The sequence below is a fragment of the Variovorax sp. P1_G12 genome (genome assembly GCF_056405555.1).
Genome location: NZ_JBFUBW010000029.1, coordinates 1 through 55348, shown reverse-complemented (window position 1 = coordinate 55348; position 55348 = coordinate 1). Strand labels below are relative to the sequence as shown.

Here is a 55348-nt window from a genome sequence, read left to right as displayed (position 1 = left end):
CTTCAACCCGTTCCCGTGGAGGAATCGCGACACGCCAGCGCGCACCAAGATGCCGGCGCACGAACTGCGCGCGATCCTGAGGGCATGCGAGGCAGACATCACACAGATACGCGCTGCCCGCGCGGCGGCCCGCGCCCAGCGGCTCACCGACAGCGGCAAGACAGGCACTCTTGGCTGGCTGCTGCAACATGTCGATCGGCATTGCGGTGGCATCGTCCCCACGGCACGCGATCTGTCACGCGCAGGGCGGCACCCGGTCAACAGAACGTTGAGCCGGCTCGGCGGCTTGAAGCAGGTCGAGCGCTGTCTGTACCCGCGCGCCGAATCGCTGCTGCCGTACTACCTCGCCATCCTGATCCATGCGGCCGGCAACCCCGACCCCATCGCCGAACTCGAGCGAGACTGCCTGCAATCCTTGCCGCTGCTGGACGATCGTCAGGCGCTCGTGTGGTTCAAGGCTCGCGCCAACAGCATCCAGCGGCGCACGTTCAACAGCAATGATCATCTCGAACCGCCCGCGCTGGTGAAGGAGATCGTCGAGTGGAACGCACGGCTGCGACCGCTCGCGCCGGTCGCGCTGCGCGAACGGCTGTTCCTGTACAAGGGCATGCGCGCAGTGACGGCGTTGTCCAGCGGTGCCGTCAAGCACATGCTCAAGTCCTTCTGCGAGCGCCACGGCCTGCCGAGGTTCTCTCTCGTGTCGATCCGCCCCGGCGTCCTCGCGAGCTTCTATCGTGCCTCGGGCGACCTGCGCCGCGTCAGCGCCGTCGCCAACCACGCGCACCTGGCCACCACCGTGCGCTACGTCCAGACGCCTGAAGTCGACGCGCAACATCGCGCACGCATCGCTGCCTTGCAGAGCGCCTTCATCGGGCATATCGAGCAAGCTCGCTCGATCGGCACAGCCAAGCCTGCTGCCTCGAACGGCAGCGGCTCAATCGTTCCGCCCGGGGAGGTCGTGTCGATGTTCGGCTTCGGTTGCACGGACCCGTTTGCAGGTGCGGCCCCCGGCACACCTCGCGGTGAGTTGTGCACCCACTTCATGGGCTGCTTCACCTGCCCCAACGCCATCATCACGCCTGACCCTGCAACGGTGGCCCGGCTGCTGCAGGCACGCGATCACCTGCGCGAGGCCGCCAGGGCGCTGCACCCGGCTCGCTGGCAGTCGCTCTATGCCCCGCAGTTGCGCATCCTGGAGGAGGACATCCTTGCGCGCTTCGCCGCGGGCGAACTCGCTGCCGCTGCGCCCCTGGTGGCACAGTTGCCGCCGTTACCCGATCTGCGATGAGGTGCAGCGATGCGCGTTTCCCGATCCACCAGCCAAGTCCCCGAGGTGCGGGGTGCACGCGCGGCGCAGCCCGCACCCATCGATCACGCATGGTTCCTGCTCGACTCGACCTGGCGCGACACGGTCTGGGTTTTCAAGCCCACCAATACCCTCGAAGAAGCCAGCCCCGTGCGACTGCACTGGAACTTCACGCTCCCGAGCGGGAGGTGTTTCACCGACGACCGGTATGCGCCGCAGCTGGAGAGCAGCAGGCAGCTCATCGCGCTCATCCGCAGCCGCTCGCTGAGCACGGGCCTGGCGCAGCGCGCAAGCACAGTTGCCGGCTATTTCGTGTACCTGCGCGAGCTCCTGCGCTGGATGGATCAGACGGGCTTCGCGCGCTTTGCCGATCTCGACGCCACGGCGCTGCTGCAGTTCCAGCGTTCGCTCACAGAGCGTCCCGGCATCGGGCGCGCCGCGCTCGCCCCCGCAACGGTGCAGAAGTACCTCTACCTGTTCACCTACCTCCATCGGTTTCGCGACGAACTCGACGACGGGCTGCGCATCGATCCCTTCCCGGGGCGCAGCCACGGCGAGGTCGCCGGCGTGCGCGACGCCCAGATTCGGCGCTGGCCCTATACCCCGGATGGCGTCGCCGTTGCCCTGGTCCAGGGAGCCATCAATCTGCTGGTCGATGGCGCCCCTCACATCCTGCGGGCCAGGCAGGTCTACGCTGAAGCGATGGCCTCGGCCACCCGACGCGGCTACGGCGTCAACGCCCGCACCAATGCGGCGACACGGGCGTTGCAGCAGGCAGGCATCGAACTGCCCGGCACTGCGCAGCCGGTCCGTACGGTCGACGACCTCGCTCAACTGATCGACATGCTCTACGCCGCGTGCTTCGTGGTCATCTCCTACCTGGTGGGGCCCAGGGCAAGCGAGATCCTGCACCTGGATGCCGGCTGCGTGCAGCAGCGTGGCGACGGCACCACCGATGATGCGATCCTCGTGATCGTCGGCGCCATCTTCAAGCGTCAGGCCGAGTACAACGGCCGACCTCACGAGTGGGTGGCGCCCCCGCCCGCGGTCCACGCCATCTCGGTTCTCGAGGCGCTATCCGCCGGGCATCGCGCTCAGGCAGGGCGCGCCCAGTTGTGGCTGCGCCGCCGTCAGAGTTCTGGCGCAACCGAGTGGCAGAAGGTTTGCCCCGGTCCGCTGGTCGTTCCATCGGCCATGCGCATGCGCTTTCTGCTGCAGCGCTTCGCCGCATGGCTTGGTCTACCTCTGCATCAGGGCAAGCCCTGGCGGCTCACGACGCACCAGGGCCGCAAGACCTTCGCCCGCTTCGCGGCGCTGCGCGATGGCTCCGCCTTGTTCGCGCTGGCCGAGCATCTCGGTCACCGCGAACGCGCCATCACCGACCACGGCTACAGCGGCTCGGACTACCGTCTCAATCAGGAGATCGAGTCCGGGATCCTCGAACAGTCGGCCGCGGCCTGGGAACACATGCTCGCCGCACCCGGCCTGGGCGGACACGCCGGCGCCGAGATCGTGGCCAGGCGCCCGCGCTTCCGGGGCGCGCGGCTCAAGCAGGACATCAAGAGCTACGCGCGCTTGCTGGTGGATGCCGGGCTCGTGCTCGGCGTGTGCGACTGGGGATTCTGCGTCTACAGGGAAGAGCACAGCGCTTGTCTGGGCAACGCCATCGGCCCCAACCCGGCGCGGCGTGAGCCCTCGACCTGCTCGCGCTGCAGGAACTTCGCCGTGTCCACCCAGCATCGGCCCTATTGGGTCGAGCAGGTCCATCGGCACGAAGAGTTGCTCAACGAACCGGCGTTGCCGCTGCAGACGTTGCGCATCGTGCGCGAGCGTCTCGACGAGGCGCGCTCGCTGATCCGCGCGATCGATGAAGTGAGCAAGGAGGGCAAGCATGGCGAGCGCATCCACCGCTGACGCCACCGGCAGGCCGCCCGCGCAACGACTTCGCGATGCGCTGGCCCAACTGGCCGCGCTCAGCACGCCCGAAGCACCGACCGCCTCGGCGCTGTGTGAACTCGCTGGCGTTTCGCGCAATGCGCTATACCGCTACCACCCTGACATCCTGCACGCGTTGCACAAGCTGCAGCGGCAGCGCCACCGTGATCCGGGTCCGGCCAGTCGTGCCTTGCAGCAACTGCGCGATGAGAACGAAGACCTGCACCAGCACGTGGTCAAGCTCGCGGCTCTGGTCGACCACTATTTCGCGGCTTGGCAGGAGACCAGCTCACTGCTGCGGCGCCGGGAACGCGAACTCGCCGACCTGCGCCGAAACGCCAAGCCCAAGCTGGTTTCAATACTGAAATAGACGAATACGGGGTCACAGGCTCCCCGTGTTGACACCCTCAAAATCAACATAACGGGTGGTTGTGCGCCAGCACCACGGCGGCGGCGTGGTGGTGCAGCGCCCGCGTGACCACCTCGCGTGGATAGACGCTGGTTTGCGTCAGGGTGCCGCGAAACAGCTCCTCCATCGCGATCAGGCGGTGCTGGGCGTCGAGGAAGAGGGCGGCGAAGACCTCGTGTGGCCGGGCCGCCAGGTGGAGCTGCAGGTAGTGCCCCACCGCGCCGGGGGAATCGAAGACGGCGCCGGCCTTGAGCTGCTCCGCCAGGGCGCGGCGCGCCAGTTCGAGCACCGCCGCCAGTTCGGCGCGCTTGGCGCTGCCGCCCAGGCCCTTGATGGTCTTCAGGGCATCGAGGTCGGCCTCGAGCAGGCCGGCCAGCCCTCCGAAGCGGTCCAGCAGCTCCTGCGAGAGCTGCAGGACGTTCTTGCCGGGCATGCCGGTGCGCAGCAGCAAGGCCAGCAGTTCGGAGTCGGCCAGCGCAGCGGGGCCGAGCGCCATGAGCTTCTCGCGCGGCCGCGCGCCGGCCGGCAGGTCCTTGAAAGACATGGCGCACCAGGGGCTCTGCCCCCACTCCCTAAAATAAGGGCCCCAGTCTATCGGGCTCTCACCTTGTCATCGACCTCCACCGCCGCTGCCGTCGCTGCCGGCTCCTTTCTCACGCTGCACTACCGGCTGGCCGGCCCCGCGGGCGACATCATCAACACCTTCCAGGACAAGCCCGCCACCCTGTCGCTGGGCACCGGCGAGCTCTCGCCGGCGGTGGAACTGCGCCTGATCGGCCTGGAGGAGGGCGCGCACGCCACCTTCGAGCTGCCGTCGGGAGAAGCCTTCGGCGAACGCAACCCCGAGATGCAGCAATGGGTCGCGCGCAAGCTGCTGATCCAGATCGGCGACCCCGACGAACAGTACGCGGTCGGCGATGTCGTGCAGTTCCCCACGCCCGACGGCACCGGCAGCTACGCGGGCGCGGTCGTCGAGTCGAACGAGACCGCCGTGCGCTTCGACTTCAACCATCCGCTCGCAGGTCAGCCCGTGACCTTCGAGGTCAAGCTGATCGGCGTGCTGTGAGCGCGATCGAAGAGGTCATCCTGGCCGAGCCGCGCGGCTTCTGTGCCGGCGTCGACCGCGCGATCGAGATCGTCGAGCGCGCCATCGCCAAGTTCGGCGCGCCGATCTACGTGCGCCACGAGATCGTGCACAACACCTACGTGGTCAACGAGCTCAAGTCCAAGGGTGCGGTCTTCATCGAGGACCTCGCCGACGTGCCGCCGGGCGCCACGCTGGTGTTCAGCGCCCATGGCGTCAGCAAGGCCGTGCAGGCCGAGGCGCGGGAACGCGGCTTCGAGGTGTTCGACGCCACCTGCCCGCTGGTGACGAAGGTCCACGTCGAGGTGGCGAAGCTCGCCAAGGAAGGCTACGAGTTCATCATGATCGGCCACAAGGGGCATCCCGAGGTCGAAGGCACGATGGGGCAGTTGTCCAGCGGCATCCATCTCGTGGAAGACGTGGCGGACGTGGCGCAGGTCGCGCCGGCGCAGACCGAGAAGCTCGCGGTGGTCACGCAGACCACGCTCTCGGTGGACGATGCGGCCGAGATCTCGGCCGCGGTGCGCGCGCGCTTCCCGAGCGTGCGCGAGCCCAAGCAGCAGGACATCTGCTATGCGACGCAGAACCGGCAGGATGCCGTGAAGCTGCTGAGCCCACAGGTCGACCTGGTCATCGTGGTCGGCAGCCCGACCAGTTCCAACAGCAACCGGCTGCGCGAACTCGCGCAGCGTCTGGACACCGAAAGTTATATGGTCGATTCCGCCGCCGAGCTCCGGCCCGAATGGTTCGAGGGCAAGAGCCGCGTCGGCCTCACGGCGGGCGCGTCGGCGCCCGAAGTGCTGGTGCGCGAGGTGATCGACCGCATCAAGGCGCTGGGCGCGGTCTCGGTGCGCAAGATGGACGGCATCCAGGAGACGCTCAAGTTCCCGCTCCCCAAGGGACTGAAGCTCGACGACATCCCCGCACCGGGGCATATCTCGTGAGCGGCGCCGTTCAGCACGATTGGCGCGGGGACGTCGAGGCGGCCGCGCGCCGGATCCATCAACGCGCGCCGCATTTCCTGCGCGAAACGCCGCTGTGGAAGCTCTCGGGCCGGGCGCTGGGCGTGGAGACGCCGGGCGTCGAGGTCTGGCTCAAGCTCGAGCATCTGCAAGCCAGCGGCAGCTTCAAGGCGCGCGGCATGATGAACCGGCTGCTGGCCCACGAGATTCCGGCCAGCGGCGCGATCATCGCGTCCGGCGGCAACGCCGGCATCGCCACCGCGGCGGCCGCGCAGGCGCTGGGCGTGCCCTGCGAGGTCTTCCTGCCCAACATGTCGCCCGAGGCCAAGCGGGCCCGGCTGCGCGCGCTCGGCGCCAAGGTGGTGGTCGGCGGCGCGGCCTATTCCGACGCGCTGGCGGCCTGTCTCGAACGGCAGCGCGAAACCGGCGCCTTGCTGACGCATGCCTACGACCAGCCCGAAGTGGTGGCCGGCGCCGGCACGCTCGGGCGCGAGATCGAGCAGCAGGGCGGCCTGCCCGATGCGGTGCTCGTGAGCGTGGGCGGCGGCGGACTGATCGGCGGGCTCGCCGCCTGGTTCGAACGCCGCAGCCGGGTGGTGGCGCTCGAACCCGAGCGCGCGCCGACCCTGGCGCGCGCGCGAGAGGCCGGCGAGCCGGTGGATGTCGAGGTCGGCGGCGTCGCTGCCGATTCGCTCGGCGCGCGGCGCATCGGTGCGATCGCCTGGGACATCACGCAACGCCATGTGGGCGATGCGCTGCTGCTGTCGGACGAGGCGATACGCGCCGCCCAGCTCTGGCTGTGGAAGGAGCTGAAGCTGGCGGTCGAGCCGGCCGCGGCGTTGCCGCTGGCGGCCCTGCAGAGCGGCGCCTATGTGCCGCGCGAGGGCGAGAAGGTCTGCCTGATCATCTGCGGCGCCAACGTCGACCCCGCGACGCTAGCGTAGAGCTCGCCCCCAGGTTGGCTCACTTCGTGTAGCCGCCCACCCCCTGCCGGGGGCAACACCAGCGGCCCGGCGGAGCCGGTTCCGCGGTGCTTCACGAAGGGGCCAGGCTTCGCCGGCCGGTGTGTTCGTGCACCGTGATCGCACGCGACGCGGGGAACTCTCAGGCCTGGGTGGGCTGCTGCTCGCAGTTGACCATCCAGGGCACCCCGAACTTGTCTTCGAGCATGCCGAAGCCGGTCGACCAGAAGGTCGGCGCGTAAGGCATCGTGACCTTGCCGCCGGCGCCGAGCGCGTTGAAGAGCGTCTCGCCTTCCTTCACGTCCTTGGCCTGGACCGACAGCGAGAAGCCCTGGTAGCCCTTGAAGGGGTAGCCGGGCGGCGCATCGGAGGCCATCAGCTGGTGGCCGCGCGCCTCCAGCGTGGCGTGCATGATCTTGCCCTTGTGCTCGGCCGGCGTTTCGGCGCCCATCGGACTTTCGCCGAAGGTCATGCTGAAGAGGATCTTGCCGCCCAGGGCCTGGGCATAGAACGCGAGCGCCTCGGCCGCGTTGCCATTGAAGGTCAGATAGGCTTGCATCGCAACTCCTTGGTGGAATGGTGGGGGGTGAACGATCCTACGCCCACCCCAATGCCCCCACGCTCCTCACTTCGTGTGTCGCTGCCCCCCGAGGGGGCCGCAGGTCGGCTTGGGGCGGCCCGGCGCCCACCTAAAATCACGCGATGCTCGATATCACACTGTTACGCAAGGACCTGGCTTCGGTCGTTGCCCGCCTCGAAACCCGCAAGAAGGATCAGACCTTCCTCGACGTCGGAACGTTCAGCGCCCTCGAAGCCGAGCGCAAGACCCTGCAGACCCGCACCGAGGAACTGCAGGCCCGCCGCAACGTGCTCAACAAGCAGATCGGACCGCTGAAGGCCAAGGGCGAATCGGTCGAGGCGCTGATGGCCGAGGTCAATGCGCTGAAGGCCGAGCAGGAATCCTCGGCCGTCCGCCTGGAGGCGATCCAGCCCGAGCTGCAGGCCTTGCTGCTGGCCGTGCCGAATCTGCCGCACGCGAGCGTGCCGGTTGGCGACGACGAAGACGCCAACGTCGAAGTGCGGCGCTGGAGCCCGCAGGGCGGCGAGGGCGCCGCGGCGACCGCGCTCGGCTTCGCGCCCCGCGATCACGTAGACCTCGGTGCGCCGCTGGGCCTGGATTTCGAGATGGGCGCCAAGCTCGCGGGCTCGCGCTTCACCGTGATGAAGGGCCCGATCGCGCGGCTGCATCGCGCGCTCGCGCAGTTCATGCTCGACATCCAGACCGAGGACCACGGCTACACCGAGTGCTACGTGCCGTACGTCGTCAACGCCGATTCGATGCGCGGCACCGGCCAGCTGCCCAAGTTCGAGGGCGACCTGTTCGCCGCCAAGAAGGGCGGCCAGGACGGCGAGCCCGCGCCGGATCATGCGGCGCTCTACCTGATCCCGACCAGCGAAGTGCCGCTCACGAACTTCGTGCGCGACGAGGTCGTGGCCGAGGCACAGCTGCCGATCCGCCTGACCGCGCACACGCCGTGCTTCCGCTCGGAAGCCGGCAGCGCCGGGCGGGACACGCGCGGCATGATCCGGCAGCACCAGTTCGACAAGGTCGAGATGGTGCAGATCACGCACCCCGACAAGAGCTACGAGGCGCTGGAAGCCATGACCGGCCATGCCGAGGCCGTGCTGAAGGCGCTCGAGCTGCCGTACCGCGTGGTGCTGCTGTGCACCGGCGACATGGGTTTCGGCTCCACCAAGACCTACGACCTCGAAGTCTGGCTGCCGGCGCAGGACACCTACCGCGAGATCAGCTCGGTCTCCAACTGCGAGGCCTTCCAGGCCCGCCGTCTGCAGGCCCGCTTCAAGAACGCGCAGGGCAAGAACGAACTCGTCCACACGCTCAACGGATCCGGCCTGGCGGTCGGACGGGCACTGGTCGCGGTCCTCGAGAACCACCAGAACGAGGACGGCTCGATCGCGGTGCCGAAAGCGCTCCGGCGCTACCTGGGCGGCATCGAGGTGCTGCGGGCCTGAAAAAAGCGCGCGCGAGTTCTGCTATCATCAGCGGCTCGACAGACACCGGAGAGGTGGCAGAGTGGTCGAATGTACCTGACTCGAAATCAGGCGTACGTGCGAACGTACCGAGGGTTCGAATCCCTCCCTCTCCTCCAAGAAGTCAGCAACGACGGGCCCTCTGGGCCCGTTTTGCTTTTCTGCCTGCATCAGCTGCAGGCTCAGGCAGCGGCTCTCCTGCGTTTGCGTGTGGCAGCGGCCTTTCTTGCCGAGGCGGAGCGCTCAGCCGGGCTCCTCGCCGCGCTGGCCGCACCGCCCAGCCGCCCGCCCTTGCGCAACGGCGCATGATCCTCGGGGTGACCTCGGCCGGAGCCGCTCTTCTTGCCGCCGCCCGTCTCCTTGTTGACCGTCGCCCAGGCGCGGCGTTCAGCCTCGTCCCGGGGCGTGCCTCGACGCTCATAGCCCTCTTCGATGTGCTCCGCCTGGCGTTTTTGCTTGTCTGTGTAGGCTGATTTGTCGCCTCTTGGCATGGACCGCTCCTTTCCACACTGGGGTTGAAACGGCTCGGAGTTTGAGCGCCGCACCAGGGCTGCGCGTAGGAAGCCGCCGAATCACGGCGTGCGCGCTTTCTTGGCGGGCCCTAGGCTCGTTCGACCGCTGGGATCTCGGGCGCGCGATGCCCTCCGGCGGACAGATGCAGCGTTGTCTTACCCGACACGACCTGCTGAAGCCGCAGGCTGCGCTTTCACGAAAAAAGGAGAGACGCATGGCCGACGACCTGAGCAACCGTGGCCCACAAGACCGGGCCCGGACGTTCAGCAAGATTGGGGGGGCTGTCATGCCGATGGAACTGCTCCAGGCGCTCGCCGATGCGGAGTTGCCTCTTGACTTCACCAACCCGACGGTTCAGCTGGAACTTCGGGTTCTTCACGACGCCGGGCACATCATCTGCAGCTTTCCACCCGCCAGGCCGGGCGAACCTCAGCCCGCGCGCGTCGAGTTGGTCACGGCGCTGGGTCACAAGGCGCTGAGGCACTTCGGTCCGAACTCTGCATTCGGGCGGCTCGGCGCGCCGTGAAACAGCCCGCCGAAGCGGGCACAAGTCCCAGTCCGTCGAGAGGAAGCAAACGACTCGTCGGCCGTCGCCCGTGGGAGCTCCATGGGGGCGAAGGGCGAACGGCTCGGCCGGTTCGTCATACTTCGCAGCCTCAACCCAATTGGAGACCCCTATGTCAGGACACGGCTTTCACGTGCACGGCCCGCATGACCACGAACTCGAGCACGCCGCACAGGGGGGGCATCAGCCCACCTCCACCCACGACGGGGGCCGCATCAGCCTGACCAGTCAGATTGCGGTGTGCACCGCCGTCATCGCCACGGTCGGGGCGATCTTCGCGTACATGGGAGGACTCACCCAAGCCAACGCCGGTCTTTACAAGAACAACGCGGGCATCAAGAAGACCGAGGCCTCGAACCAGTGGAACTTCTTCCAGGCCAAGAGCACGAAGCAGTCCCTCGCCGAGTTCGCGCTGGACATGTCGTCGAGCGAGCGCAAGCCGGCCTGGCAGGCGAAGGTTGCCCGCTACGAAGCAGAAAAAGGAGAAATCCTGCTCGTCGCCCAAAAGCTCGAGAAGGAGGCCGTGGATTGGGACCTGAAGTCCGAAGCGCAGATGCACCAGCATCATCGCTGGGCCCAGGCCACCACCGCGCTTCAAGTGTCCATCGCGCTGGCCGCGATGGCCTTGCTGACGAGGAAGAAGTGGTTGGAGTGGGGCATGCTCGGCGTCGCAGGGGTGGGGGTGGTCGTGGGCGCACTGGCCGCGTTGCACATCTGAGCGCCGCCGCCTCAGCGCCGCCGGCCGCGCGTCGCCCCAGTCGACGACTGCGGCACCTGCTCGATCGGTAGCGCCACCTCCGACTTGACCTGCCGCAGCACGATGCTGGATCGCACGTGCGTCACGCCGGGCAGGCTGAACAGGGTCTCGTGCAGGAAGCGCTCGTAGTGCTTCATGTCCTGCACCAGCACCGTGAGGATGTAGTCCGCGGGGCCGGTCGCCGACACGCAACTGGTGATCTGCGGGCTGGCAGCGACCGCGTCCTCGAAGCGCTGCACCTGCGATTCGCTGTGCCGGTCGAGGTTGACTTCCGCCACCGCGGCGACATGCAGGCCCACCTTCTCGCGGTCGATCACCGCGGTGTAGCCGCGGATCACGCCGGCGGCCTCCATGTCCTTGATGCGTTTCCAGCACGGCGTGGGCGACAGCCCGACGGCCTCCGAGATCTGTTGCACGGTCTGGCGCGCATCGCGCTGCAGCTCGAAAAGAATCTTCAGGCTGTGGGCGTCAAGAAGAATGGGATCGACATTCATGGCGGATTTCGAGAATCACATTCTCAAATTAGGGTGTTTCGCTAGTGTATTGAAGAAGCCTTTCCTCGCCTCGCGATGGAACAATTTCGGCCATGCAAAGCACCCCCCGCGATCCGTCCGTCCTGCGTTCCGACTACCGCCTGGCCGACAGCCTGTGGGCGACATCGGGTGCCGTCTTCCTCACCGGCACGCAGGCGCTCGTGCGGGTGCTGCTGATGCAGCGCCAGCGCGATCTCGCCCGCGGCCTGGGCACCCAGGGCTTCGTCAGCGGCTATCGCGGCTCGCCGCTGGGCATGGTGGACCAGGCGATCTGGAAGGCCGGCAAGGGCTTCAAGGAGGCCGGCATCCGCTTCGTGCCGGCCATCAACGAGGAGCTCGCGGCCACCCAGGTGCTCGGCACGCAGCGCGTCGAGTCCGACCCCGAGCGCACGGTCGAGGGCGTGTTCGCGATGTGGTACGGCAAGGGGCCGGGCGTGGACCGCGCCGGCGATGCGCTCAAGCACGGCAATGCCTACGGCTCCTCGCCGCATGGCGGGGTGCTGGTGGTGGCGGGCGACGACCATGGCTGCGTCTCGTCGTCGATGCCGCACCAGAGCGACCATGCCTTCGTCGCCTGGAGCATGCCGGTCGTGCAGCCGGCCTGCGTCGCCGAGTACCTCGAGTTCGGCCTCTACGGCTACGAGCTGTCGCGCTACTCGGGCGCCTGGGTCGGCATGGCGGCGCTGTCGGAGGTGGTCGAGAGCGCCAGCACGGTCGACCTGGACCGGGTCGCCGCCCGCGTCGCCGGCTGGGCCGATGCCGACACCGTGCGCGCCGCGACCGGCCACCGCGCGCCTGTCGATGGTCTTCACTACCGCTGGCCCGACCTGCCGTCGCTGCGCATCGAGTCGCGGCTGGCCGACAAGCTGGAGGCGGTCGCCGCCTTCGCCCGCGTCAACAGCATCGATCGCCACGTGATCGAGAGCCCGCAGGCCAAGGTCGGCATCGTGACCTGCGGCAAGGCCCACTATGACCTGATGGAAGTGCTGCGCCGCCTCGAGGTGACGCCGGAGAGCCTGGCCCGCATCGGGCTGCGGCTCTACAAGGTGGGCCTGAGCTTTCCGATCGAGCAGACCCGCATCAAGGCCTTCGCGGAGGGCCTGGAAGAGATCCTGATCGTCGAGGAGAAGGGCGCGATCGTCGAGAGCCAGTTGCGCGACCTGTTCTACAACGCGCCACCCGGTGCCCGCCCGGCGCTGGTCGGCAAGCAGGATCGCGAGGGCCGGCCGCTGGTGTCGGCGCTCGGCGAGCTGCGGCCGTCACGGCTGATCGAGCTGGTGGCGCACTGGCTCGCGGTGCATTTCCCCGGCAACAGCGAGCTTGGCGACCACCTGCAGCACGTGCGCGACTTCACGCCGCCCGAGCTGCTGAGCAATGACGGCGACACGGTCAAGCGGCTGCCTTACTTCTGCGCCGGCTGCCCGCACAACACGAGCACCAAGGTGCCGGAGGGCTCGACCGCGCGCGCCGGCATCGGCTGCCACTTCATGGCCAACTGGATGGACCGCAGCACGGCCGGGCTGATCCAGATGGGCGGCGAGGGCGTCGACTGGATCTCGCACGCGATGTTCACGCGCACGCCGCACGTGTTCCAGAACCTCGGCGACGGCACCTACTACCACTCGGGTTATCTCGCGATCCGGCAGGCGGTGGCGGCCAACGCGACGCTGACCTACAAGATCTTGTTCAACGACGCGGTGGCGATGACCGGCGGCCAGCCGGTCGACGGCATCATCAGCGTCGATGCGATCGCGCGCCAGGTGGAGTCCGAAGGCGTGAAGCAGGTGGTGGTGGTCAGCGACGCGATCGAGAAGTACGACGCGATCAAGGGCAAGTTCCCGGCCGGCACCGAGTTTTACGACCGCAGCGAACTCGACGCGGTGCAGCGGCGACTGCGCGAAGTGCCCGGCGTCACGGTGCTGATCTACGAGCAGACCTGTGCCGCCGAGAAGCGCCGCCGCCGCAAGAAGGGCGAGCTGGCCGACCCGGCCAAGCGGCTGTTCATCAATGAGGCGGTGTGCGAGGGCTGCGGCGACTGCGGCGTGCAGAGCAACTGCGTCGCCGTACTGCCGCACGAGACCGAGTTCGGCCGCAAGCGCAAGATCGACCAGACCAGCTGCAACAAGGACTACTCCTGCGCCCAGGGCTTCTGCCCCAGCTTCGTCGGCGTGAGCGGCGGCGCGCTGCGCAAGAAGAGCGGCGCGCTGGCTGCGGGCCAGGATGCCTTCCTGCGCCACGTGGCCGCGCTGCCGAGGCCCGAACCGCACGGATGGACGGCGCCCTACGACCTGCTGGTCACGGGTGTCGGCGGCACCGGCGTGGTGACCGTGGGCGCGGTCATCGCGATGGCCGCGCACCTGGAGGGCAAGTCGGCGAGCGTGCTGGACTTCATGGGCTTTGCGCAGAAGGGCGGCGCGGTGCTGAGCTTCGTGCGCCTGGCCGACACGCCCGAGCGGCTGAACCAGGTGCGCATCGACACCCAGCAGGCCGATGCGATCCTGGCCTGCGACGTGGTGGTCGGTGCCTCGCCCGAGGCGCTGCAGACCGTGCGCCACGGCCGCACGCGCATCCTGGCGAACATGCACGAGATCCCGGTGGCCGAGTCGCTGCGCAACCCGGATGCGGACCTCAAGGTCGAGCTGCTGCTCGAGAAGATGCGCTTCGTGGCCGGCCGCGAACAGGTCCGGACCTTCGACGCCCAGACGCTGGCGGAGGAGTTCCTGGGCGACACGCTGGCATCGAACATCCTCGCGGCCGGCTATGCGTGGCAGTGCGGCCTGATTCCCCTGAGCCTGGAGGCCCTGACCCGCGCGATCGAACTCAACGGCGTCGCCGTGGCGGCCAACCAGTTGGCGTTCTCGCTCGGCCGCCTGGCGGCGGGCGATCCGCAGGCCATCGATGCCGTGCGCGGTGCGCCGGCCGCGCTGGCTGAGGACGAGTCGCTGGAGGCGCTGGTCGCCAGGGCTGTGCGGCATCTGGCCGGGTATCAGAACGCGGCCTGGGCCCGGCGCTTCGAGGCCCGGGTGGGGGCGGTGCGGCAACGCGAGTCTGCGCTGGCCGGTGGCGACCCTTCGCTGCCCGTCACGCGCAATGCGGCCCAGAGCCTGCTCAAGCTCATGAGCTACAAGGACGAGTACGAAGTGGCGCGCCTCTACAGCGACGGCGGCTTCCGCGCGAAGCTTGCCGAGCAGTTCGAAGGCGATCTCAAGCTCGAGTTCCACATGGCGCCGCCGTTCCTCGCGCGGCCGACGAACGGTCAGCCGCCGGTCAAGATCCGCCTCGGCGGCTGGATGCTGCCGGCGATGAAGTGGCTGGCGCGCGGCAAGGTGCTGCGCGGCACGGCCCTCGACCTTTTCGGCCACACCGCGGAGCGTCGGCTGGAGCGCGAGCTGATCGGGCGCTTCGATGCGCGGCTCGACGAATTGATGGCCGGGCTGTCGCCGTCCAACCAGCGGCTGGCGGCGCAGATTGCCGCCGTGCCGCTGGCGATCCGAGGCTACGGCCACGTGAAGCTCGCCAACCTCGCGCTGGCCCGCGGCCGCGAGGCCGAGTTGCTGCATCGCTTCGCGCCGGAGCGCTATCCGCGGCCGGCGGTCGAGGCGAAGGCGGGGCAGATCCGCGGCATCGCGGTGGTGGCGCACTAGGACTCGCTGCGGAGCGCGCCCCGCGGCATCGCCAGCACGATGCCCGCGGCCAGCAGGTTGGCGGCCACGCTCGCCAGGATCGGCACCGTGTAGCTGCCGCTGATGTCGAAGGCGAACCCGGCGGCGCTCGGCCCGATCAGCGTCCCGAAGGCCACGCTGGTATAGAGCACGCCGATGATGCCGCTGACATGCCGCCCGCCGAATCGGTCCATCACCACGGCCGGCAGCACCGCCACCCAGCCGCCGTAGAAGACGCCGTAGACGAAGGCGAAGGTCGCCAGCGGCCACCAGCCCGTCGCCATCGCCCAGATCGCGAGGGACAGCGCCATGCCGACGAACATGGCGACCAGGGCCCGGTCGCGGCCCATCCGGTCCATCAGCCCGCCCAGGAAGAAGCGGCCAGCCGTGCTGCCGATGCCGATGACGCCGAGCAGCAGCACCGCCGATGACGGCGCCACGCCCTGGTCCATCGCAGAGGGCACCAGGTGCACGAAAGGCACGAAGACACCCAGCGAGCAGAGCAGGCAGGCGCCATAGAGAACCGCGAACTGCCGCGATCCGAGCGCTTCGCGCACCGACATCCCTGCCGCGCGCTGCGCCGGATCGGCGGGGCCCGCGGGATCGCCGTCAGGGAACAGCCCGCGAGCATGCGGGTCGTTCTCGATCAGGAGCGCCATGCCCGCACCGACGACCATGGCCAGGACACCGAGGACGGCATAGCCGCCGCGCCAGCCAAGTTGTGCGATCAGCAGCGCGGCCAGCGCCGGCATGACGAGCGTGCCGACGCCGATGCCGCTGACGGCCAGCCCGGACGCCAGCCCGCGCCGCCGGGAGAACCAGCGCTGCACGGCCCCGACCGCGGGGACGTAGGCGCAGCCGACGCCCAGGCCCACCCCGAGCCCGTAGGCCAGGTAGACCTCGGTGAGGCTGCGCGCGAGGCTGGCCGCGACCAGGCCGGCGCCGGTCAGCAGCATCCCGGCGAGCGCCAGGCGCCGCGAGCCCCAGCGGTCGGCCAGCGGTCCGCTGACGCAGCCGAACGCGAAGTACAGGAAGCCGGCGAGCGAGAACACCACCGAGGTCGAGCCGCGCGAGGCCGCGAATTCCTGCTGCAGCGATGCTGCGAAGGCGCCGAAGGTGTAGGCGCTGCCGAAGCCGACGAAAGTCACGGCGAAGGCGCCCGCGACCACCCACCAGCCGTGGAACAGGCGTCGAGGGCGGCGCAGTACCGTGGCATCAGTCATCGCGCGTTTTCCTTTGCTTCGATTCGGATCAGAATTGCTAAGCTGGATGTTCACCAATCGGCATTGGAAAAGCAAACCATGAATTGATGCCGATTGAAGTTAGTAAAACTAAATGATCCTGAAGCATCTCCCGCCGCTGGGCGCACTTCGCGCCTTCGAGGCCTCGGCGCGCCACCTCTCGGTCAAGAAAGCGGCCGAGGAGTTGTGCGTGACGCCCGGCGCGGTCAGCCAGATGCTCAAGGCGCTCGAAGAGAAGCTGGGCATCGCGCTGTTCGAGCGCGTGAATCGCGGCATCGTGCTGACCGGCGCCGGGCGCGAGTACCTGCCGCCGATCCGCAATGCCTTGCGGCAGATCGCCGAGGCGTCCGGGCGCATCGCGGCAGCGGCCGAGTCGGGCCTGCTGACTGTCAGCGTCACGCCCTTCTTCGCCGCGGCCTGGCTGGTCCCGAGGCTGCAGGACTTCCAGGATGCCCATCCGGACATCGATCTGCAGGTGGTCGCCAGCACCGCGCTCGTGAACTGGTCGCGCGATGGCGTGGACGTCGCGATCCGTCACGGTCTCGGGCGCTACCCGGGTCTGCACAGCGACAAGCTGGTCGCCGTGGAGGTGGTGCCGGTGGCGGCGCCGGCGCTGGCCGCCCGGCTGGGGCGGCCAGCCTCCGCGGCGGCGCTGCTGCGCTGGCCGCAGGTGCACGAGGCCGAGCGCAGCGGCTGGCATCGGTGGTTCCAGGCGCAGGGCATCGACGAGATCGGCCCGGCCCGTGGCCCCGCCTACGACGACGCCGGTCTGCTGCTGAGGGCCGTGCTGGCGGGGCAGGGCGCGGGCCTGCTGCCGGCGGCGATGGTGGCGCCCGATCTCGCCGAAGGGCGCCTGCTGAGACTCGCGGACGACGCCCTGCTCGAAGACCTGGCGTACTACCTGCTCGTTCCCGAGGGAAGCCAGTTGCGGGCCAAGGTGGCCGCGTTCCGGGCGTGGATCCTGGGCGAGGCTGCGGTCGAAGCAGACGCCGGAACCCCGAAAGGCGTTGTGCGCACGCTACGAATCAGGGAATGATGGGACGGAAGTCGCGTCGGCGGCCAATTAAGATCAGGCGTTAGCGCCTGGCGCCCAGGGGCGCGTGGCACAGGGCGGCATCGGGTCGCAGAGTTTTTCAATTGCGGTGCGCAGTGCCGCAGGCAGGGGCCCCTCGCGAGGGGCCTTTTTTTGTGGCGTGGATGACAGGGGCGTGAAGGCCATGATGGGTAATTCGTCGTTCGCAGGGCTGGGCAACTCGTCCTTTGCAAGCCTCACACCGGCGCCTGCGTCTGCCGACGAGGCCGAGCCGTGGGTGCGCGGTGAGCTGATCCGCAGCCTGATGCGGGCCTCCCGCGGCTCCTACCTGCTGGCGGCGGCGCTGATGCCGGCCATGGTGGGCCTGAGCTGGGGCCACGTGCCGCCCTGGCAGCTGATGGCCTGGCTCGCGATCGGCATCGTCGCTACCGGTTGCCGGATCTGGGGCGAGCAGCTCTATGCCAGGGACTACGCCGACCGCGACTCGGCCGCGCAACAGTACTTCGTCGAGCGCTATCGCTATCTCTGGAGTGCCAGCGGCTTCGCCTGGGGCCTGTCGATCCTGATCTTCTTCGAGCGCACGCCGCTCGTGAACCAGTTCATGAGCTGGCTGATCGTCGCCGGCGTCGCGACCTTCCCGCTCAACGGCCTGGCCCTGCATCCGCCGCTGCTCAAGCGCTACGTCAACACGCTGTTCTTCACGATGCTGGCGGCGATCGCCTGGCGCATGATCGAACTCAAGTTCGAGCGGCCGCATTTCCACTACGGCTTCCTGCTGCTGCCGGGCCTGCACTGGTGGCTGCTGCTGCGGGCCGGCCGGCGCATCCACGAGACCGCGCGCAACAGCTTCGAGCTGCTGTTCCACAACCACATCCTGATCAATTCGCTGACCCAGCAGCGGCAGGCGGCGGTGTCGGCCGTGGCGATGAAGAACCGCTTCCTGGCCAGCGCGGCGCACGACATGCGCCAGCCCGTGCTGGCGCTCTCGCTCTATGCCGACTGGCTGCGCAACGAGCCCGAGCTGGTGGCCGAGATCGCGCCGAAGATCGTGCGGGCCACGCACGCGGTGAACGCGCTGTTCGATTCGCTGTTCGACCTCGCCCGCATCGATTCGGGACAGGTGCGGCTGCACATCGAACGGGTCGAAGTGGCGCAGCTGCTGCACGACCTCGAACTGCAGTACCGGCCGGTGGCCGAAGCCAAGGGGCTGGGCTTTCGCATGCACGTGACGCCCGGCACCGTCTTGACCGACCCGATCCGGGTGCGTCGCATGATCGGCAACCTGCTGGCCAACGCGATCAAGTACACGGCCGAGGGCGGCATCCTGCTGGCCTCGCGGCAGACCCGCGACGGCCTGCGGGTCGAGGTCTGGGACACGGGCATCGGCATCGCGCGCGAACACCTGCGCGACGTCTTCCTGGAGTTCTACAAGGTGGCCGACCATGCCGGCACCTCGGACGGCTTCGGCCTCGGCCTGGCGATCGTGGCGCGGCTGTCGCACGCGCTGGGGCATCCGGTCAGCGTGCGCTCGCGCCTGGGCCGTGGCAGCGTGTTCCGCGTCGCCTTGCACGACGCCGACGAAACGCAAGCCCAGACCCGCATCTCAGGCGCCGTAGGCTGAGCCCCGGCCGGCGCAGCCAGGCCCGTTGGTGAAACACCGAGGAACCGGCTTTGCCGGGCCTCTGGTGTTGCCCCCCGGAGAGGGGGTGGGCGCCCGGACACGAAGTGCCGGGCAACCTGGGGGTCAGCCCGACAACAATCCGTTGGTGCGCGCGTGGTGGAGGGCCTGCGTGCGGCTCTTCACACCCAGCCGCCGGAACAGCCGCCACAGGTGCACCTTCACCGTGTGCTCGCTGATGTCGAGCTCGGTCGCGATGTCGCGGTTGCTCATGCCCTGGTCGAGCATGGCGATCAGCTGGGTCTGGCGCTTCGACAGCTTGCTGTTGGCCGCGGCCACCGGCTCCTCGGCATCGGTGTCGGCCATCAGCAGGCCCCGCAGCGCGGCGGTCAGCTCGGCCGAGCTGGCCGATTTCTCGATGTAGGTGTCGGCGCCGGCCTCGATGCAGGCCTCTTCCATGTCGGCCGACGGCGAGGCCGAGTAGACCGCGATCGGCACGTCCGGATAGGCCAGCTTGACGGCCACGACGCCCGAGACGCCCGTGGTGTCCGGCAGCTTGAGGTCGAGGCAGAAAAGGCCCGGCGCCCCATGTTGCTTGACCGCTGCGGTCAGCTTGTCGAGCCGTTCGAGCTCGACGATGTTCTCGGCCGGTCGCAGGCGCCTCAGCACCATCACGATGGCGTCGCGCATCAGGGGGTGGTCGTCGATGACATAGATACTCATGATTTACTCGCTGTGTCCGCAGGTCGGGCGGCTGCCCTTCGCTGCGGGTGATTGACCCTTAGCCTTCGCTCGCCGCATCGGCTGCCGCAAGCGCCTCCAGTGCGGCAGAAGCCGCACGCATACCCTCGTCGTCCATCGGCTCGAGTTGCGCCGCGAGCAGCGCCAGGGCCGCCGCCCGCTGCTGGCGCAGCGTGCCGATGGCACGCCCGGCCTCCTGCGGCGAAGCGAACCCCCGGCTTTGTACCAGCTGCACCCCGTGGGAGTCGAGCAACTTGAAATAGAACTGCCCGTCGCGCTCGCGATATTGCTTGAAGCTCGGACCCGCGACCTTGGCCACCTTGGCCGCCTTGCGCGCCGCCGCCTTGTCCTGGCTGGCGAGGTTGCGCAGGCCGACCGCGTGCCGCAGATCGGCCACGAAGGGCCGCGACAGCGCGCGCGCCTTCTCGGCGCCGGCGCGCAGGATCGACTCGATCCGGGCCGGGTCGTTCAGGAGCGCGTCGTAGTGCTCCCGCATCGGCGCCACTTCGCGGTCGATGCGCTCGAACAGCAACTGCTTGGCGTCGCCCCAGCCGATGCCGTCGGCGAAGGCCTTGCGCAGGGTCTCGGTCTCCTGGTCGTCGGCGAAGGCCTGGTAGATCTGGAACAGCGCCGAACCCTCGGTGTCCTTGGGCTCGCCCGGGGCGCGCGAATCGGTCACGATGCCGTTGATCAGCTTCTGCAGCTGGGCGCGCGGCGTGAAGAGCGGGATCGTGTTGTCGTAGCTCTTGCTCATCTTGCGGCCGTCGAGGCCCGGCAGCGTCGCCACCGAGTCGTCGATCTCGGCCTCGGGCAGCGTGAAGTGCTCGCCGTAGAGATGGTTGAAGTGCTGCGCCATGTCGCGCGCCATCTCGATGTGCTGCACCTGGTCGCGGCCCACCGGCACCTTGTGGGCGTTGAACATCAGGATGTCGGCGCCCATCAGCACCGGGTACATGAAGAGGCCGGCGCTGACGTCGGCGTCCGGGTCCTCGCCCTTGGCCGCGTTCTTGTCGACCTGCGCCTTGTAGGCATGGGCGCGGTTGAGCAGGCCCTTGCCGGTGACGCAGGTCAGGAACCAGGTCAGCTCCGGGATCTCGGGGATGTCCGACTGGCGGTAGAACGTGACCCGCTCCGGGTCGAGGCCGCAGGCCAGCCAGGTGGCGGCGATCTCGAGCGTCGAGCGCTGGATGCGGGCCGGCTCGTCGACCTTGATCAGCGCGTGGTAGTCGGCCAGGAAATAGAAGCTCTGGACATCGTCGCGGCGGCTGAAGCGCACCGAATGCCGCACCGAGCCGACGTAGTTGCCGAGGTGCGGCGTGCCGCTGGTGGTGATGCCGGTGAGGAAGCGGGTGGGCGTGTCGGGAGGAATGGCCATGGGGAGTTCAGCGAATGAGGGCGGTGAGCGGGCTCAGCAGCAGGGAGATGGCCTGGTAGCCGAAGGCCATCAGCGGGCTCAGCCACCAGGTGCTGACGACGCCGGCGATGACCAGGCCCATCACGATGAAGAAGCCGTAGGGCTCGATGCGGGCCAGGAATTCCTGGGCCGCGCCGCGCGGCAGCAGGCCGGCCAGCACGCGGCCGCCATCGAGCGGGGGCAGCGGAAACAGGTTGAAGGCCCACATCACGAGGTTGACCAGCACGCCGCCCTGGGCCATCTTGATGAAAAAGGTTTCATTGATGCCGGCGGCGACCAGGCCGACCAGGAACAGCGCCCACAAGATGGCCTGGATGAAGTTCGAGACCGGGCCGGCCAGGGCGACCCAGATCATGTCGCGCTTGGGGTGGCGCAGGCGGCCGAAGTTGACCGGCACCGGCTTGGCATAGCCGAACAGGAAGGCCCCCGAGGTGGCGAAATACAGCAGCAGCGGCATCAGGATGGTGCCGATCGGGTCGATGTGCTTGATCGGGTTGAGCGTCACGCGGCCCATCACGTAGGCCGTGTTGTCGCCGAAGTACCGTGCCACGTAGCCATGCGCGGCTTCATGGATGGTGATCGCGAAGATCACCGGCAGGGCGTAGATCAGGACGGTTTGTATGAGATTTGAAATATCCACCGCCTGGATTGTCTCAGACCGCCCGGGGCCGGCTCAGAGACCCAGAACGGCCAGCGGGCCGCGCCCCTGCCGCACCAGCAGCGGCTCGCCGCCGGCACCCATCGGCGTCAGGTCGACCACGGTGGTCGGCTCCGAGGCGCAGGCGCCGGCGTCGATCACCGCGCCGATCTGCTTCTCGAAGCGCTCGCGGATCAAGGTGGCGTCGTTCAGCGCCTCGGTCTCGCCGGGCGGGATCAGCGTGGTGGCCAGCAGCGGCTCGCCGTGCAGCGTCAGCAGTTCCAGCAGCACCCGGTGATCGGGCACGCGCAGGCCGATGGTCTTGCGCTGCGGATGGCTGACCCGCCGCGGCACTTCCTTGGTGGCTTCGAGCAGGAAGGTGTAGGGGCCGGGCGTGGCCGCCTTCAGCAGCCGGTACTGCTTGTTGTCGACCCGCGCATAGTTCGAGAGCTCGCTCAAGTCGCGGCACAGCAGCGTCAGGTGGTGCTTGTCGTCGACCTGGCGGATCCGGCGCAGCTGGTCGACCGCGTCCTTGTCGTCGAGGTGGCAGGCCAGCGCGTAGCTGGAATCGGTCGGCACGGCGACGATCTCGCCGCGCGCGAGCAGCGCCACGGCCTGCTTCAGCAGGCGTTGCTGGGGGTTGTCGGGGTGGACTTCGAAGAACTGGGCCATGGGGTCGATTCTGCCCCGAGATGGCGGGTCAGTCCGCCGCCGGGCCGCCCCAAGGCGGACGCGGCCCCCTCGGGGGGCAGCGACCACACGAAGTGGGGAGCGTGGGGGTCATGATTCGGCGGGTTCGATAGGGACCCGGCGTTCGCGCACGGTCAGCCAGGCGCCGGCCGCGCCGCAGACCGCGATCAGCCCCATGCCGATCAGTGAAATCCGGTCCGGAACATGGGAGAACATGATCCAGCCGCCCAGCATCGCGAAGGCGATCTGCGCATAGAGGTAAGGCGTGAGCGTGGAGGCCGGCGCGCGCTGATAGGCCAGGATCAGGAAGAAATGGCCCACCGTGCCCATGAAGCCCATCAGGCACAGCAGTGCCCACCAGTGCCAGGAGGGCAGCGCCGTCCAGACGAAGGGCAGCGCGAAGGAGGCCAGCAGCGTGCCCACCCAGCCGGTGTAGAAGTGCATCGTGAGCGGGTCCTCGGTCCGCGCGAGCTTGCTGGTCAGCACCTGGAACCAGGCGTTGGTCAGCACCAGCCCGATCGGCAGGAACATGGCCCAGCTGAAGGCGTCACCGCCCGGGCGCAGGATCACCAGCGTGCCCGCGAAGCCGCCCGCCACCAGCGCCCAGCGCAGCGGCGACACATGCTCCTTGAGCGTGGTGGCCGCCAGCAGCGTGATCACCAGCGGCGCGATCAGCACGATCGAAGTGAACTCCGCCAGCGGCATGTAGCGCAGGCTGAAGAAGGCCAGCGTGCTGGAGACGAGCAGCAGGGCGCCGCGCAGCAGTTGGTAGCGCGGATGGCGGGTGCGCAGCAGCGCCGTGCCGTGCCGGGGCAGCAGCACCAGCGTGGTCGCCACCGCCTGGAAGGCATAGCGGACCCAGACGCCCATCAGGATCGGAACCGCCGCGGTCGACAGCTTGGTGGCGGTGTCCAGCGTGGCGAAGCAGGCCACCGCGAGCAGCACCAGCCCGATGCCGGCCAGGATGCGCTCCGACGCGAGGTCGCGGATACCGGTTCTCGCGGCTGCGTCGCTCGCCGTGCCCGTCACTGGATGCGGTGCTCGAGCAGTTCCCACACCGGCGTGAGCTTGCCGGGCAGCGGAGGCAGCTTGCCGAGGTCGCAGTGGCTTTCGTCGGGGCTGTGGAAATCGCTGCCGCGCGAGGCCGCGAAGTCGAATTCGAGCGCCTTGTCGGCGTACTCGACGTACTCGGCCGGCGTGTGGCTGCCGGTCACGACCTCGATCGCCTGGCCGCCGTGGGCCTTGAACTCGACGAAGAGCGCGTACTCCTCGTTGGCCGTGAACTTGTAGCGGCCGGGGTGGGCGATCACGGCCAGACCCTTGGCGGCGGTGATCCAGTGGACCGCGTCCTTCAGGCTGGCCCAGCGATGCGGCACGTAGCCGGGCTTGCCTTCGGTCAGGAACTTGCGGAACACCTCGGGGGTGTCGCGGCAATGGCCGGCCTCGACCAGGAAGCGCGCGAAGTGGGTGCGCGAGATCAGTTCGGGATTGCCGACGAACCTGAGCGCGCCTTCGTACGCGCCGTGGATGCCGACCTTGGCCAGGCCCTCGGACATCTCCTGGGCGCGCTTGCCGCGGCCGCCTCGGGTGTCGTGGAGGCCTTCGCTCATCGCGGCGTCATCGGGATCGAAGCCCAGCCCCACGATGTGCACGGTCTCGCCCGCGAAGGTGACCGAGATCTCGGTGCCCGTGAGGTACTTCATGCCGTGCTCGCGGGCGGCGGCGGCGGCCCGGTGCTGGCCGCCGATCTCGTCGTGGTCGGTCAGGGCCCACAGCTCGACGCCGTTGGCGGCGGCGCGGGCCGCGAGCGCCTCGGGCGTCAGCGTGCCATCCGAAACCACGGAGTGGCAATGCAGGTCGGCGTTGAGGATGGAGGACACCGCACGATCTTATTCTTTCTCGGAATGGCCTGCGGCGGCCCTCATTCCAGGGTCCACCTCGCTGTCGCCCGACCCGGCCGCTCGAAACCGTCACAGCCCAATTTCAGGGATACCGCGGAACCGGCTTCGCCGGGCCGCTGGTATCGCCCCCATCAGGGGGGAGGCGCCGAAGGCGCTTCGGGGGGCTATCGTTTGTTCTTGAAAGCGACCCAGGCCGCGACTGCGGTGAAGCTCACCACGATGGCCACCACGATCCAGAAGCCGTGCCGGTGGTCGGCCAGCGGAATGCCGCCCACGTTCATCCCGAACAGCCCGGCCAGGATGTTGATCGGCAGCGCCAGCACGGTCACCACGGTCAGCACGAACAGGCTGCGATTGTTGTCCTCGTTGACATCGGCGGCGATCTCTTCCTGCAGCAGCTTGATGCGCTCCTGCAGTGCGCCCATGTCGCGCAGCACCACCGAGAACTCCTCGGTCGAGCCGCGCAACTCGAGCACGTCGGGCTCGGCCATCCAGGCGGGCGGGCTCTGCAGCAGCCGGAACAGCGCCGCCGGTTCGGGCGCCAGCAGGCGCTGCAACCGCACCAGCACCCGGCGCAGCACGCCGAGCCGGGCGCGCTTGTGGTCCAGCCGGCCGGCCAGCAGCGCGTCCTCGATGTCGTCGATGCGCGCAGTCACGCCGCGCACGATGTTCACCAGCACGTCGGCCTGCACGCGCAGCAGGTGTTCGAGCAGTTCGGTACTGGAGCGCGGCGCATCGCCGGCCTTGACCGAGGTGCGCAGCGCATCGACCGAGCGCAGCGGCTGGGTGCGCGCGGTCACCACCAGCCGCGGGCCGACGCTGATCCACAGGGTCGAGATGTCGGAGGGCTCGAAGCTGAACTCGAAGTGCACGTCGTTGATGACGGCGATCAGCGAATCGTCGGCGCGCTCGATCCGGGTCGAGTGCAGCCCGTCCTTCAGCGTCTCGAAGAAGAGATCGGAGAGGCCCGCGTGGCGCAGCAGCCAGCGCTCGGCCTGGGCATGGCTGAGGTTGAAATGCAGCCACAGGAAGGCGCCGGGCGGAGCGCCGGCCGCCAGCCAGTCGGCCGCCTGCGCGGAATCGACCGCGCGGGTCGGCTCCGGGGCGGCGGCATCGAACAGATAGCCGCAGATCAGCCCGGCTTCGTCGCTGCCGTAGGCGCCAGCGATCGAATTCATCGTGCGAGGGGCATGGTGGCGTGTCGGGGGATCATGTGGCCGCCATGTGTCAGTGGCGTGACGACGCCGCGTCGGCGTACTTTCTGTCACATGACCGTCACCCAGCGGGATCAGCATGGTGCAATCTCCCGCCATCCGAGAAGAACCATGACGCTGCCGAGCACCTTGAGCGACCCCGACGACCTGATGGCGCGCATCGCGCGCGACCTGGTCGACAGCTACGACGAGGAAATCGAACTCGAGCTCGAGGACCGCAACCTCGACGAAATGGCGTCGGGGACCGTCGCCGACAAGGCTGCGCGCCAGGCCTACTTCAAGGAGCTGTTCCGGCTCCAGGGCGAGCTCGTGAAGCTGCAGGACTGGGTGCAGCACAGCCGGCAGAAGGTCGTGATCCTGTTCGAAGGCCGCGACGCCGCGGGCAAGGGTGGCGTGATCAAGCGCATCACGCAGCGGCTCAATCCGCGCGTGGTGCGGGTGGCGGCGCTGCCGGCGCCCAACGACCGCGAGCGCACGCAGTGGTACTTCCAGCGCTACGTGGCGCATCTTCCGGCGGCCGGCGAGATGGTGCTGTTCGATCGCAGCTGGTACAACCGCGCCGGCGTCGAGCGCGTGATGGGTTTCTGCTCCGACGAGGAATACGAGGAGTTCTTCCGCACCGTGCCCGACTTCGAGCGGATGCTGGTGCGCTCCGGCATCAAGCTGATCAAGTACTGGTTCTCGATCACCGACGAGGAGCAGCACATGCGTTTCCTGGGCCGCATCCACGACCCGCTGAAGCAATGGAAGCTGAGCCCCATGGATCTCGAATCCCGCCGCCGCTGGGAGGAATACACCAAGGCCAAGGAGACGATGCTGGATCGCACCCACATCCCCGAGGCGCCCTGGTGGGTGGTGCAGGCGGTCGACAAGAAGAAGGCTCGCCTGAACTGCATCAGCCACCTGCTGGGCCAGATGCCCTACCACGAGGTGCCGCATCCGGCGGTGGCGCTGCCGGCGCGGGTGCGCAACGAGGACTACCTGCGGCACCCGGTCCCTGCGAGCATGTACGTGCCGGAAAGATACTGACCCGACGCGCTCCGGTGCCGGCAAGGCCTTGCGCGAGTTGGCCGATCGTCTGGTAGCTGGTCGGAGGCGAAGCTGCTACCGTGTTCCCAACGATATGCACGCCCACCCCGTCCCGCCCCCATGTCCCGCCGTTCGCTCTCTCCGCTGACACGTGCCTACGCGCGCAACCTGAAAGCGCTCACCAAGGCCACCAAGGCCACGCTGGGCAGCGGCAAGCGGATCGCCAGCCGGGTCCGGAGCGCGGCGGCCAGTCAGCTCAAGCCGCCGCCGGGACGCGGTGACTGGATCGCGGGGGCGGCGCTGGGCCCGGGCGGGGCGCGGCGCTATCACCTCTACCGTCCACCGGCTCTCGCGCTCGAGCCCGGCGAGAAACTGCCGCTCGTGGTCATGCTGCACGGCTGCGGCCAGACCGGGCGCGATTTCGCGGTCAGCACGCGCATGAACCGCATCGCCGACCGCGAGCGCTTCCTGGTGCTCTACCCCGAGCAGGATCGGCTGGCCAATGCGCAGGGCTGCTGGAACTGGTACGACCGCCGCTCGGGCAAGGCCGATGCCGAGGCCGCCACGCTGATGGCCGCGGTCGACCAGGTGCTGCTGCTCTATCCGGCCGACCGCGAGCGCGTGGCGGTCGCCGGGCTGTCCGCCGGCGCCAGCATGGCGGCCTTGCTGGGCACGCGCTATCCGGCGCGCTTCAAGGCGATCGCGATGCACTCGGGCGTGGCGCCCGGTGCCGCCAGATCGCCCGCCACGGCGCTCGGCGCCATGCGCGGCCAGCACGTGCCGCCGATGCCGGCGACCGCGGTCGGCAAGGCGATGGGTGCCGCGGCGGTCTTCACCACGCTGCCGCCGCTGCTCGTGCTGCACGGTGACGCCGACAGCGTGGTGTCGGCGAGCAACGCCGGCAGCACCGCGACGGTCTGGGCGGTCGCCACCGGAGCGAAGCCCGGTGCCGCCCGCCTGCTGCAGAGAGGCAAGCGCCATCCGATGCGCATCACCGACTACACGCGACGCGGCCGCACGGCGGTCACGCTGTGCGAGATCGCGGGCCTGGGGCATGCCTGGAGCGGCGGCGCGGCCAGCATGCATTTCAGCGACGCGGCCGGGCCTGACGCGTCGAAGCTGGTGTGGGCCTTCGCGGCGCGCCAGTTCCGGGAGACCGCGCCGCGAAGCTAGCGTCGATCTGAGCTGGTCGCACAGCCGAAGAACAAGCCCAGCGCCTGTGCCTGGCCGGCGCAGCCAGGCCCGTTGGTGAAACACCGCGGAACCGGCTCCGCCGGGCCGCTGGTGTTGCCCCCGGCAGGGGGTGGGCGGGCTACACGAAGTGAGCCCAACCTGGGGGCGAGCAACATCCCATACGCCACCCGGCGTATTTCCGCGGAGTTCCCCAATCCGCAGACTCCTCTCCATCGTCCAACCACACCAGGAGAAGGTAGTCACCATGCAACGTCGTTTCACACTCAAGGCGCTCAGCGCCGCCGTCGCTCTCGCGAGCCTCGGCGCTGCGCCTGCGTTCGCGCAGGACACCATCAAGGTCGGCGTGCTGCATTCGCTGTCCGGCACCATGGCGATCTCGGAGACCGTGCTGAAGGACACGGTGCTGATGGCCATCGACGACATCAACGCCAAAGGCGGCGTGCTCGGCAAGAAGCTCGAGCCCGTGGTGGTCGACCCGGCCTCCAATTGGCCGCTGTTCGCCGAGAAGACCAAGCAGCTGCTGGGCCAGGACAAGGTCTCCGTGATCTTCGGCTGCTGGACCTCGGTCTCGCGCAAGTCGGTGCTGCCGGTGGTCGAGGAAATGAACGGCCTGCTGTTCTATCCCGTGCAGTACGAGGGCGAAGAGCTCAGCAAGAATGTCTTCTACACCGGCGCGGCGCCCAACCAGCAGGCCATCCCCGCGGTCGACTACCTGATGAGCAAGGAAGGCGGCGGCGCCAAGCGCTGGGTCCTGCTGGGCACCGACTACGTCTACCCGCGCACCACCAACAAGATCCTGCGCGCCTACCTCAAGAGCAAGGGCGTGAAGGACAGCGACATCGACGAGAAGTACACCCCCTTCGGCCACAGCGACTACCAGACCATCGTCGCCGACATCAAGAAGTTTTCGGCCGGCGGCAAGACCGCGGTGGTCTCGACCATCAACGGCGACTCGAACGTGCCCTTCTACAAGGAACTCGGCAACGCCGGCCTGAAGGCCAAGGACGTGCCCGTGGTGGCCTTCTCGGTGGGCGAAGAAGAACTGCGTGGCGTCGACACCAAGCCGCTGGTCGGCCACCTGGCCGCCTGGAACTACTTCATGAGCCTGAAGAACCCGACCAACACGGCCTTCATCAAGCAGTGGAGCGACTACGCCAAGGCCAAGAACATCCCGGGCCACAAGGACAAGCCGCTGACCAACGACCCGATGGAAGCCACCTGGATCGGCATCCACATGTGGAAGCAGGCGGTCGAGAAGGCCAAGAGCACCGACACCGACAAGGTGATCGCGGCGATGGCCGGCCAGACCTTCAACGCACCCTCGGGCATCGTCTCGAAGATGGACGAGAAGAACCACCACCTGCACAAGAGCGTGTTCATCGGCGAGATCAAGGCCGACGGGCAGTTCAACGTGGTCTGGAAGACGCCGGGCCCGGTCAAGGCCAAGCCGTGGAGCCCGTTCATCGAAGGCAACGACAAGAAGCCCGATCAGCCGATGTAGTTGGCTCGCCCCCAGGTTGCCCGCACTTCGTGTCGGGCGCCCACCCCCTACCGGGGGCAACACCAGCGGCCCGGCGGAGCCGGTTCCGCGGTGTTTCTGGAACAGAGAGAACGCCGTTTTCACACCTATGCGCCTCATCATCTCCTGCGCTGCGGCGTTCATGCTGCTGGCGGCTGCTCCCGGCTACGCGCTGACCGCTGACGAGGCCAAGGCCATCGCATCGGGCGAGTCGGAGGCCCGCATCGCGGCGCTCAACCAGGCCGTGATCACGGCCGACGACAAGACCGCCGCCTTCATCCAGGCGATGTCGGATGACGCGGTGAAGTACACGGCCGACAAGGTCTTCGTCCTCAGGGACGAGAAGGCCTACGACCCGGTCACCGGCGCCGAGCAGAAGCTGCCCGACGACGCCGAGGACGTGGTCAACAACAACCTGATGCGCGGCGCGCTGGATGCCGCGCAGGCCGCGCTCAAGCTCACGAGCAAGGACGACGCGGTGCGCGCCGAGGCCGCGCAGGCGCTGTTCAAGGAGCCCGACGAGTCGCGCCTGCCGATGGTCGAGAAGGCGCTGGCCGCCGAAACCATTCCCGGGATCAAGGCACAGCTCGAACTGGTGCGTGCCGCCAGCATGCTCACGAGCGCCGACAAGGGCAAGCGCCTGGCCGCCGCCAGCGACCTCGGCGCCAGCCGCAGCCCCGACACCAAGCTGCTGCTGAACCAGCGGCTCGCCGACGAGACCGAGGCCGACGTCAAGGCCGCCATCGTGGCCTCGATCCGCAGCATCGACGGCTCGCTGGTCTGGGGCGACCGCATCAACGCGATCTTCAGCGGCATCAGCCTGGGCTCGGTGCTGCTGCTGGCCGCGCTCGGCCTGGCGATCACCTACGGCCTGATGGGCGTGATCAACATGGCGCACGGCGAGCTGATGATGATCGGCGCCTACGCCACCTACGTGATGCAGGGCCTGTTCCAGCGCTACCTGCCCGAGTCGGCTTTCGGCTGGTACCTGGTGGCGGCGATCCCGGTCGCCTTCCTGGCCTCGGCGCTGGTGGGCGCGGTACTGGAGCGCGGCGTCATCCGCTTCCTGTATGGCCGGCCGCTCGAGACGCTGCTGGCCACCTGGGGCATCTCGCTGATGCTGCAGCAGCTGGTGCGCTCGATCTTCGGCGCCCAGAACGTCGGCGTCGAGAACCCGTCCTGGATGAGCGGCGGCCTGACCATGCTGAGCAACGTCACGCTGCCCTGGAACCGCATCTGCATCATCGTCTTCGCGGGCCTGGTGCTGCTCGCGATGGGCTGGCTGATCGGCCGCACGCGGCTCGGGCTGTTCGTGCGCGGCGTCACCCAGAACCGTCCGATCGCCTCCTGCATGGGTGTCAACACCGCGCGCATCGACACCTACGCCTTCGCACTCGGCTCGGGCATCGCGGGGCTGGCGGGCTGTGCGCTGTCGCAGATCGGCAATGTCGGCCCGGACCTGGGCCAGAGCTACATCGTCGACTCGTTCATGGTGGTCGTGATGGGGGGCGTCGGCCAGCTCGCGGGCACGGTGTACGCGGCCATGGGCCTCGGCATCCTGAACAAGTTCATCGAAGGCTGGGCCGGCGCGGTGCTCGCGAAGATCGCGGTGCTGGTCTTCATCATCATCTTCATCCAGAAGCGGCCGCAAGGGATCTTCGCAATGAAAGGCCGGAGCGCCGAGGCATGAGCAAAGCTGTACTACCTTCCAAGGGACCGCTGCTCAGCGGCAAGGGCTGGACCGTCTTCTTCGTCGCGCTGATCGTGGTCTGCGCCTTGGCGCCGGTGCTCAACATCGTGGTCCCCGCGGGCAGCGCGCTGCACATGAGCGACTACGCGGTGGCGCTGGTCGGCAAGATCATGTGCTACGCCATCTGTGCACTGGCGATGGACCTGATCTGGGGCTACACCGGCATCCTGTCGCTGGGCCATGGCCTGTTCTTCGCGCTCGGCGGCTACATGATGGGCATGTACCTCATGCGCCAGATCGGCCGCGACGGCAACTACAAGAGCGACCTGCCGGACTTCATGGTGTTCCTCGACTGGAAGACGCTGCCCTGGCACTGGACCTTCAGCGACAGCTTCATCGCCACGCTGATCCTGATCGTCGCGGTGCCGGGCCTGATCTCCTTCGTGTTCGGCTTCTTCGCCTTCCGCTCGCGCATCAAGGGCGTCTACTTCTCGATCATCACGCAGGCCATGACCTTTGCGGCGATGCTGCTGTTCTTCCGCAACGAGACCGGCTTCGGCGGCAACAACGGCTTCACCGACTTCAAGCGCATCCTGGGCATTCCGATCCAGACCCAGGAGATGCGCATGACGCTGTTCGCGCTGACCGGCCTCACGCTGCTGGGCTTCTTCCTGTTCTCGAAGTGGCTGATCGCGAGCAAGTTCGGCCGCGTGCTGCAGGCCATCCGCGATGCCGAGACGCGCGTGATGTTCTCGGGCTACAACCCGCTGGGCTACAAGCTCACGATCTGGGTCATCTCGGCCATCATGTGCGGCGTGGCGGGCGCGCTCTATGTGCCGCAAGTCGGCATCATCAATCCGGGCGAGATGAGCGCCGCCAACTCGATCGAGATTGCGATCTGGGCCGCGGTCGGCGGCCGGGCCACGCTGATCGGGCCGATCATCGGCGCCTTCATCGTCAACGGCGCGAAGAGCTGGCTCACGGTGGCCTACCCCGAGTACTGGCTCTACTTCCTCGGTGCGCTGTTCATCGCGGTCACCTTGTTCCTGCCGAACGGCATCGTCGGACTGGTGAAGAAATGGACGTCCAGGGCCAAGGCGCCGCGCGAAGGCCGCCGCGAGGCGCAGCGCGCCGTGGCGGTCGAGCAGGGCGTCGAGCCCGTGGCATTGCCTCCGCTGGCGGTCGAAGCGAAGGGGGCCCGCGCATGACACCCGACCTGATGGACGCCGGTGCCGAACGCATTGCCCGCCACGGCGGCGCGGCCGATCACGCCTTGCAGACCGAGTCCGGCGGCCGCGCCGCGGGCTATGGACGCCACGCCACCGCGGGCGAGGTCGACACGACGCACGGCCGCATCCTCTACCTCGAAGATGTCAGCGTCAGCTTCGACGGCTTCAAGGCGATCAACAAGCTCTCGCTCGACATCGCGCCGGGCGAGCTGCGCTGCATCATCGGGCCGAACGGCGCCGGCAAGACCACGATGATGGACATCATCACCGGCAAGACGCGGCCCGACGAGGGCACGGTGTTCTTCGGCAGCACCATCGACCTGCTGCGCCACAAGGAGGCCGAGATCGCGCAGCTCGGCATCGGACGCAAGTTCCAGAAGCCGACGGTGTTCGAGCACCTGACGGTGTTCGAGAACCTCGAGCTGGCGCTCAAGACCGACAAGGGCGTCAAGGCGTCGATGCTGTTCAGGCTGGATTCGGCGCAGGCGGATCGGCTCGCGGAGGTGCTGCACACGATCCACCTGGACGGCAGCGTGCTGCGCCTGGCCGGCAACCTGAGCCACGGCCAGAAGCAGTGGCTGGAGATCGGCATGCTGCTGATGCAGGACCCCAAGCTGCTGCTGCTCGACGAACCGGTGGCGGGCATGACCGATGAGGAGACGGCGCGCACGGCCGAGCTTTTCCTGAGCCTGAAGGGCAAGCATTCGCTGATGGTGGTGGAGCACGACATGAGCTTCATCCGCACGATCTCGGAGATCGTCACGGTGCTGTGCGACGGCTCGGTGCTGGCGCAGGGCACGCTCGACGAGGTACAGGCCGACGAGCGCGTGATCGAGGTCTACCTAGGCCGTTGACCAGCAAGGACACACATGCTCAACGTCAAGAACATCCACCAGTACTACGGCGGCTCGCACATCCTGCGCGACGTCAGCTTCGAAGCGCGGCTCGGCAAGGTCACGGTGCTGCTGGGCCGCAACGGCGTCGGCAAGACCACGCTGCTCAAGTCCCTGATGGGGCTGGTGCCGATCAAGAGCGGCAGCATCGAGTTCGACGGCGCGCCGATCCAGAAGAAGACGCCCTACGAGCGCGCCCGCACCGGCATGGGCTTCGTGCCCCAGGGCCGCGAGATCTTCGCGCGCCTGACGGTCGAGGAGAACCTGCGCATGGGCCTGGCCTACAAGCCGGGCTCGACGCCGGTTCCGCCGGAGCTGTACGAGCTGTTCCCGGTGCTCAAGCAGATGCTGAACCGGCGCGGCGGCGACCTGTCCGGCGGCCAGCAGCAACAGCTCGCGATTGCCCGCGCGCTGGCGCCCAAGCCCAAGCTGCTCATCCTCGACGAGCCCACCGAGGGCATCCAGCCGAGCATCATCAAGGACATCGGCCGCGTGATCCGCATGCTGGCCGACCGCGGCGACATGGCGATCGTGCTGTGCGAGCAGTACTACGACTTCGCGCAGGAGCTCGCCGACGACTACCTCGTGATGGAACGCGGCGAAATCATCGCGCGCGGCCTCGGCAAGGACATGGAAGCCAACGGCGTGCGTCAGCTGGTCGCGATCTGATCAGCGTGCGGCGGGTGCGGCCGCCGCCATTCTTTCGCGGGCGAGTGCGGCGAAGGCCTGCAGTTCCGAGGCGTTGAGGTCGGAGACGGCCCAGGCCTGCATGCCGGCCTGGGTCCAGTGCACCAGGTTGTAGCCGCGCCGAGCCTGCAACTGAGGCTTGGTCGACTTCCCGTCGGCCGCCGGCCAGAGGAACAGGTTGATCACGTGCGGGCCCGCCCGGTAGACCAGCGCAGCGACCGCGCGCCCGTCGATGTAGTCCATGCGGCCTCCGGTCAACGGCATGCCCTCGGCCGCGAGATCGATCACCGGCGGTGAGAAATCCAGCTTGCCGGCGAACCAGGGCTTGACGGTGTGCTGGTCGGTGGACGCCACGTCGGCGAGGTGCGAGGCCATCAAGGAGCGGACATGGCTGTCGGTGACGGCCTCGCTCGTCGCATCCTGCACAGGCACCACCAGCAGCGCGAGGGCCAGGCCCCAGGCGGTCGCCGCGCCGGCGCCGAACAGCGACAAGGCCTGGAGCCAGCGGCCGGACACGGGCGCGCGCCGGGGACGAGCGGGGGGCGCCTGCTCGCCTTGCAGATCGGCACGGATACGCTCGGCCAGCGCCGCGGGCGGCGCATGCCGCGTGCCCTCGCGCCGGATCATCACGCCCAGATCGTCGTCTTCAACTGCTTGCATCATGCCTTCCTTCCCGTTGTCCGTGCGGCGCTTCCGCCTGCAGCGCGGTGCGCAGCAAGGCCCGTGCGCGCGACAGCCGCGACATCACCGTGCCGATCGGAACGCCGGCGATGCGTGCGATGTCCTCGTACGACATCTCCTCCAGTTCGCGCAGCACGATGACTTCGCGGAACGACGGCGCCAGCGCCTCGATCGCGGCGTTGATCCGTTGGCCGCGCGTGCGCTGTTCCCAGACCACCGCGGGATCGCCGAGGTCCCCGGGCGCGTCGCCGCCGCTGTCGCGCAGCTCGTCGAACTCGACCTGGTCGGCCAGGTGCCGGTGCTGGCGCATGCAGTCGTAGCAGGCGTTGCGCACGATGCCCAGCAGCCAGGGCCGGGCCTGCTCGCCGCGCAGGTCGTCGTAGAAGCGGAAAGCGCGCAAGTAGGCGTCCTGCACTGCGTCCTCCGCCTGGCGCTCGTCGCGCAGCAGCCAGCGCGCCAGGTTGTACGCGGCAGGCAGATGCGGCAGGGCCGCGGCCTCGAATCGACGGGTGCGATCGGTCACCGGATTCCTTCTCCTGCTTGACGGGCCGAAGCCGCTGTTTATTCCGGGGGCGGGAATAGCCAGGGCGCCGGGGCCGTCATGCCTGGTGTCGATTCTGTTCCTTTCCCCCTCGTTCAGGAGTCCCACCATGAAGCTGAAGCCGATACTTGCCGCCGCGCTGGCTGCCTTGCTGCTGGCCAATCCCGCCTTTGCCGCCGGCGCCAAGGCCTATGTGGGCAATTTCAAGGACGACACGGTCAGCGTGATCGACACCGCCGCCCAGCGCCTCATCGCGACGGTGCCGGTGGCCGCGGGTCCCGACGGCATCGTGGTCGCCCGCAATGACCGCCAGGTCTTCGTCAGCGGCGCCAGCGGGTCCAGTCTCAGCGTGATCGACACCGCGAGCGATCGCATCAGCGGCACCGTGGAGGTCGGCAAGGGGCCCCAGGGCCTGGCCATCACGCCCGACGGACGGTGGCTGCTGGTGGCCGTGAATGGCGAGGACCGGGTGGCCTTCGTCGATGTGGCGACGCATGCGGTGGCGGCGACCGTGCCGGTGCCCAAGCCGCACACGCTCGCGGTCGGACCCGACGGCAGGAAGGCCTACGTGTCCTCGCAGGCACCGGGCAACTTCGCGCTGGTGGTGATCGATCTGGCGACGCGCAAGGTCGCCGCGAGCGTGCCGGTCGAGAAGACGCCGCGCGACCTCGAGTTCAGCCCCGACGGCAAGAAGCTCTACGTGACGCTGGCCGGCGTCAGCGCGGTGCAGGTGTTCGACGCCGCGTCGAACAAGCCGGTTGCGCAGATCCCCACCGGCGTCTCGCCCCATGTGGCGCATCTGTTCGCGGGCGCCCGGTCGGGCGTCGTGGTGGTCCAGGGGCCGGGCGAGCTGATGCTGTTCGACCCGGCGACCCAGGCACCCAGCGGCAGCATCGCGGTCGGCAAGCAGCCGCACTGGGTCGACATCCTGCCCGGCGGCAAGAAGGTGCTCGTGACCAACGAAGGGTCCAACGACGTCAGCCTGGTCGACCTCGCGGGCGGCCCGGTGGTCACCATCCCGGTGGGCAACGCACCGCGCAAGGTGGCGGTGCAGCACCGGGCCGGGAGCGGCGCCCGGGTCTCGATCGAGAACTTCGCCTTCGGGCCTGCGCTGCTCGCGATCAACGCCGGCGACAGCGTGACCTGGACCAACGACGACGGCGCGCCGCACGGCCTCGCGTTCGCGGACGGCGCGCCGGGCATGGCGCTGATGCTGCCGGGCCAGAGCTTCAGCCGGGCCTTCCCGACGCCGGGGGCCTACGACTATGTCTGCGCGGTGCATCCGTACATGACGGCGCGGGTCACGGTGGGGGCGCAGTGAGCGGCGGCGCCACCTCCTCGAGCGGCTTGCGTTCCGCATCGACCGCGAAGCGCAGCGCCAGCAGCCCGGCGGCGATGACGAGCCCGGCGCCGATCGCGTAGCCGATGGCGACCGCGCCGCGGCTGCCGGTCTCGATCAGGGCGCCGAACAGCCACGGCGCCGCGAAGCCGCCGGCACCGGTGCCCACCGCATAGAAGATCGAGATCGCGATCGCGCGCATTTCGAGCGGAAACACCTCGCTGACCGTGAGGTAGGCCGAACTGGCTGCGGCGGAGGCGAGGAAGAACACCGCCGACCAGCACAGGGCCTGGCTGCGGGCGTCGAGCCAGCCCTGCATGAAGGCCCAGCCGGTCAGCGCCAGGCCGACGCCCGAGAGCCCATAGGTCAGTGCGATCATCCGGCGCCGGCCGACGTGGTCGAACAGCGGGCCCAGCAGCAGCGGCCCCAGCACATTGCCGAGCGCGAACGGAAAGATGTAGAGCGCCACCCGGCCTTCGGGCACGCCGTGGAAGCGCGTCAGCACCAGCGCGTAGGTGAAGAAGATCGCGTTGTAGAGGAAGGCCTGCGAGATCATCAGGGCCAGCGCCACCATGCTGCGCTGCGGGTAGCGCCGCAGCAGCACCTGCGCCACCTCGCGCCAGCCGGGGCCGGCCCGGCCGCCGAAGCTCACATGGCCGATCGCGGGAGGCAGTGCCCCATGCTGCGCCGTGACTTCGGCCTCGATGCCTTGCATGATGCGCTCGGCCTCGCCGGCACGGCCGTGCGCGATCAGCCAGCGCGGGCTCTCGGGAACGTTGCGGCGCACCAGCAGGATCGCCACGGCGAGCAGGGCGCCCAGCGCGAAACCGGCGCGCCAGCCCCACACCGGCCCCAGCACCCGGGCGTCGAGCAGCCAGAGGCTGAGCCCGGCCCCCAGCCCCGCACCGATCCAGAAGCTGCCGTTGATGGCGAGGTTCACGCGGCCGCGCACCCGGGCCGGGATCAGTTCGTCGATGGCCGAGTTGATGGCCGCATACTCGCCGCCGATGCCGAGCCCGGTCGCGAAGCGACACAGCGCGAAGAAGGCGAAATCGGGCGAGAAGGCGGTGGCGAGCGTCGCCGCCGCATAGAGCGCGAGCGTGACCAGGAACAGCTTCTTGCGGCCGAGCCGGTCCGCCAGGCGACCGAACGCCAGTGCGCCGATGACCGCGCCGCCGACGTAGAGCGAGCCCGAGCCGCCGATCTGCGCGGCGCTCAGCCCCAGCGTGTCGGGTCGTTCGAGCACGCCGCCGATCGAGCCGACCAGCGTGACCTCGAGTCCGTCCAGCACCCAGGCCACGCCGAGCGCGATCACCACGCGCCAGTGCCAGCGCGACCAGGGCAGGCGGTCGAGGCGGGCGGGGATGTCGGTGCGGGTCGCGCTCATTGGAGTACCTTCGCGCAACAGCGCTTCGGTATTCGCCTTGGGAGCGGCCCTGCGGCTCATGCCCGTTCGCCTACATCGACCAAATCCGCGGCGGCTGGCCGGACAGGCCCCAGAGTTCGGCGCGCCAGGCCTGCCAGACCTGCCGCAGCAGGTGCATCGCGGGTTCGACCACCGGCGCCAGGGTGCGCAGCACGATGATCCCGGGATGCGGGCTGGTGGCGCCCGCGCTTTCGCTCAGCGCGTGGGCCTCGATCAGCGACCGGGCGGCCTCCAGCGCGGCATCGCGTCGGGCGCGCTCCATCGGCGAGCCGGCGACGAAGAAGATCGAGGCCAGGCAGCGGTGGCCGGCCAGGCCCAGCGGACTCTGCAGCAGGCGCTGGTCTTCTGCGTCGATGCGACCGCGTTCCAGCCATACACCCGGCGCTTCGATGTGCTGCTGCAGCGTGCCGCGTTCGAAAGGCTTGCCGGCGTTCGGGAGGCCGAGCGCCGTGACGTCCCAGCCGATCAGCTCGGCGCCTTCATCGACGCGCAGGATCAGCCGGTTTTCGGCCCGGCAGCCGCTGAAGCAGATCGCCTCGAGCGGCAGCCATTCGAGGCGGGCGCCGGCTTCCACGCTGAGCTCCGTGCGCTGCAATGCCAGTTCGCCGTCCGAGCGATAGAAACGCGAAGCGCCTGGCGTGGTGATCAGCCCGTGGCTGCCCGCCGCGGCACGCACGCGGAGGTCCAGCGTGTCGCCGCCGACCAGCCCGCCGGGCGGATGCACCAGCACGTTGTGGCAGACCGCATCGCCTTCGGGGTAGAGGCTCTGCAGGATGCGCAGCGGCCCGTCGTGGCGAAAGCGCGCCACGCTGCGCCGGGCTTCCAGCTGGTAGTCGAGGTCAAGTCGTGCGTGCCATGGCATGACGGGAAGTGTAGAGATCCCGGCGCCGGGTGTTTCAGGATTTCCAGGCGCCGACGTGGGCCGCCGCGGCCTCGTCGACCAATGCCGGCCCGATGCATTCGATCGCATGCGCAGAGGCCCGGAAGACGTCGCGGCAGGACAGCTCGGCATCGCGCTGGTCGCCGCGTTCGCCGCGGAACACGCGCAGCCGCTCGGCGTCGATGCCGAACACCACGCGGCCGATGTTGGCCCAGAAGATCGCGCCCGCGCACATCACGCAGGGCTCGCCCGACGAATAGATCGTGGCGCCGGCCAGCTCCTCGCGCGACAGCTTGCGCGCCCCGAGCAGGCGCACCGCATTGGTCTCGGCATGGCCCGTGACGTCGCCGGTCTCGGCCGTGTTGCAGTAGGCCTCGGCCAGCACCTCGCCGGCGGCCGAGACCACCACCGCACCGAAGGGCCGGTTGCCGCGCCGCCGCGCGGCGTGCGACCAGACGATGGCCTTGCGCAGGTAGCGGCCGTCGCGCTCGTCGAGTTTCTGTTCAGCGGGAAAGCTGTCCGAAGGAAGTGAACTCATGCCTGGATGCTACGTTCATTGCGCGCCGGCAGCATCGAGCTGTTGAAGATAGCATCGGCCGACGGCTTGTTCCGCAGCCCGAACACCTCGGCCACTTCGTCGACCTGCTGCTCGAGCAGCAGCTTCCTGATGTCGCCCAGGCCGTGCCCGCGTGTGTCGGCGGCGCCCACGTATTGCGCGGTGATGGCCCAGCGGGCGAGTTCGATCTTCGCGTCGAGGATCGGTTCGCGCTGGCGCATCGCCGCGACGCTCGGCGCCGGGTCGGCGAAGGTCTCGACGATCGCGCGGTTGGTCGCGCGCAGGAAGGCCGCCACCGCCTTCGGGTTCTCCGCGATCAGGTTGCTGCTGGCCAGGATCGCGTTGCCGTAGAGATTGACGCCGGCATCCGAGTACTTCAACACCGAGAGGTCCTCGGGCTTCATGCGCGCGAACAGCGAGATCGCCGAGTCGTGGAAGTAGGTGGCGGCATCGACATCGCCGCGCACCATCACGTTGTCGCGGGCGCTGAAGTCGGTGGTCTGCCACTGGAAGGCGTCGGCCTTCATGCCCTGCTTGCGCGCCACCATCGGCCAGGCGCGCCGCGTCGATTCGACCGCCGCCGCCGCGACCTTCTTGCCCTGCAGGCTCTTGAAGTCGGCGCCGATGCCGCGGTCCTTGCGGCCGATGATCACGAACGGTGCGCGGTTGTAGTACTGGTAGACCGCCTGCACCACGGGGGTGCCCGGATGCTGCGCATTGAACTCGATCAGCGAGCTGATGTCGCCGAGGCCGAGCTGGTAGACGCCGCTGGCGATGCGCGTGATCGAGGCCACCGAGCCGGCGCCGGTGTCGATCGTGACGTCGAGGCCTTCGTCCCGGTAGTAGCCCTTGCTTTCGGCCAGGAAGAAGGGTGCGGTCTGTGCGTTGATGCGGAAGTCGAGCGTGAACTTGAGCGGCGTCGGTTTGGCGCCCTGCGCGAACAGGGCGGGTGCGGCGAGGGCGGCGGCGCTGGCTGCGCCGGTGGCGACGAAGGTACGGCGTTGCATGGATGGGGCTCCTGGAAATCGTGGCTCCTGATCGCCTGCCGGACGGCGGGCGCTTCAAGAGCAATTTCCGGGCGGCGCACGAAGAAAGGGCGGTGCGTGCGCTGCTGAACGCTTCTACTCTTGCCCGTTGCCATGCAGGACGCATGCCAGGCGCTGCAGGCCCGCAAATTGCAGGAAGATCGACGCAGAGTAGAAGCGTTCAGCTTGGGTGCGTGCAGGCCATGGCGGGAAATTGCTCTTTCAAGTTGATCCCACGCAACCGAAGGAGTCATTCATGCTCGTCACTCAACAACCCGTCTTTCGCAAGTTCTGGCATGCCGTCATGCCGTTGGCCGATCTGCAGCAGGGGCCCAGGCCCTTCACGCTGCTCGGCGAGAACATCGTCCTGTTCCTCGATGCCGAAGGCCGGCCGGCCGCGCTGCGCGACCGCTGCTGCCATCGCACCGCGAGGCTCTCGAAGGGCTGGTGCGTCGACGGCGAAGGCAAGGCCTGCGGGCAGGGCGCGATCCAGTGCGGCTACCACGGCTGGACCTACGACCGCAGCGGACAGGTGATCCGCATCCCGCAGTACGAGGCCGACCGCAAGATCTCGCCCGACTACCGGACCACGGCCTACCACTGCACGGCGCGCCATGGCTATGCCTGGGTGGCGCTGGAGGAGCCCATCGCCGGCATTCCCGAGATTCCGGAATTCGACGATCCGGGCTATCGGACCATCCACCAGTTCTACGAGGAGTGGCAGACCAGCCCGATGCGCGCGCTCGAGAACTCCTTCGACAACTCGCATTTCAGCTTCGTGCACCGCGCCACCTTCGGCGTCGCGGCGAGCCCCAAGCCGAGCAGGTACGAACTGGTCGAGAACGAGAGCGGTTTCCATGCCGAGACCGTGATCGATGCCGCGAACCCGGCCCGGTTCCACGCCATCAGCGGCGTGACCGACCCGATCACCACGCGCCACATGCGCAACGCCTACTTCCTGCCGTTCTCGCGCCGGCTCGACATCGAGTACCCCTCGGGCATCCGCCACATCATCATCAATTGCTTCACGCCCATCGACGACGGCCGCATGCAGCTGTGCCAATGGCTGTTCCGCAACGACACCGAGGCCGACTGTCCGGCGCAGATGCTGATCGATTTCGACGAGGAGATCACGCGCGAGGACAAGGACATCCTCGAGTCGACCGACCCCGATGCGCTGGTCGACACGCGGCGGCGCGGCGTCGAGTACTCGATGGAGTCGGACCGGCCCGGCATGCTGATCCGCAAGCACCTGATGCAATTGCTCGCGAAGCATGGCGAATCGGAAGTGCATCGCATGCAAACCGTGGCGCTCGCGCAGGCCGCCTGAAGCACTCGGGCGCTACCATCGCGTCTGATCATCAGGAGACCTTCATGAGCATCACAGTCCGCCGCGACGGCATCACCGGCACCCGCCACATCGTCAAGATCCGCGCGCACGAGTTTCCGGTCGATGCATCGCCGGATCTCGGCGGCAAGGATGAAGGGCCTTTGCCGCATGATCTCTACGACGCATCGCTCGGCGCCTGCAAGGCGCTCACGGTGCTCGTCTACGCGCAGCGCAAAGGCATTCCGGTGGAAGAGATCGAAGTGATCGTCGACCGCGATGACAGCGAAGAACGCAAGGGCACCTATCGGCTGGGCACGTCGCTGCGCGTCACAGGCAACCTGACCGAAGCGCAGCGCGCCGATCTCCTGCGCGTGGCGGGCAAGTGCCCGGTCCACCGGCTGATGACCGAGGTCAAGACCGAGATCGAGACCCGGTTGGTTTAGCTCGCCCCCAGGTTGGCTCACTTCGTGTAGCCGCCCACCCCCTACCGGGGGCAACACCAGCGGCCCGGCAAAGCCGGTTCCGCGGTGTTTCACCAACGGGCCTGGCTTCGCCGGCCGAGATGGAGCCTTGGCGGGTTAACCCACCACCACTTCGCTGATCTGCATCACCGGCTGCAGGTCGGTGTAGTTCGGAATGTCGCCCATGATCTCCTTCGCATGCGGCCCGAAGGCGGCCTGGAAGGATTCCACCGAGTCGCAGAAGATGTGGCACATGCCGATGTAAGGCGCGGGTGCGCCCGGTGCGCCGCCCGCGATGCCCTTGTCGATCGTGTAGGACTTGCAGGCCTCGCCCATCCTGCTTTTGAGCAGCGGCATGTGCTTGTCGCGGTAGTAGCCGTGGTCGAAACGCGCGCCGGCGGTGTTGGGATACATCACGCTGACCTTGATCATGGTTCGTCTCCAGAATTGTTGGCCCCCACGCTCCCCACTTCGTGTGGTTCGCTGCCCCCCGAGGGGGCGCAGGCCGCCTTGGGAGCGGCCCGGCGGCGGCCTGGACCCGCAAGGATAGGCGCTTTCATTCGCCTTGCGAACCCCGGTGCGCCCAGCCCGTGGTGTGCTTCTCGACTGCGCTGAAGAGCTCGTACATCCCCATCGCCATCGCGCCCACCACCATCAGTCCGGCGAAGGCCAGGCCCATCTGCATCGACGAGCCGGCCGAGATCAGCAGGTAGCCGATGCCCTCGTTGGCGGCGGTCATCTCCGACACCGTGGTGCCGACGAAGGCCAGCGTGATCGCCACCTTGAGCGAGGCGAAGAAGTACGGCATCGAGCGCGGGAAGCCGATCTTCATCAGCACGTCCCAGCGCTTGGCGCCGAGCACGCGCAGCACGTCTTCCAGCTCGGGCTCCAGCGTCGCCAGGCCGGTCGCGATGTTGACCATGATCGGGAAGAAGCTGATCAGGAAGGCCGTGAGGATCGCCGGACCGGCGCCGATGCCGAACCAGACCACCAGGATCGGCACGAAGGCCGCCTTGGGCAGCGCGTTGAAGGCGGTCATCAGCGGGTACATCGCCGCATAGGCGAGCCGCGAGCTGCCGATCACGAAGCCCAGCAGCACGCCCACCACGATCGCCAGGCCGAAGCCGGCCATCGTGACCCAGAAGGTGCGCCAGGCGTGGCCCGCGATGATTTCCTTGAACTCCCAGAACTGGGTCCAGATGCGCCAAGGGCTCGGAAAGATGAACTCCGAGACGCCGAAGCCCGAGCAGATGATCTGCCACAGCACGATGACCGCGACCAGCAGCAGCCAGGGCGACCAGCGTTCGATTTGCTTGTTGTTTTTCATGGATGGATCACTGCGCGATCATGGCCGGTGCCTTGGCGGCATCGGCGATCGCGTGGCTCCGGATCGCGCCGATGTGGCCGCGCAGCTCGAGCACGATGTCGGTGAATTCCTTGGTGTAGGTCAACTCCAGCTCGCGCGGGCGCGGCAGGTCGATCTCGCGCTTGACGACGAAACGGCCCGGGCTCTTGCTCATCACGTACACGGTGTCGGCCAGGAACACCGACTCGCGCAGGTCGTGCGTGACCAGGATCACGTTGAACCGCTGCTCGGTCCAGAGGTCGCGCAGGATGCACCAGAGCTCCTCGCGGGTGAAGGCGTCGAGGGCGCCGAAGGGCTCGTCGAGCAGCAGCATCTTGGGCTCGTGGATCAGCGCGCGGCAGATGCTCGCGCGCTGCTGCATGCCGCCCGAGAGCTGCCAGGGGAACTTGTCCTCGTAGCCGCCGAGGCCGACCTTCTGCAGCAGGCTGCGGGCGCGTTCCACGTACTCGCGGCGCCTGGCCTTGAAGGTCGAGCGGTAGGGCTCGACGATCTCCAGCGGCAGCAGCACGTTGTCGACCGTGGTGCGCCAGGGCAGCAGCGAGGGCGCCTGAAAGGCCATGCCCGAGATCTTCAGCGGCCCGGTGACCGGCTGGTCGTCGATGCGGATCTTGCCCATCGAGGGCATCCGAAGGCCCGTCGTGAGCTTCATGAAGGTCGACTTGCCGCAGCCCGAGGGGCCGACGATGGCGATGAATTCGCCGCGCTTGACCTTCAGGTCGATGGCCTCGACCGCGAAGTGGTTGGCGCGCAGCAGTTCTTCGTTGTAGGCAAGCCAGACGTCCTGGAAGTCGACGAAGGGCCCGCTCTCCGTTCCCGCCGTCACTTGCGCAGAATGTTGAGTTCGGCCGCCGGCGGCAGCATCGAACCGTTCCACACGGCATCGGGGTTGACGCGGGTCTTGGTCGCGAAGGCGTCCGACACCTGCGAGGCCATCAACGACAGCCGGCCCGCGTTGACCTGGCCGAAGCCTTCGGCGCGCGCGTCGGGCGTGTTGACCACGGTGTCGATCGCAAGCTTGAGGCGGCGCGTTTCGAGCTCGCTGTTGACGATGCCGTCGCGCGCCTTGATCGACTCGATCGCGACCGCGGGGCTGGCGATCACTTCCTTGGCGCCCTTGGTGAAGGCCATGAGGAAGGCCTTGACCGCCGCCGGGTTCTCCTTGATCAGCTTGGGCGAGGCGATGATCGCGTTGCCGTACAGCTTCACGCCGTAGTCGGGGTAGGGCAGGACGACGATGTCGGCCGCCTTGGCGCCGCGCGACTCCAGGTTCAGCAGCGAGGTGAAAGTGAAGCCCGTGATGGCGTCGATGTCGCCGCGCAGCAGCATGGTCTCGCGCAGGGTCGGGTCCATCGCGGTCCAGCTCACCGCGCCGATGTTGTTGGCCTTGGCGAAGATCGGGAAGGCGCGGCGGCCGGCGTCGAACACCGGCGCGCCGAGCTTCTTGCCCGCGAGGTCGGCGGGCTTGGTGATGCCGCTCTTCTTGAGCGCCATGACCGAGGCCGGCGTGTTGTTGTAGACCATCATCACCGCGACCGGCTTGTTCGGGCTGTCGGGGTTGTTGGCGTGGAACTCCATCAGCGCCGCGAGGTCGGCGAAGCCCATGTCGTAGGCGCCCGAGGCCACGCGCGTGACCGCGCCGCCCGAACCGTTGCCGGCATCGACCGTGACGTCGAGGCCGCTGGCCTTGAAGTAGCCCTTGGCGGCCGGGTGCGTGAAGAAGGCCCCGGGTCCCTCGAAGCGCCAGTCCAGCTGGAACTTGATCGGCGTCGTCTGCGCATGCGCAGTGCCCAGCCCGAAGCTGAGGGCGGAGGCGGCGAGGAAGGTCTGGAGCAGGTGGCGCTTGTTCATTCAGGAATTCCGTGATGGGGAGGGATGCACGGGATTCAAGCAAAAACGGTGCCGGCACGCACTTGGTGCGAACCCTTCAGATGAACCCAAGCGGGGCTGGGTCAGGGAATCGGCGGCGTCACCGACAGGATGATCTCGGCGTCGACATCGCCATGATTGACGTAGCGATGGGCGTGGATCGCTTCGAAGGTGATGGCCTCGCCGGCCTGGACCTGATGCGCCACGCCGGCGATCTCGACGGTCATGGTCCCGCGAATCACGTAGATGCACTCGACCGAGGGGTGGCTGACCGCGTCCGTGTCGGCCACCGAAAACTGGCCCGGAACGAACACGGCGCGCAGCACTTCCATCGGACCGTTGCCGCGGGTCAGGCGTTCATAGCTGACCGCGCCCTTGGGTCCGATGATCTGCGTGCGCTCGCCGGGGCGGCTGAGCCAGATCGAAGGGGCCTCGGGGTCCAGGAAGAGCGCCGCCATGGATTCGCCGAACACCGTGCTCAGCGCGCGCAGCGTGTGGAGGCTGGGCTCGGTCACTTCGCGTTCGATCTGGCTCAGCAGGGTCGGCGACACGCCGGCATCTTTCGCCAAAGCCCTCAGCGAGAGGCCGCGGGCGACCCGCAATTCATTCAATCGTTTGCCGAGCACTTTGATTCAAGCCGTGTGGAAGCCATGGCGCACAGCATAAGTGATCCATCGATCGTGTAGTAAAACTGCACATTCGATGGCGAGAATTTCGGTGGTCAGGACAAGGGTTTACCTCTAGTAGAAGGCGTATTGACTTGCATTGATCGAAAACATACTCTTCAAAGTGTGCAGTGAAAGTGCACAATATCCAGTCTTCAGCTCGACTCCCCATTCCTTTCGCGAGGTAAGCATGACCACTCCAACCTGGCGGGCCGGCATCGGCTCTGCGCCCAAGCGGCCCCACCTGGCGCTCCTCGCGCTGCCCTTCATCTGGCAGGTCGCCTGCATTCCGCTCGTGAACGAGGTGGCGCTGCGGCCCTTCGGCATGCCCTTCCCGATGGTCTGGCAGATGGCCGGCGTGGTCTTCGCGAGCCTGGTGTTCGCGCTGGTCTTCCATCTCGACCGCCGCGCCGGCCTCGAAGAGGAGGAAGCCGCCTTCCTCGCCGCCACCGTGATCCGCAAGGCCTCGTCATGAAATACACCGTTGCGGCCCTGTTGCTGCTCGCGACAGTGGTGGGCGCCATCGGCTTCGGCCGTGCCGCCGCGCGCGGCAAGACGGTGGCCGACTGGGCCGTCRGTGGCCGCAGCATGGGCACCCTGCTGTTCTGGTTCATGAACGCCGGCGAGATCTACACCACCTTCGCGGTCTTCGGCATCGCGGGCTACGCCTGGGCGCTCGGGGCGCCGGCCTACCTGGCGTTCTGCTCGGTCTCGCTGTCCTTCGCGATCGGCTACCTGCTGATGCCCAAGATCTGGCGCGCCGGTCGCAGCGCGGGCTTGTTGACGCAGGCGGACTTCTTCGCCTACCGCTATGACGCGCCCTGGCTCGGCGTGGTCACCGGCCTGATCGGCATCGCGAGCCTGGTCATCTACGTGCAGATCCAGCTGGTCAGCCTGAGCCTGATCGTCTCGCTCACCTTCAACCAGGCCTTGTCGCCCACGCTGTCGCTGATCGTGGCCGGCGGCTTGATGGTGGCCTTCGTGCTCGCGGCCGGCCTGCGTTCGGCGGCGTTCGCGGCCGGGGTCAAGGACGTGATGATGATCGTGCTGATGGCGGTGCTGGCCGCCTCGGTGGCCCACAAGGTCGGCGCCAGCTCGATGTTCGACATCTTCGACATGGCCGAGGCCATCCGCCCCGGCATCGGCAAGCTGCCCGGCGCCGACCCCGGCGCGCCGACCACCAATGTGTGGCTGATCACCGCGGCGCTGAATGTCGCGCTGGGCAACTGGGTGTTCCCGCACCTGTTCCAGATCTCGTATTCGGCCCACAGCCCGACCGCGATCCGGCGCAACGCGATCTGGCAGCCGATCTACTCGCTGGCCTACTTCTTCATCATCCTGCTGGGCCTGGCCGCGCTGGTCGCGGGCACCTTGCCCCCGGGCAACAACATGAACGCGGCCTTGCTGCAGTTCGTGTCCACCCAGTACCCCGACTGGGTGGTCGGCCTGCTGGCGGGCACCGGCGTGCTGCTGGCCCTGGTGCCGGGCTCGGTGCTGCTGCTGACGGCCGGCACGATCTTCACGCGCAACGTGGTGACGCCGGTGTACCCGGCCCTGAGCGAATCCCGGGCCCTGCTGATCTCGCGCGCCGCGCTGGTGGCCTTCGCCGCGCTGGCGGTGTGGCTGTCGATGGATCAGAAGGGCTCGCTGGTGTCGATCCTGCTGAAGGCCTACTCCGCCATCGGCATGCTCGGCCCGGGCGTGTTCCTGGCCTTCCTGTGGAAGAGAACCTCGGCCCTCGGCGTGGCGGCCGGCCTCGTCGTGGGCTTCGTCGCCCTGCTCGCGCCCTTCGCGCAAGCCTGGTGGAGCGCGCTCTTCCCGGGCTGGGAGGTGGGCCTGATCGCCATGGCGATCAATGCCGCCACCGTCATCTGCGTGAGCCTGGTGACGCCGCAGCCGAACGCGGCCGGCGTGGCGCTGGGCGTGCGGCTGCATGCGCACCAACTGGTGCGGTCCTGAATCCTTCATGAGGAGTCCACGCCATGTACGCCAATCCACTGGGCATCCGCCGCATCGACCATGTCTCCTGGACGGTCGCGGAACTGGATCCGGTCATCGCCTTCTATCAGCACGTCTTCGGGGCGCAGATCCTCTACGGCCTGGGTCCGTTCGACGCCGCCGAGATGCCGCGCGAGGCCGACGGCCGGGACTGGATGGAGGCGCACATCGGCGTCACCGGTGCACAGCTCGAACTGTGTCTGCTCGGCCTGCCCGGGGGCATTCGGCTCGAACTGTTCGTCTACAAGAATCCGCCGAGCAGCACGGTCCGGCCGCTGCGCGGCAACCACATCGGCGCGCATCACCTCGGTCTCGAGGTTGACGACATGGACGCCGCGGCCCGGTGGCTGCGCGACAACGGTTGCACCGTCTTCGAACGCATCGCCTTTTCCGAAGGGCCGACCGCGGGCTCGCAGTACCAGTACTTCCGCGACCCCTGGCAAAACGTCCTCGAACTGGTCGTGCACGGTCGGCCGTTCTGACCCCCCATCTTTTCTATTACCTCATCGGAGCATCCACCATGACACGAAAAGTGATCAACCCCGAGTCCATGTACCAGACCGTCCGGTTCGGCTTCTCTCACGCGGTCCTGCGGAACGGCGGACGCACGCTTCATCTGGCGGGCCAGGTCGCCTGGGACCGCGACTGCAATCTGATCGGTGGCGGCGACGTCATCGCGCAAACGCGCCAGGTCCTTGCCAATCTCAAGAAGGTGCTGGCCGCAGCCGGTGCGACGACCGCCGACGTGGTGCGGCTGCGCACCTACGTGGTCAATCACACGCCCGACAAGCTGGGGCCGATCTGCGCCGAGATCTCCGCCTTCTACGGCGATGCCTTGCCCGCGGCCAACACCTTCATCGGCGTGCAGGCGCTGGCCCTGCCCGAGTTCCTGATCGAAATCGAAGCCGATGCCGCATTGAACTGAGGAGAAAGAACGAATGAACCGCAACGATGTCGAATGGGCAGGCTACATCCCTGCCATCACGACCCCCTTCGCACGCAACGGCGACATGGACTGGGCCGCCCTGGGCGCCCAGCTCGAGTGGCATGTGCAGCAGCGCATGCATGGCGTGGTGCTCGCGGGTACCTCGGGGGAATGGTTCAGCCTCAGCGAGGCCGAGCGGGCCCAGCTGTTCCAGGAAGCCAGCCGCACGATCGACAAGCGAATCACGGTGCTCGGCGGCTGCAACGCCTACACCGCGGCCGAGGCCATCCGCCACGCGCGCGCCGCCGAGCGCGCCGGGCTCGACGGCATCCTGCTGACGCCGCCGCCCTACGTCGTGCCGGGCCGGCGCGAGCTGGTGCAGTTCTACACCGACGTGTCCGATGCCACCGACATCCCGATCTGCATCTACAACTGGCCGCGCGGCTGCGTGGTCGACATGGATGTCGAACTGCTCGACGAGCTGGCCGAGATCGACCATGTGGTGGCGATCAAGAACTCGACGCCCAACTTCGCGGCGTTCCTGCAGGGCGCCTATGCGCTGCGGGACAAGGTGCGCTACTTCAACATGCCGACCTCGGCCCTCGGCGCGGACCTGGCGGCGCTTGGCGTCAGCGATGGACTGATGGGCGCGGGCGGCGTGCTGGGCGCGGACCATTCCGATTTCTGGCGCCGCGTCGCGGCCGGCGACAAGGCCGGTGCGGTCGCGCTGGGCGAGCGCGACCGCGTGATCATGAAGGCCTGGTTCAACAAGGACTTCGCGGGCAACTTCGGCAGCGCACAGGCCATCCTCAAGACCGCGCTGCGGCTGCGCGGCGTGCCCGCGGGCTATGTGCGGCGACCGCTGCTCGAACTGACGGCCGTCGAAGTCGAGCAGGTGCGCGCCACGCTCGAAGGGCTGGGCCTCGCCACCGTCGCGCTCGCCGACACGTGAACGCCGCGGAGTCCAGCGTGAAGGACCGGCCCGCGCGCATCGCCACGCTGGTGGTGGGTGGCGGCCTGCTGGGCTGCGCCGTCGGCTACCTGCTGGCGGCGGCGGGTACCGAGGTGCTGCTGGTCGAGAGGAAGCAGCTCAACGCCCAGGCCTCGGGCCAGAACGCCGGCAGCCTGCATTTCCAGCTCGAGTACCGGATGATCGAAAACGGCGAGGCGGCCGCGCGCAAGGCGGCCGAGGCCATTCCGCTGCACCTCGATGCGCAGCGCGCCTGGAGCCGGCTCGAGTCCGAGCTCGGCGCCGAGCTCGGCGTGGTGCAGCATGGCGGCTTCATGGTCGCCGAAACAGCGGAGCAGGTCGAGCGGCTGGGCCGCAAGATCGCGCTGGAACAGGCTGCAGGCCTATCGACCGAGCTGCTGGACCGCGCCGCATTGCAGGCCCGCGCACCCTATCTGGGCGAGAACGTCATCGCGGCGGCCTTCTGCGCCGCCGAGGGCAAGGCCGATCCGCGGCGCTGCGCGCTGGCCTACGCCCGCGCCGCGATGCGCCTGGGTGCCCACGTGCATTCGCGGACCGGCGTGCAATCGATGCGCCGCAATGGGCGCGGATGGCACGTGAGCTTCGACGACGGCGGCGTCTGCCAGGCCGAGCACGTGGTCATCGCCGCCGGCGCATGGTCGGGCCGGCTGGCGCAGATGGCGGGCGTCGTGCTGCCGGTCAGTCCCGTGGGCTTGACCATGACGGCCACCGCGCGCACCGCGCCCTTGATCAAGCACCTGGTCCAGCATGCCGGGCGGCGGCTGTCGATGAAGCAAACGCCCGAAGGCAATGTCCTGATCGGCGGCGGCTGGCCGGCCGCCCTGAGGCAATCCGGCGGCATGGTCGACCTCGATCGCCGGCCCGAGCTGCTGCTGCCCTCGCTGGCCGGCAACATGGCCGCGGCGGCTGCGGTCGTGCCCGCCGTCGCTCATCTTCCGGTGCTGCGCGTGTGGACCGGCACCACGGCCCTGGTGGCCGACCAGTTGCCCTTGATCGGCGAAGTGCCCAAGGCCGCAGGCCTGTTCATCGCCACGGGCGGCTCGGCCTTCACGCTGGGCCCGACCTACGCGCGCATCCTCGCCGACAAGATCCTCGGCCGGCCCGAGACCTTCGACGTCCGCGCCTACGACCCTCAACGTTTCGGGAGCCTGACCCTTGCCTGATCGCATCCGCATCGATGCCGGCGTGAGCCGGCCCGCCCCGATCCTCATCCATGTCAACGGCGTCGCGACTTCGTGCCATCCGGGAGAGACGGTCGCGACGGCCCTGCTGGCGGCGGGCATCGTCGTCTTCCGCCGCACTGCCAGCGGCGCCGCGCGCGCGCCGGTCTGCAACATGGGCGTGTGCTTCGATTGCCTGGTGACCATCGACGGCCGCCCGGCCGTGCGCAGCTGCATGACGCGCGTGGCCGAGCACATGCATGTCGAGGTGCCGCGCCATGACTGAGGCATCCCCATTCGACCTCGTCGTCGTTGGCGCCGGCCCGGCCGGTCTGTCGGCCGCGCTGACGGCGGCCGAGCATGGCCTGCACGTGGTGGTCGTCGACGAACAGCATGACCTCGGCGGGCAGATCTTCCGCCAGCCGCCGCAGAGCTTCGGCGCGCCGCCTTCGAGCGCGTTCAAGAGCTATGCCTTCGGCGAGCCGCTGATCGCACGCGCGCGCCGTTCGACGGCGATCGAATGGCGGCTCGGGGCGACGGCTTGGGGCGTGTTCCGCACGCCCGACGGCGTCCACGTGCGCCTGGCGATCTCGCAGGCCGACGAGACCGAAGTGCTCGAAGGCCGCTCGCTGCTGATCGCCACCGGGGCCTACGACCTGCCGGTGGCCTTTCCGGGCTGGATCCTGCCCGGCGTGATGTCGGCAGGCGGCATCCAGACGCTGGCCAAGAGCCAGTTCCTGCGCGCCGGCAAGCGCTTCGTGCTCGCGGGTTCGCATCCGCTGCTGCTGCTGGTGGCCGATCTGCTGGTGCAGGCCGGCGGCGAGGTGCTCGAGGTCGCCATCGCACGCCCCAAGCCTGCCGCGAGCGAACTGTTGGCCGGCTGGCCGGCCGTCCCGGGCCATGTCCGCCTGCTGGCCCAGACCGCGGCCGCACTGCGCAACCTGCAGCGACATGGCGTCCCGGTCCGCTTCGGCACCCTGGTGCTGCGCGCCGAGGGCGAGGAGGCCGTGCAGCGGGTGACCCTGTGCGATGCCGACGCCGAGTGGCAGGCACGCCCCGGCACCGAGCGCGTGCTCGAGGCCGATACCCTGGTCGTCGGCTACGGCTTGCTCGCTTCGAGCGAGCTGGCGCGCCAGGCCGGTTGCGCGGTCCGGTGGCGTCCGGCCGAAGGCGGCTGGATCGTCGAGCACGACGAAGCCATGCGAACCAGCGTGGATTCGATCTATGTCGCCGGCGAGCCGGCCGGCGTCAACGGTGCCGAGCTGGCTTTTCTCGAAGGGCGGTTGGCGGCGCTGAACATCGTTGTCGCCATCCGCGCTGAGGCGCCCTCGGAGCCGCTCGAGAAGGCTCTGCGTGCCACGACCCGCGCCATCGCCCGGGCGCGCCGCTTCACCGAGGTGGTGCTGCGCTTCTTCGAGCCGCGGCTCGATGCGCTGGCGCGACTGGCCACCGACGACACGCTGGTCTGCCGCTGCGAGGAAGTCTCGGCCGGCACCGTGCGCGACTTCCTTGCCGAGAACCCGCACGTGAGCGACGTGAACAGCGTGAAGCTGGCCTGCCGCACCGGCATGGGGTATTGCCAGGGGCGCTACTGCCAGCACACCGTGGCCCATCTGCTGGCGCAGACCCGCCAGACCGAGGTCGCGCAGCTGGGCGTCTTCTCGGCGCAGGCGCCAATCAAGCCGGTCTCGGTGATCGCGCTGGCCCATCTCAAGACATGAGCGCGACGGCTGCCCCCTGCATGCCCTGGCCCTGGCGGAACAGGCAGGGGGCGGACCGGCGGCCTAGCGCGGCGAGTTGGCGTCGGCCACGGCCAGCGCGGTCATGTTGACCACGCGGCGCACCGTCGAAGACGCCGTCAGGATGTGGGCCGAGCCCTGCGCACCCATCAGGATCGGGCCCACCGTCACGCCGTTGCCGCCGGTCATCTTCAGCACGTTGAACAGGATGTTGGCGGCGTCGAGGTTGGGGCAGATCAGCAGGTTGGCCTCGCCGGTGAGCGAGGTCTCGGGCAGCGCCTTGAGGCGCACGTCCTCCGACAGCGCGGCGTCGCCGTGCATCTCGCCGTCGCATTCGATGTCGGGCGCCATCTTGGCGAACAGGTCGCGCGCCATGCGCATCTTGCGCGCCGAGCCGCGCTCGGACGAGCCGAAGTTGGAGTGCGACAGGAAAGCCACCTTGGGCGGCAGCCCGAAGCGCCGCACCTCGTCGGCCGCCATCACCGCGATGTTGGCCAGCGTCTCGGCGCTCGGGTCTTCGTGCACGTTGGTGTCGGCGATGAACAGCGTGTACTTCTCGAGCGTCAGCGCGTTCAGCGTCGCGAAGCCCGGCGCGCCGCGCTTGAGGCCCAGCACCTGGTTCAGGATCTTGAGGTGGCTGTCGAAGCGGCCGACCAGGCCGCACAGCATCGCGTCGGCGTCGCCCAGGTGCAGCATCAGCGAGGCGATGGTGGTGTTGGAGCGCCGCACCATGGCCTTCGAGGCCTCGGGCGTGATGCCGCGCCGACCCATGATCTGGTGGTAAGCCTCCCAGTAGGTGCGGAAGCGCGGATCGTCCTCGGGGTCGACGCACTCGACATCCTTGCCGAGGCTGATGTGCAGGCCGGCCTTCTTGATGCGGGCCTCGATCACGGCTGGGCGACCGATCAGGATCGGCTTGGCCAGGCCCTCGTCGACCGCCAGCTGGGCGGCGCGCAGCACGCGGTCGTCCTCGCCCTCGGCGTAGGCCACGCGCTTGGCGGTGGCCAGCTTGGCGGCGCTGAACACCGGGCGCATGAACATGCCGGTCTGGTAGACGAAGCGCGTCAGGTGCTGGCGGTAGGCGTCGAGGTCCTCGATCGGCCGCGCGGCCACGCCCGAGGCCTGCGCCGCCTTGGCGACCGCGGGCGCGATGCGCAAGATGAGCCGCGAGTCGAAGGGCTTCGGGATGATGTAGTCGGGGCCGAAGGCCAGTTCCTGGCCGGCGTAGGCGGTGGCGACTTCCTCGCTGATGTCGGCCTTGGTGAGGTCGGCGATCTCGCGCACGCAGGCCAGCTTCATCTCCTCCGTGATCTTGCTTGCGCCGCAATCGAGCGCGCCGCGGAAGATGTAGGGGAAGCACAGCACGTTGTTGACCTGGTTCGGATAGTCCGAGCGGCCGGTCGCGATGATGCAGTCGGGGCGCACGGCCTTGGCGAGTTCGGGCCGGATCTCGGGCTCGGGGTTGGCCAGCGCCAGGATGATCGGCTGGCTGCCCATGCTCTTGACCATGTCCTGCGAGACCACGCCCGGCGCCGAGCAGCCGAGGAACACGTCGGCGTCCTTCATGACGTCGGCCAGGGTGCGGGCGCCCGTGTCCTTCTGCGCGTAGCGGGTCTTGGAATCGTCGAAGCCGCCCGGACGGCCGATGTAGATCAGGCCCTTGGAGTCGACCGCGTAGATGTTGGCGGGCTTGACGCCCAGGCCGACCATCACGTCGAGGCAGGCGATCGCCGCGGCGCCGGCGCCCGAGACCGCGATCTTCACGTCCTCGATCTTCTTGCCGACCAGTTCGAGCCCGTTGATCAGCGCCGCGGCCGAGATGATGGCCGTGCCGTGCTGGTCGTCGTGGAACACCGGGATGTTCATGCGCTCGCGCAGCTTCTTCTCGATGTAGAAGCACTCGGGTGCCTTGATGTCCTCGAGGTTGATGCCGCCCAGCGTGGGTTCGAGCGCCGCGATGATCTCGACCAGCTTGTCGGGGTCGTTCTCGGCCAGCTCGATGTCGAAGACGTCGATGCCGGCGAACTTCTTGAACAGGCAGCCCTTGCCTTCCATCACCGGTTTGCTGGCCAGCGGGCCGATGTTGCCCAGGCCCAGCACGGCGGTGCCGTTGGTGACCACGCCGACCAGGTTGCCGCGCGAGGTGTACTCGGCCGCCAGCGAGGGGTCGGCCTGGATGTCGAGGCAGGGATAGGCCACGCCCGGCGAGTAGGCCAGCGACAGGTCGCGCTGGTTCAGCAGCGGCTTGGTCGGCGAGATCGAGATCTTGCCCTTGACGGGCGAGCGGTGGTACTCGCGTGCGGCATCGCGCAATGCTTCTTCTGCGGGGGAAAGGGTGTTTGCCATCGTTGTCTCCTTGCTGTCTTGGCTCAGGGTAGAGGCTACCCCAAAGTGCGCTCTGGGAGGGGCCTGAGCTTTGGAAAGAGTGGCCGTGGGTGGGCAAGGGTGGTTGTGCGCTGGCGAGGGCGCCCGGCACGCGGTGCGGGCCGGACGACCCCACTGCGCCGGCCCTTCGGGCTGCCTTGCGGTGCTCGCTTCAGGCGGGGTCCGCGCAAACTCGCTGCGCTCAAACACGCGCGGCCCTTTTTCCGCCTGAAGCTGCGCTCCTCAGCGGCGCAGAGGGGATCGCCCGTCCCGCACCGCATGCCGGGCTTCGGGGGTGACCCACGGACGGGCGCGCCTCTAGCGTCGAGAGCCTGCGCCCAGGCGAACCGTGGAGGCGAGGAGCGCACCCCCGACGTATCCACGGCGGTGGGCGGTAGGCCCCGGGCCGGCCGTTGAGGCACCGCCGAGCAGCGCAGCGGTGCGCGGATCAGGGCTCGCGACTGTTTGAGTGGAGCGCAGCGGAGCGAGTTTGAGCGAGACCCCGCGTACCGCGAGCAGCGCAGGGCAGCCGCGAAGCGGCCGGTGACGTCGGCCGGCCCGGGGC

53 protein-coding genes, 1 tRNA gene and 1 pseudogene (1 of these 55 cut by a window edge) are annotated in these 55348 nt (G+C 68.4%); 31 read left to right on the top strand and 24 right to left on the bottom strand.

The annotated features are described in order from the left end of the window. The 3 genes in view from AC1D2O_RS27815 to AC1D2O_RS27805 are tightly spaced (at most 9 nt apart) and all read left to right on the top strand, a layout consistent with a single transcriptional unit that may run on beyond the window. Positions 1 to 1288: the 3' portion of a hypothetical protein gene (locus AC1D2O_RS27815; protein ID WP_478090607.1), read on the top strand. Its footprint begins 458 nt before the window's first position; 1288 of the gene's 1746 nt are visible here — the last part of the coding sequence; the start codon falls outside the window, past its left edge; its stop codon occupies positions 1286 to 1288. 9 nt (positions 1289 to 1297) lie between these two features. Then, positions 1298 to 3220, top strand: coding sequence for a hypothetical protein (locus tag AC1D2O_RS27810; protein WP_478090608.1), 1923 nt, complete (start codon positions 1298 to 1300; stop codon positions 3218 to 3220). Next, complete coding sequence (locus AC1D2O_RS27805) at positions 3198 to 3611, top strand: hypothetical protein (RefSeq protein WP_478090609.1); 414 nt, start codon at positions 3198 to 3200, stop codon at positions 3609 to 3611. Before AC1D2O_RS27810 ends, AC1D2O_RS27805 begins: the two co-directional genes overlap by 23 nt. A gap of 52 nt (positions 3612 to 3663) precedes the next feature. Here AC1D2O_RS27805 and radC read toward each other — a convergent pair. Continuing rightward, positions 3664 to 4194 (bottom strand): annotated as a pseudogene (radC, locus tag AC1D2O_RS27800) (RadC family protein); the annotation flags it as partial. A gap of 63 nt (positions 4195 to 4257) precedes the next feature. Here radC and AC1D2O_RS27795 point away from each other — a divergent pair. The 3 genes from AC1D2O_RS27795 to AC1D2O_RS27785 are packed head-to-tail and all read left to right on the top strand — an operon-like array spanning position 4258 to position 6640. Beyond that, the gene (locus tag AC1D2O_RS27795; RefSeq protein WP_478090610.1) at positions 4258 to 4716 is read left to right on the top strand and encodes an FKBP-type peptidyl-prolyl cis-trans isomerase; all 459 of its coding nucleotides are present in this window, start codon (positions 4258 to 4260) and stop codon (positions 4714 to 4716) included. Then, positions 4713 to 5678, top strand: coding sequence for a 4-hydroxy-3-methylbut-2-enyl diphosphate reductase (ispH, locus tag AC1D2O_RS27790; protein WP_478158239.1), 966 nt, complete (start codon positions 4713 to 4715; stop codon positions 5676 to 5678). The genes AC1D2O_RS27795 and ispH overlap by 4 nt, the downstream gene beginning before the upstream one ends. Further along, positions 5675 to 6640, top strand: a complete 966-nt coding sequence (locus AC1D2O_RS27785; protein WP_478092595.1) for a threonine/serine dehydratase — start codon at positions 5675 to 5677, stop codon at positions 6638 to 6640. The genes ispH and AC1D2O_RS27785 overlap by 4 nt, the downstream gene beginning before the upstream one ends. A 160-nt stretch (positions 6641 to 6800) precedes the next feature. On the opposite strand, the gene AC1D2O_RS27780 is transcribed toward AC1D2O_RS27785, so the two are convergent. Beyond that, the gene (locus AC1D2O_RS27780; protein WP_478092594.1) at positions 6801 to 7217 is read right to left on the bottom strand and encodes a VOC family protein; all 417 of its coding nucleotides are present in this window, start codon (positions 7215 to 7217) and stop codon (positions 6801 to 6803) included. A 143-nt stretch (positions 7218 to 7360) separates the two neighbouring features. On the opposite strand from AC1D2O_RS27780, the gene serS reads away from it, so the two are divergent. Both serS and AC1D2O_RS27770 read left to right on the top strand, forming a co-directional pair. Further along, entirely contained in the window at positions 7361 to 8692 is a 1332-nt protein-coding gene (serS, locus tag AC1D2O_RS27775) for a serine--tRNA ligase (RefSeq protein ID WP_478092593.1), read from the top strand. Positions 8693 to 8739: 47 nt separating this feature from the next. Next, positions 8740 to 8829, top strand: a tRNA-Ser gene (locus AC1D2O_RS27770). 63 nt (positions 8830 to 8892) lie between these two features. Here the strand turns inward: AC1D2O_RS27770 and AC1D2O_RS27765 are convergent. Further along, positions 8893 to 9201, bottom strand: a complete 309-nt coding sequence (locus tag AC1D2O_RS27765; RefSeq protein WP_478092591.1) for a plasmid stabilization protein — start codon at positions 9199 to 9201, stop codon at positions 8893 to 8895. A 236-nt stretch (positions 9202 to 9437) separates the two neighbouring features. On the opposite strand from AC1D2O_RS27765, the gene AC1D2O_RS27760 reads away from it, so the two are divergent. Together AC1D2O_RS27760 and AC1D2O_RS27755 are read left to right on the top strand one after the other, a co-directional pair. Further along, the gene (locus tag AC1D2O_RS27760; protein WP_478158238.1) at positions 9438 to 9749 is read left to right on the top strand and encodes a hypothetical protein; all 312 of its coding nucleotides are present in this window, start codon (positions 9438 to 9440) and stop codon (positions 9747 to 9749) included. Positions 9750 to 9900: 151 nt separating this feature from the next. Then, positions 9901 to 10506: a DUF4337 domain-containing protein gene (locus AC1D2O_RS27755; protein WP_478092588.1), complete on the top strand. Its 606-nt coding sequence runs from the start codon at positions 9901 to 9903 to the stop codon at positions 10504 to 10506. A gap of 11 nt (positions 10507 to 10517) precedes the next feature. On the opposite strand, the gene AC1D2O_RS27750 is transcribed toward AC1D2O_RS27755, so the two are convergent. Next, positions 10518 to 11039: an Lrp/AsnC family transcriptional regulator gene (locus AC1D2O_RS27750; protein ID WP_478092586.1), complete on the bottom strand. Its 522-nt coding sequence runs from the start codon at positions 11037 to 11039 to the stop codon at positions 10518 to 10520. Between the two features lie 92 nt (positions 11040 to 11131). Between AC1D2O_RS27750 and AC1D2O_RS27745 the strand changes: the two genes are divergently transcribed. Beyond that, positions 11132 to 14722, top strand: a complete 3591-nt coding sequence (locus tag AC1D2O_RS27745) for an indolepyruvate ferredoxin oxidoreductase family protein (RefSeq protein WP_478158237.1) — start codon at positions 11132 to 11134, stop codon at positions 14720 to 14722. Here AC1D2O_RS27745 and AC1D2O_RS27740 read toward each other — a convergent pair. Continuing rightward, positions 14719 to 15963 carry an MFS transporter gene (locus AC1D2O_RS27740; RefSeq protein WP_478086804.1) on the bottom strand — a complete coding sequence of 415 codons (1245 nt, stop codon included), beginning with the start codon at positions 15961 to 15963 and terminating at the stop codon, positions 14719 to 14721. The two genes, AC1D2O_RS27745 and AC1D2O_RS27740, sit on opposite strands and share 4 nt — an antisense overlap. Before the next feature lie 112 nt (positions 15964 to 16075). Here AC1D2O_RS27740 and gcvA point away from each other — a divergent pair, with 112 nt between their 5' ends. Together gcvA and shkS are read left to right on the top strand one after the other, a co-directional pair. Continuing rightward, entirely contained in the window at positions 16076 to 17017 is a 942-nt protein-coding gene (gene gcvA, locus AC1D2O_RS27735; protein WP_478158236.1) for a transcriptional regulator GcvA, read from the top strand. Between the two features lie 181 nt (positions 17018 to 17198). After that, complete coding sequence (shkS, locus tag AC1D2O_RS27730) at positions 17199 to 18635, top strand: surface-behavior sensor histidine kinase ShkS (protein ID WP_478158251.1); 1437 nt, start codon at positions 17199 to 17201, stop codon at positions 18633 to 18635. Positions 18636 to 18758: 123 nt separating this feature from the next. Here the strand turns inward: shkS and AC1D2O_RS27725 are convergent, their stop codons facing one another. From AC1D2O_RS27725 to AC1D2O_RS27695, 7 genes are all read right to left on the bottom strand, one after another. Further along, the gene (locus AC1D2O_RS27725) at positions 18759 to 19355 is read right to left on the bottom strand and encodes a response regulator transcription factor (RefSeq protein WP_442285411.1); all 597 of its coding nucleotides are present in this window, start codon (positions 19353 to 19355) and stop codon (positions 18759 to 18761) included. Between the two features lie 58 nt (positions 19356 to 19413). After that, positions 19414 to 20748 (bottom strand): tryptophan--tRNA ligase, encoded by a 1335-nt coding sequence (locus AC1D2O_RS27720; protein WP_478086801.1) that lies wholly within the window; start codon positions 20746 to 20748, stop codon positions 19414 to 19416. 7 nt (positions 20749 to 20755) lie between these two features. Next, the gene (locus AC1D2O_RS27715; protein ID WP_478158235.1) at positions 20756 to 21427 is read right to left on the bottom strand and encodes a site-2 protease family protein; all 672 of its coding nucleotides are present in this window, start codon (positions 21425 to 21427) and stop codon (positions 20756 to 20758) included. Positions 21428 to 21460: 33 nt separating this feature from the next. Continuing rightward, on the bottom strand, positions 21461 to 22096 hold the full coding sequence (locus AC1D2O_RS27710) for an L-threonylcarbamoyladenylate synthase (protein ID WP_478086797.1): 636 nt from the start codon (positions 22094 to 22096) through the stop codon (positions 21461 to 21463). Between the two features lie 108 nt (positions 22097 to 22204). Continuing rightward, on the bottom strand, positions 22205 to 23143 hold the full coding sequence (locus tag AC1D2O_RS27705; RefSeq protein WP_478086796.1) for a DMT family transporter: 939 nt from the start codon (positions 23141 to 23143) through the stop codon (positions 22205 to 22207). Then, positions 23140 to 23994: a 3',5'-nucleoside bisphosphate phosphatase gene (locus AC1D2O_RS27700; RefSeq protein WP_478158234.1), complete on the bottom strand. Its 855-nt coding sequence runs from the start codon at positions 23992 to 23994 to the stop codon at positions 23140 to 23142. Before AC1D2O_RS27700 ends, AC1D2O_RS27705 begins: the two co-directional genes overlap by 4 nt. A gap of 185 nt (positions 23995 to 24179) precedes the next feature. Next, positions 24180 to 25193 (bottom strand): transporter, encoded by a 1014-nt coding sequence (locus tag AC1D2O_RS27695; RefSeq protein ID WP_478158233.1) that lies wholly within the window; start codon positions 25191 to 25193, stop codon positions 24180 to 24182. A gap of 147 nt (positions 25194 to 25340) precedes the next feature. Here AC1D2O_RS27695 and ppk2 point away from each other — a divergent pair, with 147 nt between their 5' ends. The 7 genes from ppk2 to urtE all read left to right on the top strand — a co-directional run bounded on the left by ppk2 (position 25341) and on the right by urtE (position 33452). Further along, positions 25341 to 26258: a polyphosphate kinase 2 gene (gene ppk2 / locus AC1D2O_RS27690; protein ID WP_478086792.1), complete on the top strand. Its 918-nt coding sequence runs from the start codon at positions 25341 to 25343 to the stop codon at positions 26256 to 26258. A gap of 120 nt (positions 26259 to 26378) precedes the next feature. Continuing rightward, positions 26379 to 27431, top strand: coding sequence for an extracellular catalytic domain type 1 short-chain-length polyhydroxyalkanoate depolymerase (locus tag AC1D2O_RS27685; RefSeq protein ID WP_478086791.1), 1053 nt, complete (start codon positions 26379 to 26381; stop codon positions 27429 to 27431). 265 nt (positions 27432 to 27696) lie between these two features. Next, positions 27697 to 28953, top strand: coding sequence for an urea ABC transporter substrate-binding protein (gene urtA, locus AC1D2O_RS27680; RefSeq protein ID WP_478158232.1), 1257 nt, complete (start codon positions 27697 to 27699; stop codon positions 28951 to 28953). A gap of 127 nt (positions 28954 to 29080) precedes the next feature. Next, positions 29081 to 30661 carry an urea ABC transporter permease subunit UrtB gene (gene urtB / locus AC1D2O_RS27675; protein ID WP_478158231.1) on the top strand — a complete coding sequence of 527 codons (1581 nt, stop codon included), beginning with the start codon at positions 29081 to 29083 and terminating at the stop codon, positions 30659 to 30661. Beyond that, entirely contained in the window at positions 30658 to 31869 is a 1212-nt protein-coding gene (urtC, locus tag AC1D2O_RS27670; RefSeq protein WP_478086785.1) for an urea ABC transporter permease subunit UrtC, read from the top strand. The genes urtB and urtC overlap by 4 nt, the downstream gene beginning before the upstream one ends. Beyond that, positions 31866 to 32744 carry an urea ABC transporter ATP-binding protein UrtD gene (urtD, locus tag AC1D2O_RS27665; protein ID WP_478086783.1) on the top strand — a complete coding sequence of 293 codons (879 nt, stop codon included), beginning with the start codon at positions 31866 to 31868 and terminating at the stop codon, positions 32742 to 32744. The genes urtC and urtD overlap by 4 nt, the downstream gene beginning before the upstream one ends. 15 nt (positions 32745 to 32759) lie before the next feature. Continuing rightward, positions 32760 to 33452, top strand: a complete 693-nt coding sequence (gene urtE, locus AC1D2O_RS27660; protein ID WP_478086782.1) for an urea ABC transporter ATP-binding subunit UrtE — start codon at positions 32760 to 32762, stop codon at positions 33450 to 33452. Here urtE and AC1D2O_RS27655 read toward each other — a convergent pair whose 3' ends face one another. Beyond that, on the bottom strand, positions 33453 to 34130 hold the full coding sequence (locus tag AC1D2O_RS27655; RefSeq protein ID WP_478086781.1) for an anti-sigma factor family protein: 678 nt from the start codon (positions 34128 to 34130) through the stop codon (positions 33453 to 33455). Continuing rightward, a complete protein-coding gene (locus AC1D2O_RS27650) occupies positions 34117 to 34674 on the bottom strand; it encodes a sigma-70 family RNA polymerase sigma factor (protein ID WP_478086779.1) in 558 nt (185 codons plus the stop codon). Before AC1D2O_RS27650 ends, AC1D2O_RS27655 begins: the two co-directional genes overlap by 14 nt. 127 nt (positions 34675 to 34801) lie before the next feature. On the opposite strand from AC1D2O_RS27650, the gene AC1D2O_RS27645 reads away from it, so the two are divergent. Beyond that, entirely contained in the window at positions 34802 to 36013 is a 1212-nt protein-coding gene (locus AC1D2O_RS27645) for a YVTN family beta-propeller repeat protein (RefSeq protein ID WP_478086778.1), read from the top strand. On the opposite strand, the gene AC1D2O_RS27640 is transcribed toward AC1D2O_RS27645, so the two are convergent. The 4 genes from AC1D2O_RS27640 to AC1D2O_RS27625 all read right to left on the bottom strand — a co-directional run bounded on the left by AC1D2O_RS27640 (position 35994) and on the right by AC1D2O_RS27625 (position 39900). After that, positions 35994 to 37418 (bottom strand): MFS transporter, encoded by a 1425-nt coding sequence (locus tag AC1D2O_RS27640; RefSeq protein ID WP_478086777.1) that lies wholly within the window; start codon positions 37416 to 37418, stop codon positions 35994 to 35996. The two genes, AC1D2O_RS27645 and AC1D2O_RS27640, sit on opposite strands and share 20 nt — an antisense overlap. 70 nt (positions 37419 to 37488) lie before the next feature. Next, positions 37489 to 38319 carry an urease accessory protein UreD gene (locus tag AC1D2O_RS27635; protein ID WP_478086775.1) on the bottom strand — a complete coding sequence of 277 codons (831 nt, stop codon included), beginning with the start codon at positions 38317 to 38319 and terminating at the stop codon, positions 37489 to 37491. A 34-nt stretch (positions 38320 to 38353) separates the two neighbouring features. Then, the gene (locus AC1D2O_RS27630) at positions 38354 to 38875 is read right to left on the bottom strand and encodes a nucleoside deaminase (protein ID WP_478086773.1); all 522 of its coding nucleotides are present in this window, start codon (positions 38873 to 38875) and stop codon (positions 38354 to 38356) included. Then, the gene (locus AC1D2O_RS27625) at positions 38872 to 39900 is read right to left on the bottom strand and encodes an ABC transporter substrate-binding protein (protein ID WP_478086771.1); all 1029 of its coding nucleotides are present in this window, start codon (positions 39898 to 39900) and stop codon (positions 38872 to 38874) included. Before AC1D2O_RS27625 ends, AC1D2O_RS27630 begins: the two co-directional genes overlap by 4 nt. Positions 39901 to 40174: 274 nt before the next feature. Between AC1D2O_RS27625 and AC1D2O_RS27620 the strand changes: the two genes are divergently transcribed. Continuing rightward, positions 40175 to 41248 carry an aromatic ring-hydroxylating dioxygenase subunit alpha gene (locus AC1D2O_RS27620; RefSeq protein ID WP_478086769.1) on the top strand — a complete coding sequence of 358 codons (1074 nt, stop codon included), beginning with the start codon at positions 40175 to 40177 and terminating at the stop codon, positions 41246 to 41248. Positions 41249 to 41292: 44 nt separating this feature from the next. Further along, positions 41293 to 41691, top strand: a complete 399-nt coding sequence (locus AC1D2O_RS27615; protein ID WP_478086767.1) for an OsmC family protein — start codon at positions 41293 to 41295, stop codon at positions 41689 to 41691. Positions 41692 to 41826: 135 nt separating this feature from the next. Here AC1D2O_RS27615 and AC1D2O_RS27610 read toward each other — a convergent pair whose 3' ends face one another. The 5 genes from AC1D2O_RS27610 to AC1D2O_RS27590 form a co-directional block, all read right to left on the bottom strand. Beyond that, positions 41827 to 42141 carry an EthD family reductase gene (locus tag AC1D2O_RS27610; protein ID WP_478158230.1) on the bottom strand — a complete coding sequence of 105 codons (315 nt, stop codon included), beginning with the start codon at positions 42139 to 42141 and terminating at the stop codon, positions 41827 to 41829. Positions 42142 to 42265: 124 nt separating this feature from the next. Beyond that, on the bottom strand, positions 42266 to 43036 hold the full coding sequence (locus tag AC1D2O_RS27605) for an ABC transporter permease (RefSeq protein ID WP_478158229.1): 771 nt from the start codon (positions 43034 to 43036) through the stop codon (positions 42266 to 42268). A 7-nt stretch (positions 43037 to 43043) separates the two neighbouring features. Beyond that, positions 43044 to 43898, bottom strand: coding sequence for an ABC transporter ATP-binding protein (locus AC1D2O_RS27600; RefSeq protein WP_478090042.1), 855 nt, complete (start codon positions 43896 to 43898; stop codon positions 43044 to 43046). Then, on the bottom strand, positions 43895 to 44923 hold the full coding sequence (locus AC1D2O_RS27595; RefSeq protein ID WP_478090043.1) for an ABC transporter substrate-binding protein: 1029 nt from the start codon (positions 44921 to 44923) through the stop codon (positions 43895 to 43897). The genes AC1D2O_RS27600 and AC1D2O_RS27595 overlap by 4 nt, the downstream gene beginning before the upstream one ends. Before the next feature lie 101 nt (positions 44924 to 45024). Further along, on the bottom strand, positions 45025 to 45567 hold the full coding sequence (locus AC1D2O_RS27590) for a helix-turn-helix domain-containing protein (RefSeq protein WP_478090044.1): 543 nt from the start codon (positions 45565 to 45567) through the stop codon (positions 45025 to 45027). A 229-nt stretch (positions 45568 to 45796) separates the two neighbouring features. On the opposite strand from AC1D2O_RS27590, the gene AC1D2O_RS27585 reads away from it, so the two are divergent. From AC1D2O_RS27585 to AC1D2O_RS27550, 8 genes are read left to right on the top strand one after another with little or no spacing between them, the layout of a single operon-like run. Further along, a complete protein-coding gene (locus AC1D2O_RS27585; protein WP_478090045.1) occupies positions 45797 to 46081 on the top strand; it encodes a DUF3311 domain-containing protein in 285 nt (94 codons plus the stop codon). After that, entirely contained in the window at positions 46078 to 47565 is a 1488-nt protein-coding gene (locus AC1D2O_RS27580; protein WP_478158228.1) for a sodium:solute symporter family protein, read from the top strand. The genes AC1D2O_RS27585 and AC1D2O_RS27580 overlap by 4 nt, the downstream gene beginning before the upstream one ends. Before the next feature lie 23 nt (positions 47566 to 47588). Further along, on the top strand, positions 47589 to 48086 hold the full coding sequence (locus AC1D2O_RS27575; RefSeq protein WP_478090047.1) for a VOC family protein: 498 nt from the start codon (positions 47589 to 47591) through the stop codon (positions 48084 to 48086). 38 nt (positions 48087 to 48124) lie between these two features. Beyond that, entirely contained in the window at positions 48125 to 48529 is a 405-nt protein-coding gene (locus AC1D2O_RS27570) for a RidA family protein (RefSeq protein ID WP_478090048.1), read from the top strand. Between the two features lie 13 nt (positions 48530 to 48542). After that, positions 48543 to 49481 (top strand): dihydrodipicolinate synthase family protein, encoded by a 939-nt coding sequence (locus AC1D2O_RS27565; protein WP_478158227.1) that lies wholly within the window; start codon positions 48543 to 48545, stop codon positions 49479 to 49481. After that, the gene (locus AC1D2O_RS27560) at positions 49478 to 50683 is read left to right on the top strand and encodes an NAD(P)/FAD-dependent oxidoreductase (protein WP_478158226.1); all 1206 of its coding nucleotides are present in this window, start codon (positions 49478 to 49480) and stop codon (positions 50681 to 50683) included. The genes AC1D2O_RS27565 and AC1D2O_RS27560 overlap by 4 nt, the downstream gene beginning before the upstream one ends. Beyond that, positions 50676 to 50966 (top strand): (2Fe-2S)-binding protein, encoded by a 291-nt coding sequence (locus tag AC1D2O_RS27555; protein WP_478090051.1) that lies wholly within the window; start codon positions 50676 to 50678, stop codon positions 50964 to 50966. The genes AC1D2O_RS27560 and AC1D2O_RS27555 overlap by 8 nt, the downstream gene beginning before the upstream one ends. Beyond that, positions 50959 to 52401: an FAD-dependent oxidoreductase gene (locus AC1D2O_RS27550; protein WP_478090052.1), complete on the top strand. Its 1443-nt coding sequence runs from the start codon at positions 50959 to 50961 to the stop codon at positions 52399 to 52401. Before AC1D2O_RS27555 ends, AC1D2O_RS27550 begins: the two co-directional genes overlap by 8 nt. 63 nt (positions 52402 to 52464) lie before the next feature. Here the strand turns inward: AC1D2O_RS27550 and AC1D2O_RS27545 are convergent, their stop codons facing one another. Next, entirely contained in the window at positions 52465 to 54765 is a 2301-nt protein-coding gene (locus AC1D2O_RS27545; protein ID WP_478158225.1) for an NADP-dependent malic enzyme, read from the bottom strand. Positions 54766 to 55348 lie beyond the last annotated feature (583 nt).

What these genes read in the sequence shown, in the direction of transcription:
- AC1D2O_RS27810 (WP_478090608.1), top strand. Translation starts at nt 1,298, where the DNA reads ATGCGCGTTTCCCGATCCACCAGCCAAGTCCCCGAGGTGCGGGGTGCA.
- AC1D2O_RS27805 (WP_478090609.1), top strand. Translation starts at nt 3,198, where the DNA reads ATGGCGAGCGCATCCACCGCTGACGCCACCGGCAGGCCGCCCGCGCAA.
- AC1D2O_RS27780 (WP_478092594.1), bottom strand. Translation starts at nt 7,217, where the DNA reads ATGCAAGCCTATCTGACCTTCAATGGCAACGCGGCCGAGGCGCTCGCG.
- serS (WP_478092593.1), top strand. Translation starts at nt 7,361, where the DNA reads ATGCTCGATATCACACTGTTACGCAAGGACCTGGCTTCGGTCGTTGCC.
- AC1D2O_RS27765 (WP_478092591.1), bottom strand. Translation starts at nt 9,201, where the DNA reads ATGCCAAGAGGCGACAAATCAGCCTACACAGACAAGCAAAAACGCCAG.
- AC1D2O_RS27760 (WP_478158238.1), top strand. Translation starts at nt 9,438, where the DNA reads ATGGCCGACGACCTGAGCAACCGTGGCCCACAAGACCGGGCCCGGACG.
- AC1D2O_RS27755 (WP_478092588.1), top strand. Translation starts at nt 9,901, where the DNA reads ATGTCAGGACACGGCTTTCACGTGCACGGCCCGCATGACCACGAACTC.
- AC1D2O_RS27750 (WP_478092586.1), bottom strand. Translation starts at nt 11,039, where the DNA reads ATGAATGTCGATCCCATTCTTCTTGACGCCCACAGCCTGAAGATTCTT.
- AC1D2O_RS27745 (WP_478158237.1), top strand. Translation starts at nt 11,132, where the DNA reads ATGCAAAGCACCCCCCGCGATCCGTCCGTCCTGCGTTCCGACTACCGC.
- AC1D2O_RS27740 (WP_478086804.1), bottom strand. Translation starts at nt 15,963, where the DNA reads ATGACTGATGCCACGGTACTGCGCCGCCCTCGACGCCTGTTCCACGGC.
- gcvA (WP_478158236.1), top strand. Translation starts at nt 16,076, where the DNA reads ATGATCCTGAAGCATCTCCCGCCGCTGGGCGCACTTCGCGCCTTCGAG.
- shkS (WP_478158251.1), top strand. Translation starts at nt 17,199, where the DNA reads ATGATGGGTAATTCGTCGTTCGCAGGGCTGGGCAACTCGTCCTTTGCA.
- AC1D2O_RS27725 (WP_442285411.1), bottom strand. Translation starts at nt 19,355, where the DNA reads ATGAGTATCTATGTCATCGACGACCACCCCCTGATGCGCGACGCCATC.
- AC1D2O_RS27720 (WP_478086801.1), bottom strand. Translation starts at nt 20,748, where the DNA reads ATGGCCATTCCTCCCGACACGCCCACCCGCTTCCTCACCGGCATCACC.
- AC1D2O_RS27710 (WP_478086797.1), bottom strand. Translation starts at nt 22,096, where the DNA reads ATGGCCCAGTTCTTCGAAGTCCACCCCGACAACCCCCAGCAACGCCTG.
- AC1D2O_RS27695 (WP_478158233.1), bottom strand. Translation starts at nt 25,193, where the DNA reads ATGAATTCGATCGCTGGCGCCTACGGCAGCGACGAAGCCGGGCTGATC.
- ppk2 (WP_478086792.1), top strand. Translation starts at nt 25,341, where the DNA reads ATGACGCTGCCGAGCACCTTGAGCGACCCCGACGACCTGATGGCGCGC.
- AC1D2O_RS27685 (WP_478086791.1), top strand. Translation starts at nt 26,379, where the DNA reads ATGTCCCGCCGTTCGCTCTCTCCGCTGACACGTGCCTACGCGCGCAAC.
- urtA (WP_478158232.1), top strand. Translation starts at nt 27,697, where the DNA reads ATGCAACGTCGTTTCACACTCAAGGCGCTCAGCGCCGCCGTCGCTCTC.
- urtB (WP_478158231.1), top strand. Translation starts at nt 29,081, where the DNA reads ATGCGCCTCATCATCTCCTGCGCTGCGGCGTTCATGCTGCTGGCGGCT.
- urtC (WP_478086785.1), top strand. Translation starts at nt 30,658, where the DNA reads ATGAGCAAAGCTGTACTACCTTCCAAGGGACCGCTGCTCAGCGGCAAG.
- urtD (WP_478086783.1), top strand. Translation starts at nt 31,866, where the DNA reads ATGACACCCGACCTGATGGACGCCGGTGCCGAACGCATTGCCCGCCAC.
- urtE (WP_478086782.1), top strand. Translation starts at nt 32,760, where the DNA reads ATGCTCAACGTCAAGAACATCCACCAGTACTACGGCGGCTCGCACATC.
- AC1D2O_RS27655 (WP_478086781.1), bottom strand. Translation starts at nt 34,130, where the DNA reads ATGCAAGCAGTTGAAGACGACGATCTGGGCGTGATGATCCGGCGCGAG.
- AC1D2O_RS27645 (WP_478086778.1), top strand. Translation starts at nt 34,802, where the DNA reads ATGAAGCTGAAGCCGATACTTGCCGCCGCGCTGGCTGCCTTGCTGCTG.
- AC1D2O_RS27640 (WP_478086777.1), bottom strand. Translation starts at nt 37,418, where the DNA reads ATGAGCGCGACCCGCACCGACATCCCCGCCCGCCTCGACCGCCTGCCC.
- AC1D2O_RS27635 (WP_478086775.1), bottom strand. Translation starts at nt 38,319, where the DNA reads ATGCCATGGCACGCACGACTTGACCTCGACTACCAGCTGGAAGCCCGG.
- AC1D2O_RS27630 (WP_478086773.1), bottom strand. Translation starts at nt 38,875, where the DNA reads ATGAGTTCACTTCCTTCGGACAGCTTTCCCGCTGAACAGAAACTCGAC.
- AC1D2O_RS27625 (WP_478086771.1), bottom strand. Translation starts at nt 39,900, where the DNA reads ATGCAACGCCGTACCTTCGTCGCCACCGGCGCAGCCAGCGCCGCCGCC.
- AC1D2O_RS27620 (WP_478086769.1), top strand. Translation starts at nt 40,175, where the DNA reads ATGCTCGTCACTCAACAACCCGTCTTTCGCAAGTTCTGGCATGCCGTC.
- AC1D2O_RS27615 (WP_478086767.1), top strand. Translation starts at nt 41,293, where the DNA reads ATGAGCATCACAGTCCGCCGCGACGGCATCACCGGCACCCGCCACATC.
- AC1D2O_RS27610 (WP_478158230.1), bottom strand. Translation starts at nt 42,141, where the DNA reads ATGATCAAGGTCAGCGTGATGTATCCCAACACCGCCGGCGCGCGTTTC.
- AC1D2O_RS27605 (WP_478158229.1), bottom strand. Translation starts at nt 43,036, where the DNA reads ATGAAAAACAACAAGCAAATCGAACGCTGGTCGCCCTGGCTGCTGCTG.
- AC1D2O_RS27595 (WP_478090043.1), bottom strand. Translation starts at nt 44,923, where the DNA reads ATGAACAAGCGCCACCTGCTCCAGACCTTCCTCGCCGCCTCCGCCCTC.
- AC1D2O_RS27585 (WP_478090045.1), top strand. Translation starts at nt 45,797, where the DNA reads ATGACCACTCCAACCTGGCGGGCCGGCATCGGCTCTGCGCCCAAGCGG.
- AC1D2O_RS27575 (WP_478090047.1), top strand. Translation starts at nt 47,589, where the DNA reads ATGTACGCCAATCCACTGGGCATCCGCCGCATCGACCATGTCTCCTGG.
- AC1D2O_RS27570 (WP_478090048.1), top strand. Translation starts at nt 48,125, where the DNA reads ATGACACGAAAAGTGATCAACCCCGAGTCCATGTACCAGACCGTCCGG.
- AC1D2O_RS27565 (WP_478158227.1), top strand. Translation starts at nt 48,543, where the DNA reads ATGAACCGCAACGATGTCGAATGGGCAGGCTACATCCCTGCCATCACG.
- AC1D2O_RS27550 (WP_478090052.1), top strand. Translation starts at nt 50,959, where the DNA reads ATGACTGAGGCATCCCCATTCGACCTCGTCGTCGTTGGCGCCGGCCCG.
- AC1D2O_RS27545 (WP_478158225.1), bottom strand. Translation starts at nt 54,765, where the DNA reads ATGGCAAACACCCTTTCCCCCGCAGAAGAAGCATTGCGCGATGCCGCA.